Origin of the sequence: Polaribacter litorisediminis, from assembly GCF_019968605.1 — a bacterium.
GTDB classification, from domain to species: Bacteria; Bacteroidota; Bacteroidia; order Flavobacteriales; family Flavobacteriaceae; genus Polaribacter; species Polaribacter litorisediminis.
The window spans coordinates 1237054-1294724 of the sequence record NZ_CP082966.1; the positions used below are offsets into that span (position 1 = coordinate 1237054).

The 57671-nt window shown below is 29.8% G+C and carries 54 protein-coding genes and 1 tRNA gene (1 of these 55 running past the window's edge); 24 read left to right on the plus strand and 31 right to left on the minus strand.

Going from position 1 to position 57671, the window contains the following annotated elements:
• Positions 1–676: the 5' portion of a DUF3810 domain-containing protein gene (locus tag K8354_RS05315; protein ID WP_223446033.1), read on the minus strand. 344 nt of this gene lie to the left of the window's left edge; the window shows 676 of its 1020 coding nt (coding positions 1–676); the start codon lies at positions 674–676; the stop codon falls past the left edge of the window.
• 195 nt (positions 677–871) lie between these two features.
• Here K8354_RS05315 and dnaB point away from each other — a divergent pair, with 195 nt between their 5' ends.
• Positions 872–2392, plus strand: a complete 1521-nt coding sequence (gene dnaB, locus K8354_RS05320; RefSeq protein WP_223446035.1) for a replicative DNA helicase — start codon at positions 872–874, stop codon at positions 2390–2392.
• A gap of 13 nt (positions 2393–2405) precedes the next feature.
• On the opposite strand, the gene K8354_RS05325 is transcribed toward dnaB, so the two are convergent.
• Complete coding sequence (locus K8354_RS05325; protein WP_223446037.1) at positions 2406–3371, minus strand: Gfo/Idh/MocA family protein; 966 nt, start codon at positions 3369–3371, stop codon at positions 2406–2408.
• Positions 3372–3553: 182 nt separating this feature from the next.
• On the opposite strand from K8354_RS05325, the gene K8354_RS05330 reads away from it, so the two are divergent.
• The 5 genes from K8354_RS05330 (at position 3554) to K8354_RS05350 (ending at position 8829) form a co-directional block, all read left to right on the plus strand.
• Entirely contained in the window at positions 3554–4738 is a 1185-nt protein-coding gene (locus tag K8354_RS05330) for an asparagine synthetase B (RefSeq protein WP_223447593.1), read from the plus strand.
• Between the two features lie 201 nt (positions 4739–4939).
• Positions 4940–5785, plus strand: a complete 846-nt coding sequence (locus K8354_RS05335) for a transketolase (protein WP_223446039.1) — start codon at positions 4940–4942, stop codon at positions 5783–5785.
• Between the two features lie 225 nt (positions 5786–6010).
• Entirely contained in the window at positions 6011–7144 is a 1134-nt protein-coding gene (locus K8354_RS05340; protein WP_223446042.1) for a ParA family protein, read from the plus strand.
• Between the two features lie 87 nt (positions 7145–7231).
• Complete coding sequence (gene bshA, locus K8354_RS05345; protein WP_223446044.1) at positions 7232–8374, plus strand: N-acetyl-alpha-D-glucosaminyl L-malate synthase BshA; 1143 nt, start codon at positions 7232–7234, stop codon at positions 8372–8374.
• A gap of 257 nt (positions 8375–8631) precedes the next feature.
• Positions 8632–8829, plus strand: coding sequence for a YwbE family protein (locus K8354_RS05350; protein WP_367890421.1), 198 nt, complete (start codon positions 8632–8634; stop codon positions 8827–8829).
• A 4-nt stretch (positions 8830–8833) separates the two neighbouring features.
• Here the strand turns inward: K8354_RS05350 and K8354_RS05355 are convergent, their stop codons facing one another.
• From K8354_RS05355 to mtaB, 3 genes are all read right to left on the minus strand, one after another.
• Positions 8834–9742: a lytic transglycosylase domain-containing protein gene (locus K8354_RS05355; protein ID WP_223446046.1), complete on the minus strand. Its 909-nt coding sequence runs from the start codon at positions 9740–9742 to the stop codon at positions 8834–8836.
• Positions 9743–9789: 47 nt separating this feature from the next.
• The gene (locus K8354_RS05360; RefSeq protein WP_223446048.1) at positions 9790–10449 is read right to left on the minus strand and encodes an alpha/beta hydrolase family protein; all 660 of its coding nucleotides are present in this window, start codon (positions 10447–10449) and stop codon (positions 9790–9792) included.
• 71 nt (positions 10450–10520) lie between these two features.
• Positions 10521–11855, minus strand: a complete 1335-nt coding sequence (mtaB, locus tag K8354_RS05365; protein WP_223446050.1) for a tRNA (N(6)-L-threonylcarbamoyladenosine(37)-C(2))-methylthiotransferase MtaB — start codon at positions 11853–11855, stop codon at positions 10521–10523.
• Between the two features lie 123 nt (positions 11856–11978).
• Here mtaB and K8354_RS05370 point away from each other — a divergent pair, with 123 nt between their 5' ends.
• Positions 11979–12476, plus strand: coding sequence for a GNAT family N-acetyltransferase (locus tag K8354_RS05370; protein WP_223446052.1), 498 nt, complete (start codon positions 11979–11981; stop codon positions 12474–12476).
• Positions 12473–12799 (plus strand): antibiotic biosynthesis monooxygenase family protein, encoded by a 327-nt coding sequence (locus K8354_RS05375; protein WP_223446054.1) that lies wholly within the window; start codon positions 12473–12475, stop codon positions 12797–12799. The genes K8354_RS05370 and K8354_RS05375 overlap by 4 nt, the downstream gene beginning before the upstream one ends.
• On the opposite strand, the gene K8354_RS05380 is transcribed toward K8354_RS05375, so the two are convergent.
• The 8 genes from K8354_RS05380 to K8354_RS05415 all read right to left on the minus strand — a co-directional run bounded on the left by K8354_RS05380 (position 12780) and on the right by K8354_RS05415 (position 20208).
• On the minus strand, positions 12780–13925 hold the full coding sequence (locus K8354_RS05380; RefSeq protein WP_223446056.1) for a geranylgeranyl reductase family protein: 1146 nt from the start codon (positions 13923–13925) through the stop codon (positions 12780–12782). The genes K8354_RS05375 and K8354_RS05380 overlap by 20 nt on opposite strands.
• A 37-nt stretch (positions 13926–13962) precedes the next feature.
• Positions 13963–14973 (minus strand): endonuclease/exonuclease/phosphatase family protein, encoded by a 1011-nt coding sequence (locus K8354_RS05385; RefSeq protein WP_223446058.1) that lies wholly within the window; start codon positions 14971–14973, stop codon positions 13963–13965.
• 20 nt (positions 14974–14993) lie between these two features.
• The gene (locus K8354_RS05390; protein WP_223446060.1) at positions 14994–15845 is read right to left on the minus strand and encodes a rhomboid family protein; all 852 of its coding nucleotides are present in this window, start codon (positions 15843–15845) and stop codon (positions 14994–14996) included.
• Positions 15845–16570, minus strand: coding sequence for a rhomboid family intramembrane serine protease (locus tag K8354_RS05395; protein WP_223446062.1), 726 nt, complete (start codon positions 16568–16570; stop codon positions 15845–15847). Before K8354_RS05395 ends, K8354_RS05390 begins: the two co-directional genes overlap by 1 nt.
• 2 nt (positions 16571–16572) lie before the next feature.
• Entirely contained in the window at positions 16573–18387 is a 1815-nt protein-coding gene (gene mutL, locus K8354_RS05400; protein WP_223446064.1) for a DNA mismatch repair endonuclease MutL, read from the minus strand.
• Entirely contained in the window at positions 18387–18662 is a 276-nt protein-coding gene (locus K8354_RS05405) for a riboflavin synthase subunit beta (RefSeq protein WP_223446066.1), read from the minus strand. The genes mutL and K8354_RS05405 overlap by 1 nt, the downstream gene beginning before the upstream one ends.
• 222 nt (positions 18663–18884) lie before the next feature.
• On the minus strand, positions 18885–19391 hold the full coding sequence (ribH, locus tag K8354_RS05410) for a 6,7-dimethyl-8-ribityllumazine synthase (protein WP_223446068.1): 507 nt from the start codon (positions 19389–19391) through the stop codon (positions 18885–18887).
• A gap of 52 nt (positions 19392–19443) precedes the next feature.
• Complete coding sequence (locus K8354_RS05415) at positions 19444–20208, minus strand: tetratricopeptide repeat protein (RefSeq protein ID WP_223446070.1); 765 nt, start codon at positions 20206–20208, stop codon at positions 19444–19446.
• Positions 20209–20322: 114 nt separating this feature from the next.
• Here K8354_RS05415 and recF point away from each other — a divergent pair, with 114 nt between their 5' ends.
• The 3 genes from recF (at position 20323) to K8354_RS05430 (ending at position 22333) form a co-directional block, all read left to right on the plus strand.
• A complete protein-coding gene (gene recF, locus K8354_RS05420) occupies positions 20323–21402 on the plus strand; it encodes a DNA replication/repair protein RecF (RefSeq protein ID WP_223446072.1) in 1080 nt (359 codons plus the stop codon).
• A 118-nt stretch (positions 21403–21520) separates the two neighbouring features.
• Positions 21521–21823, plus strand: coding sequence for a DciA family protein (locus tag K8354_RS05425; protein WP_223446073.1), 303 nt, complete (start codon positions 21521–21523; stop codon positions 21821–21823).
• 255 nt (positions 21824–22078) lie between these two features.
• Complete coding sequence (locus K8354_RS05430) at positions 22079–22333, plus strand: hypothetical protein (RefSeq protein ID WP_223446075.1); 255 nt, start codon at positions 22079–22081, stop codon at positions 22331–22333.
• A gap of 5 nt (positions 22334–22338) precedes the next feature.
• Here the strand turns inward: K8354_RS05430 and K8354_RS05435 are convergent, their stop codons facing one another.
• From K8354_RS05435 to K8354_RS05445, 3 genes are all read right to left on the minus strand, one after another.
• Complete coding sequence (locus K8354_RS05435) at positions 22339–23643, minus strand: hypothetical protein (protein WP_223446077.1); 1305 nt, start codon at positions 23641–23643, stop codon at positions 22339–22341.
• Between the two features lie 99 nt (positions 23644–23742).
• Complete coding sequence (locus K8354_RS05440; RefSeq protein ID WP_223446079.1) at positions 23743–24162, minus strand: nucleoside-diphosphate kinase; 420 nt, start codon at positions 24160–24162, stop codon at positions 23743–23745.
• Between the two features lie 50 nt (positions 24163–24212).
• On the minus strand, positions 24213–25256 hold the full coding sequence (locus K8354_RS05445) for an alkaline phosphatase D family protein (protein WP_223446081.1): 1044 nt from the start codon (positions 25254–25256) through the stop codon (positions 24213–24215).
• Positions 25257–25336: 80 nt separating this feature from the next.
• Between K8354_RS05445 and K8354_RS05450 the strand changes: the two genes are divergently transcribed.
• The 7 genes from K8354_RS05450 (at position 25337) to K8354_RS05480 (ending at position 33347) form a co-directional block, all read left to right on the plus strand.
• Entirely contained in the window at positions 25337–26365 is a 1029-nt protein-coding gene (locus K8354_RS05450) for a DHH family phosphoesterase (protein ID WP_223446084.1), read from the plus strand.
• Positions 26355–26885: a gliding motility-associated peptidyl-prolyl isomerase GldI gene (gene gldI / locus K8354_RS05455; protein WP_223446086.1), complete on the plus strand. Its 531-nt coding sequence runs from the start codon at positions 26355–26357 to the stop codon at positions 26883–26885. The genes K8354_RS05450 and gldI overlap by 11 nt, the downstream gene beginning before the upstream one ends.
• Positions 26886–26892: 7 nt before the next feature.
• Complete coding sequence (locus K8354_RS05460) at positions 26893–27618, plus strand: FKBP-type peptidyl-prolyl cis-trans isomerase (RefSeq protein WP_223446088.1); 726 nt, start codon at positions 26893–26895, stop codon at positions 27616–27618.
• Positions 27619–27621: 3 nt separating this feature from the next.
• Positions 27622–28779: a peptidylprolyl isomerase gene (locus K8354_RS05465; RefSeq protein WP_223446090.1), complete on the plus strand. Its 1158-nt coding sequence runs from the start codon at positions 27622–27624 to the stop codon at positions 28777–28779.
• A 1-nt stretch (position 28780) separates the two neighbouring features.
• Positions 28781–29341, plus strand: a complete 561-nt coding sequence (locus tag K8354_RS05470; protein WP_223446092.1) for a phosphatase PAP2 family protein — start codon at positions 28781–28783, stop codon at positions 29339–29341.
• A 423-nt stretch (positions 29342–29764) separates the two neighbouring features.
• Complete coding sequence (gene pheT / locus K8354_RS05475; RefSeq protein ID WP_223446094.1) at positions 29765–32191, plus strand: phenylalanine--tRNA ligase subunit beta; 2427 nt, start codon at positions 29765–29767, stop codon at positions 32189–32191.
• Between the two features lie 124 nt (positions 32192–32315).
• On the plus strand, positions 32316–33347 hold the full coding sequence (locus tag K8354_RS05480) for a quinone-dependent dihydroorotate dehydrogenase (RefSeq protein WP_223446096.1): 1032 nt from the start codon (positions 32316–32318) through the stop codon (positions 33345–33347).
• A 189-nt stretch (positions 33348–33536) separates the two neighbouring features.
• Here the strand turns inward: K8354_RS05480 and K8354_RS05485 are convergent, their stop codons facing one another.
• Positions 33537–35348, minus strand: coding sequence for a DEAD/DEAH box helicase (locus K8354_RS05485; RefSeq protein WP_223446098.1), 1812 nt, complete (start codon positions 35346–35348; stop codon positions 33537–33539).
• A 142-nt stretch (positions 35349–35490) separates the two neighbouring features.
• Positions 35491–36882 carry a TlpA family protein disulfide reductase gene (locus K8354_RS05490; RefSeq protein WP_223446100.1) on the minus strand — a complete coding sequence of 464 codons (1392 nt, stop codon included), beginning with the start codon at positions 36880–36882 and terminating at the stop codon, positions 35491–35493.
• Positions 36883–37067: 185 nt separating this feature from the next.
• Here K8354_RS05490 and K8354_RS05495 point away from each other — a divergent pair, with 185 nt between their 5' ends.
• Positions 37068–38687 carry an ABC-F family ATP-binding cassette domain-containing protein gene (locus K8354_RS05495; RefSeq protein ID WP_223446102.1) on the plus strand — a complete coding sequence of 540 codons (1620 nt, stop codon included), beginning with the start codon at positions 37068–37070 and terminating at the stop codon, positions 38685–38687.
• A gap of 143 nt (positions 38688–38830) precedes the next feature.
• Here the strand turns inward: K8354_RS05495 and K8354_RS05500 are convergent, their stop codons facing one another.
• Positions 38831–39769, minus strand: coding sequence for a hydrogen peroxide-inducible genes activator (locus tag K8354_RS05500; RefSeq protein ID WP_223446104.1), 939 nt, complete (start codon positions 39767–39769; stop codon positions 38831–38833).
• A gap of 101 nt (positions 39770–39870) precedes the next feature.
• Here K8354_RS05500 and K8354_RS05505 point away from each other — a divergent pair, with 101 nt between their 5' ends.
• A complete protein-coding gene (locus K8354_RS05505; RefSeq protein WP_223446106.1) occupies positions 39871–40344 on the plus strand; it encodes a Dps family protein in 474 nt (157 codons plus the stop codon).
• Between the two features lie 96 nt (positions 40345–40440).
• Here the strand turns inward: K8354_RS05505 and K8354_RS05510 are convergent, their stop codons facing one another.
• The 3 genes from K8354_RS05510 to K8354_RS05520 form a co-directional block, all read right to left on the minus strand.
• A complete protein-coding gene (locus tag K8354_RS05510; RefSeq protein ID WP_223446108.1) occupies positions 40441–41082 on the minus strand; it encodes an acyloxyacyl hydrolase in 642 nt (213 codons plus the stop codon).
• Between the two features lie 414 nt (positions 41083–41496).
• Positions 41497–42390, minus strand: coding sequence for a 3-hydroxybutyryl-CoA dehydrogenase (locus K8354_RS05515; RefSeq protein ID WP_223446110.1), 894 nt, complete (start codon positions 42388–42390; stop codon positions 41497–41499).
• Positions 42391–42621: 231 nt separating this feature from the next.
• The gene (locus K8354_RS05520) at positions 42622–43605 is read right to left on the minus strand and encodes a Gfo/Idh/MocA family protein (protein ID WP_223446112.1); all 984 of its coding nucleotides are present in this window, start codon (positions 43603–43605) and stop codon (positions 42622–42624) included.
• Between the two features lie 207 nt (positions 43606–43812).
• Here K8354_RS05520 and K8354_RS05525 point away from each other — a divergent pair, with 207 nt between their 5' ends.
• Positions 43813–44454: a protein-L-isoaspartate(D-aspartate) O-methyltransferase gene (locus K8354_RS05525; RefSeq protein ID WP_223446114.1), complete on the plus strand. Its 642-nt coding sequence runs from the start codon at positions 43813–43815 to the stop codon at positions 44452–44454.
• A 438-nt stretch (positions 44455–44892) separates the two neighbouring features.
• Here the strand turns inward: K8354_RS05525 and K8354_RS05530 are convergent, their stop codons facing one another.
• The 3 genes from K8354_RS05530 to K8354_RS05540 all read right to left on the minus strand — a co-directional run bounded on the left by K8354_RS05530 (position 44893) and on the right by K8354_RS05540 (position 46653).
• A complete protein-coding gene (locus K8354_RS05530; RefSeq protein WP_223446116.1) occupies positions 44893–45321 on the minus strand; it encodes a DUF2147 domain-containing protein in 429 nt (142 codons plus the stop codon).
• Between the two features lie 122 nt (positions 45322–45443).
• The gene (locus tag K8354_RS05535) at positions 45444–45968 is read right to left on the minus strand and encodes a KdsC family phosphatase (RefSeq protein ID WP_223446118.1); all 525 of its coding nucleotides are present in this window, start codon (positions 45966–45968) and stop codon (positions 45444–45446) included.
• A complete protein-coding gene (locus K8354_RS05540) occupies positions 45958–46653 on the minus strand; it encodes a Rossmann-like and DUF2520 domain-containing protein (protein WP_223446120.1) in 696 nt (231 codons plus the stop codon). The genes K8354_RS05535 and K8354_RS05540 overlap by 11 nt, the downstream gene beginning before the upstream one ends.
• Before the next feature lie 71 nt (positions 46654–46724).
• On the opposite strand from K8354_RS05540, the gene K8354_RS05545 reads away from it, so the two are divergent.
• Positions 46725–47882 carry a trans-sulfuration enzyme family protein gene (locus tag K8354_RS05545; RefSeq protein WP_223446122.1) on the plus strand — a complete coding sequence of 386 codons (1158 nt, stop codon included), beginning with the start codon at positions 46725–46727 and terminating at the stop codon, positions 47880–47882.
• 260 nt (positions 47883–48142) lie between these two features.
• Here K8354_RS05545 and pckA read toward each other — a convergent pair whose 3' ends face one another.
• Both pckA and K8354_RS05555 read right to left on the minus strand, forming a co-directional pair.
• Positions 48143–49771: a phosphoenolpyruvate carboxykinase (ATP) gene (gene pckA, locus K8354_RS05550; RefSeq protein WP_223446124.1), complete on the minus strand. Its 1629-nt coding sequence runs from the start codon at positions 49769–49771 to the stop codon at positions 48143–48145.
• A 23-nt stretch (positions 49772–49794) separates the two neighbouring features.
• Positions 49795–51636 carry an SLC13 family permease gene (locus tag K8354_RS05555; RefSeq protein WP_223446126.1) on the minus strand — a complete coding sequence of 614 codons (1842 nt, stop codon included), beginning with the start codon at positions 51634–51636 and terminating at the stop codon, positions 49795–49797.
• A gap of 323 nt (positions 51637–51959) precedes the next feature.
• Between K8354_RS05555 and bshB1 the strand changes: the two genes are divergently transcribed.
• Together bshB1 and K8354_RS05565 are read left to right on the plus strand one after the other, a co-directional pair.
• Positions 51960–52676 carry a bacillithiol biosynthesis deacetylase BshB1 gene (bshB1, locus tag K8354_RS05560; RefSeq protein ID WP_223446128.1) on the plus strand — a complete coding sequence of 239 codons (717 nt, stop codon included), beginning with the start codon at positions 51960–51962 and terminating at the stop codon, positions 52674–52676.
• A gap of 54 nt (positions 52677–52730) precedes the next feature.
• Positions 52731–52806, plus strand: a tRNA-His gene (locus K8354_RS05565).
• 85 nt (positions 52807–52891) lie between these two features.
• Here the strand turns inward: K8354_RS05565 and K8354_RS05570 are convergent.
• The 4 genes from K8354_RS05570 to K8354_RS05585 form a co-directional block, all read right to left on the minus strand.
• Positions 52892–53644, minus strand: coding sequence for a LytR/AlgR family response regulator transcription factor (locus K8354_RS05570; RefSeq protein WP_223446130.1), 753 nt, complete (start codon positions 53642–53644; stop codon positions 52892–52894).
• Between the two features lies 1 nt (position 53645).
• Entirely contained in the window at positions 53646–54491 is an 846-nt protein-coding gene (locus tag K8354_RS05575) for a metallophosphoesterase (RefSeq protein WP_223446132.1), read from the minus strand.
• Positions 54491–56467, minus strand: coding sequence for a sensor histidine kinase (locus K8354_RS05580; RefSeq protein WP_223446134.1), 1977 nt, complete (start codon positions 56465–56467; stop codon positions 54491–54493). Before K8354_RS05580 ends, K8354_RS05575 begins: the two co-directional genes overlap by 1 nt.
• A gap of 76 nt (positions 56468–56543) precedes the next feature.
• Positions 56544–57635: a hypothetical protein gene (locus K8354_RS05585; protein WP_223446136.1), complete on the minus strand. Its 1092-nt coding sequence runs from the start codon at positions 57633–57635 to the stop codon at positions 56544–56546.
• Between the last annotated feature and the right edge of the window lie 36 nt (positions 57636–57671).

A 57671-nucleotide genomic window follows, 5' to 3' on the forward strand; every position in this document is an offset into this window, starting at 1 on the left:
CGGCAGCATAACCAATTTGATGTGCTATTTCATGACACGTCGTTGTTGGGTAACTCGTTTTCGGAACTCGATCATTTACTTGGGCTTCACCCGTTAACGGATTTAGGTACCCAGATGTACCATTATAGCTCTGCAATAAACTCTGTAAAGAACTTTTTATAGATGGAAATTGATATTTTAATTGAGGAAAATCTTTGGATAAATTTTGATAACCATCAACAGCCATTGTATACATTTCTCTTTGTTGATATGGGTTTTCAACTTTTAAGGTATCGTTTTTTGTGATTTTAAATTGATACTGATTTAGCTGTTCAATAATAAGTTTTGTAGTTGTTGTAAGTTGTTCAGTGGTGTATTTTGATTGAGTATACCCTAAATTTTTACCTAAAGGTTCTCTGTAATAATTGAATCCCCAAAACAAATAAAAGCAAAAATAAATGATTGATAAAATTGCCATAAAATGAATCAATTTAGGCATTAAATTGCTGAATCTCGTTTTTATCAAACGAACTAAAAAACGAATAAAAATAAAAAGCCCAAAAGCTAATAATAGATCTCCAACTGAAAAAGGAATCCAGCCTAATAAAATTCTTAAAAAAGAGGAGATGTATGGGTAAATTCCGTTTGAATAATAATGTTCTATAAATGCAGGATAATTCGCTGCAATTTGGATCAAAAAAATTTGAATCGGCAGAAAAATTGCTAAAAAAATATGTGTTTTATTCCATTTCATTGATGTAAAAATAAGAATTCAAAATAGAAAATGATTGGTTATTAACAAGATAATAACAATTTTGTTTACAATAAATGTTTACAAATTTAAGTTAGTTTTTTAAGAAGAACATCAACCTAAAAAAGTACTTTTGTAGCGATGGAAAAGACAACACCAGTAACCGGAAAAAAGATAGATAAATCAAGAATCATAAGTCTTGAAAAAGGAAAGATTCCCCCGCAGGCAGTGGAGTTAGAAGAAGCTGTTTTAGGAGCAATGATGATTGATAAAAAAGGAATGGATGATGTAATAGACGTCTTAAGTGCAGATGCTTTTTATGATCAGAAACACCAAGAAATTTATGCGGCAATTTATGAATTGTTCCAAAATTCTGAACCTATAGATCTTTTAACAGTCTCTAACTTGTTAAAAAAGAACGGAAAATTAGAATTTGTTGGTGGCGATTTCTTTTTAATTCGTTTAACTCAAAAAGTAGCCTCTTCTGCGCACATTGAATTTCATGCTAGAATCATTTTACAAAAATACATTCAACGTAAATTAATTTCCATTTCATCAGAAATTATAGAAAATGCATATGATGATAGTACAGATGTTTTTGAATTATTAGATGATGCCGAAGCTAAACTTTTTGAAGTTACGCAGGGTAATCTAAAAAAGAGTTCAGAAGATGCAGGTTCTCTTGTAAAGCAAGCTTTAAAAAAGATTCAAGAAATAGGTAATTCTGAAGGAATGTCTGGCTTGGCAACAGGTTTTACCAAATTAGATGCCTTAACTTCGGGTTGGCAACCATCTGATTTAGTTATTATTGCAGCACGTCCTGGTATGGGAAAAACGGCATTTGTAATTTCGATGGCAAAAAATATGGCAATTGATTTTAATCATGGTGTTGCTGTATTCTCACTAGAGATGTCTTCTGTTCAGTTAATTACACGTATGATTTCTTCAGAAACGGGCTTAACATCAGAAAAATTAAGAAAAGGAAATTTAGAGCCTCATGAATGGGAACAATTAAATGTAAAAGTTAAGAAATTATCTGATGCACCTATTTTTATAGATGATACGCCTTCACTTTCGGTTTTCGATTTGCGAGCAAAAGCAAGAAGATTAGTTTCGCAACATGGAGTTAAAATTATTGTAATTGATTATTTACAGTTAATGACCGCCGGTGGAAAATCAGGCGGAAACCGTGAACAAGAAATTTCTATGATTTCTAGAAATTTAAAAGCATTAGCAAAAGAATTAGAGGTGCCTGTAATTGCACTTTCTCAATTATCGCGTGCTGTAGAAACACGTGGAGGAAGCAAAAGACCTTTATTATCTGATTTACGTGAATCTGGAGCCATTGAGCAAGATGCAGATATTGTCTCCTTTATTTTTAGACCAGAATATTACGGAATGACAGAATGGGATGATGATGAACATACACCATGTGAAGGTCAAGGAGAGTTTATTGTGGCAAAACACAGAAATGGTGGTTTGGATAATATTCGTTTAAAATTTACCGGATATTTAGCAAAATTCTCTGATTTAGAAGAAGGTTTTAGTTCTGAATTTCAATCTTCTATGAACAATCCTTTTGATGACGGTACTTCCATAAACCAAAGAATAGAGCCTAAAGATGCTTTTGGTGATGATGATGATGATGATGTTCCTTTTTAAAGTATAACTGAATTTAGGTAGTAAAAAGTTCCATTGTTTTCATAACAGTTACACCATCTTTTATAGTACAAGGATTTTTATCCAAGTCTAAAAAGTAGTGAACTGTTTTTTCAATCATAGGTTGTTGAACGTGTTTTGGGTTTTTAAAATTAAAAATTTCTTCAAGTTCATTTGTTGATACAATTACTTTTTCACCATAAAAAGAAAAAGTAATTGTACCTTTTTTACCGAAGATGATGCATTCATCTTTTACATCTTTATCCGAAGAATTAAAGTTCCAAATTCCTCTAAATTGAATCCCATTTTTAAACTGAATAACGCCATTTACAATGTCGTTAACATTATTATTTGCTGATGCAGTTGCAAACCCTTTTGCTTTTTCAATTTCGCCAAAAAAATAACACATTAAATCTATTTGATGTGGCGCAATATCATAAAAGTATCCACCACCTGAAATTTCAGGATTCAACCTCCAATTTGTTTCAGTTTTAGCAATAATGTTATTGTTTTTAGATTGTAAAATTTGTAAATCTGCGAATAATACTTTGCCAATTACATTTAAATCTATCAATTCTTTTACTTTTTCAAAAGCGGGCAATCCTCTTCTATAATGAGCAATTACTACTTTATCTTTTTTAGAAACAATTTTATCCAATTCTTTTGCTTCTGTATAATTTAATGTCATAGGTTTTTCTAAATACACATACTTTTTAGCAAGCAAACATTTTTTTAGGATTTCTAAATGAGATGATGGGGGAGTGGCAATATATACAGCGTTTATTTTAGGATTTTTTAATAATTCATCTACAGAATCATACCAAAAAGGAACTTGATGTCTTTTAGCAAAATCTTCTGCTTTTGTAGCATTCCTTCTCATTACAGCCATTAGCTTAGAGTTTTTTACTTTTTGAAATGCAGGACCACTTTTTATTTCAGCAACATCACCACAACCAATAATTCCCCAATTAATCTTGTTCATTTTTGTAAATATATTTCTCAAAATCAAAGGTATGAACTTCCTAATATTTAAAATAGATAAAAGATAGTTAAAGAAATTAAAGATGAAAACCTTTTTATTACTTTTGATACATGAAAAAGCTTCTCATACTTTTGCTCATATTTACATCAAACTCAATTTGGGCATCCTTTATCTATGTGCCCATGAGCAGTGATAATCAAAAAAATCATTTAAAAGCATACGGAATTGTTTACTTCGGATTAGAAGCAGGTTTAAAATCAAAATGGTTATTAAATTATGATGGAGGTGCATTTTTGATAGAAAATAATAAAGCTATAGAAAACGAGTGTAAAATTCGAGGAGTTTCTTATCAAATCATTTCTGATGCAAAGGCACAATTAATTTTGCAAGAAATTTCTGCCCCGTCCTCTAATCAGGAAGCTGTAACTTTAGAAAAAGCACCTAAAATTGCCGTGTATTCTCCGAAAGATAAAATGCCTTGGGATGATGCCGTTACCATGGTTTTATCTTATGCAGAAATTCCTTTTGACGTTATTTATGACAAAGATGTGTTGGCAGATAAATTACTAATTTACGAATGGTTGCATTTACATCATGAGGATTTTACTGGGCAATATGGTAAATTTTATGGTTCTTTCAGAACCGCTCCTTGGTATATTCAAGGAAAACAAAATGCTGAAAAATTAGCTAAAGAATTGGGATATGATAAAGTATCCGAAGAAAAATTAGCGGTTGCAAAAAAAATTAGAGATTATGTAATTGGTGGCGGTTTTATGTTTGCCATGTGTTCTGCAACAGATAGTTTTGATATTGCTTTAGCAGCAGAAGGTGTAGATATTGCAGAAGCCATGTTTGACGGAGATGCCACAACTCGTAATTATCAGTCAGAAATAAATTTTAATAAAACCTTTGCGTTTAAAGATTTTGAATTGGTTAAAAATCCGATCACTTATGAGTTTTCTTCTATTGATATGACAAGAAAACGTAGAATTCCGAAAACTTCAGATTATTTTTCTTTGATAGAATTTTCGGCAAAATGGGATCCTGTTCCAACCATGCTAACTCAAAATCATACCACTTTAGTAAAAGGTTTTATGGGGCAAACTACTTCTTTTGACAGAAATACGGTAAAAACAAATGTATTGATTTTAGGGGAAAATAAAACCAACAGAGAAGCTCGTTATATTCATGGTACAAAGGGAAAAGGAATGTTTACTTTTTATGGAGGTCATGATCCTGAAGATTATACGCATAGAGTAGGAGACCCAAAAACCGAATTAGATTTGCATCCAACTTCACCTGGATATCGTTTAATATTGAATAATGTATTGTTTCCTGCAGCAAAGAAAAAGAAGCAGAAAACTTAATTTGATTCCGTTTTAAGAAAGAGCCAAAATTTAACGAGCTTTTACTCAATTAAAGTTGGTCATACAAAGCAGAAAAAGTTTGACTGCCAAAGGCAGATGTATCATTAAATTCACTGTTAATAATTTTCAAATAAATAATTTTTTAAATCATTTCTAATGCAATCACTTTTGTATTTTTGCTTCATAAAATAAAAGCATAAAATGTCAACAACACATAAATTACAGGAGTTTACGCAGCAAGTTCGTAGAGATATTTTAAGAATGGTACACAAAGTAAATTCTGGTCATCCGGGAGGTTCTTTAGGATGTGCAGAATTTATTACTTGTTTGTATCAAGAAGTAATGGAATATTCAACGGATTTTGAAATGGACGGACATCATGAAGATTTATTTTTCCTTTCTAATGGTCATATTTCTCCAGTTTATTACAGTGTTTTGGCTCACAGTGGCTTTTTTCCGGTATCTGAATTATCAACTTTTAGATTGTTAGATTCACGTTTGCAAGGGCATCCTACAACACATGAAGGTTTGCCTGGAGTTAGAATAGCTTCTGGTTCTTTAGGACAAGGAATGTCCGTAGCTTTAGGTGCTGCCCAAGCTAAGAAATTGAATGGTGATGATAAGTTAATTTACTCTTTACATGGTGATGGTGAGTTGCAAGAAGGTCAAAACTGGGAAGCAATTATGTACGCCTCAGGAAAAAAGGTTGATAATATTATTGCAACGATTGATTTAAACGGAAAACAAATTGATGGTGCTACAGACGATGTTTTGCCAATGGGAAGTATCAAAACAAAATTTGAAGCTTTTGGTTGGGATGTTTTAGAAGTAAAAAAAGGAAACGATATTGAAGCAATATTAGCGGGTTTAGCAGCAGCAAAATCATTAACAGGAAAAGGGAAACCCGTTTGTATTTTATTGTACACAGAAATGGGAAATGGAGTTGATTTTATGATGCATACCCACGCTTGGCATGGTAAAGCGCCAAGCGATGAACAATTAGAAAGCGCTTTATTGCAAAACCCTGTAACTTTAGGAGATTACTAGTTAATTATATAAGAATTTAACGATATACTTGTTTTTTGAAGGTAAAGATCTATCATTACTTTAAGATTTTAACATCTTGTATTTTAATTAAATAAAAAAGAATTTTATAATTGTATATTAGCTAAAAATCAAAAACTTTTGAGCATAGAAATAAAATAATTAGGTTTATTTCTGTAAGGCTTTTTAAAAATTATCATATTATTTATTTAATTACAGTGCTTAAAAATGGGTAAAATAATCTCTGTTTGTAACCATAAAGGAGGTGTTGGTAAAACTACCACTTGTGTTAATTTGGCTGCAGGATTAGGTGTTTTAGAGCGTAAAGTATTGGTTATAGACACAGATCCACAATCAAATGCTACGATATCTTTTGGGTTTACGTCTAAAAAATTAAACAATCCTGTTTTAGGTTTTATGAATTTTGTGTCTATTATTAAGAATAATCTTATTCACACGGATTCACCAAATGTAGACTTATTACCCTATTTTGAGGATGTCGACTTTTTTAAGGGAGGTATAGAAAATTCAAGATTTAAAAAGGCATTAGAAGAAATAAGTACTCTTTATGATTTTATTATTATAGATTGTGTGCCTTTTTTTAAAACCAAAAATTTAGAAATACTTGTGAGTTCTCATTCTGTAATTATTCCTGTTCAATGTGATTACTATGCGCTAGAAGGTTTGCATAGCTTTTTAAAAACGGTACGGTATGTGCAACAAAATTTAAATAAAAATTTGTATTTAGAAGGTATTTTATTAACAATGTTTGACAGCCGTCTTAATCTCTCTAAAAAAGTGGTGGCATATATGCAATCTCATTTTAAAGAAATTATTTTTAAAACAATAATTAACCGAAACTCTAAAATTACGCAAGCACCAAGTTTTGGTAAAAGTATTTTTCAATATGAAATTACATCTGTGGGTGCAAATGATTATTTACAATTTGCGAATGAAATTATAAAAAAAAATACCGTTTTAGAAACTTCAAAAGAAATACCAATTATTTTAAAGGAAGAAGAACGTGTTTTTAATAAAAAGATACTTTCTAAATCTATAAAGGCGCAACATAAAATTAAAAAAAATACACCTAAAATCATCAAAAAATTGATAGGTTTTGATAAACAGGAAGAAAATATATTTTTTTCTGATGATTTTAGTCATTTAATTGGATTGAATAAATATCAAGTTAAAAATAAATTGGGTCTTTCTGACAATAAAATTAGCAGCAATATTTGGATGTACACCAAAAAAAATGAAGATAATTTTTTAAAAAAGAAATATTTATACCTTTATTTTAGTGATAATATTTCAACTCATTATAAAATAAAGCGTTTTAAATCTTTTATTTCTTATTTTTAAAGGTCTATAAATTTTTATGTTTTATTTGAACATCAACTTTAAAATTAAAATTACGTTTATAAATAACTAAATACTAAATTATATTAAATGAAAATAGGTATTGTGTGTTATCCAACTTTTGGAGGAAGTGGTGTAATGGCGACAGAGCTAGGAATGGCTTTGGCAGACAAAGGTCATGAAGTGCATTTTATCACTTATAATCAGCCAGTTCGTCTAGATTTTTTATCTCATAAATTGCACTTTCATCAAGTTTTAATAGAAGAATATCCATTATTTCAATATCAACCTTATGAGCTGGCTTTATCTAGTAAAATGGTTTATGTTGTAAAAACATATCAATTAGATGTATTGCATGCACATTATGCAATTCCGCATGCCTATGCCGCGTATATGGCCAAACAAATGTTAAAAGAAAAAGGGATTGATATAAAAGTCGTAACAACTTTGCACGGCACAGATATTACCTTGGTAGGCAGTCATCCTACATATAAAACGGCAGTAGAATTTAGTATAAACAATTCTGATGTAGTAACTGCAGTTTCTAACAGTCTAAAGAAAACTACTAATCAGCTTTTCAATATTCATAAAAATATAGAAGTAGTCTATAATTTTATTGATATTCATAAATACGATAAAGCTGAAAATGAAGAGTGTAAAAGAGAAGCTTTGGCAAAACCAAATGAAAGAATTTTAACACACATTAGTAATTTTAGACCAGTAAAAAGGGTAGAAGATGTTATCAAAGTTTTTTACGAGGTTCAAAAAGAGATTCCTTCTAAGTTATTGATGATCGGAGAAGGTCCTGAAAGAAAAAAAGCTGGACTTTTAGCCAAACAATTAGGGATTAAACATTTAGTATTCTTTCTAGGAAATAGTACAGAAATAGATAAGATTTTATGCTATTCGGATGTGTTTTTATTGCCTTCACAAACAGAAAGTTTTGGTTTGGCAGCATTAGAAGCGATGGCTGCAAAAACAGCAGTAATATCTACAAATACCGGAGGATTACCAGAAGTAAATATTCATGGAAAAACGGGTTATTTAAGTAATTTAGGAGATGTTGAAGACATGGCAAAAAATGCAATTTCTATTTTAAAAGAGGATACCGTTTTAGAAACATTTAAACAAAATGCCAAAGAGCATGCTAAAAAGTTTTCTTTAGATAATATACTACCAGTGTATGAGGATATTTATAAATCTTGTTACCAGAACAAAATTGGTTCTATTTAATTATGTTACCTTTTAATAGTTTACTACATAGTGTCTTTTTTACTTACTTTTTATTTAAGAAAAATACCGTAAAAAAGCTCCTGATTCTTTTTTTTAATTTCTTTGGATCAAAAAATAATTCAATTTATTTATCTGACATTATAAAGTGAAATTTGTATAAACTAAAGAAGTTTATGGGTGTTAAAAATCAGCTATTATATATTAAAAGTCTATCAAATTTTGACAGACTTTTTTACCTTTACAAAAAATTATAAAGTATGATTGACGGCAGAAAAAGAGCAAATATTAAAGTAGGAATCTTTGTGGAAATTGTTCAGAAGCCTCATCAAAGGACAGGAGAATTAACACAAGGAGTTGTATTTAAAATACTCACAAAATCTAGCCATCATCCTCACGGTATTAAGGTTCAGCTAGAATCTGGTTTAGTAGGTAGAGTTAAAAAAATTATTGATTAATATTCTAATTTACGGGTATTTTAATTTCGTACTCTTTTCTGCTTTTATTATTCAATTTATTTTCTCTTAACCAAGGATTATGAATTTTAAATTCTTTGTAAGTTAATCCATATCCTTTTGCAAAAGAAGTAATATTGGTAATAGCAGTATCTACTTTAATCGTTTTTGTTTTTTGTAACGTATATAAATCTTCTTTTTCAAAAACGAAACCATATTTTTTAGGATTATTCATCACTTCTTTTAAAGCCAAAATTCTAAAAACATAACGTTCCGTTTCATTCGGTAATTTTGCATCGTAATAATTTGTAACTTCTTGAGTTTCTAATCTTCGAGAAACACCATAATTACCTGCATTATAAGCTGCCGCAGCTAAAGTCCAAGATCCTAAATTATTTTTAGAATTTTTTAAATATTCAGCAGCCACTTTTGTAGATTTTTCAATATCATATCTTTCATCTACATTGCTATTAATTTCTAAACCATATTCTTTACCAGTTGCTTTCATAAAATGCCACATTCCTGCTGCACCCGCAGAAGAAGTTTCATCTATAAAAGCACTTTCTGCCAACGCTAAAAATTTAAAATCATCTGGGATACCATATTTTTCTAACAAAGGTTCTATAATCGGGAAATATTTATTTGCACGTTTTAATAGCAACAAACCATTAGATTGCCAGTACGTATTAACCAACAGTTCTCTTTCCATCCTTTCTCTAATATCTTGCTTTTCTATAGGCACTCTTTCACCTGCCAAATTCAAATTACTTGGCAGTTTTAGCGCTTTGATTTTATACATTTCATGAGTGCTTGTATTTGGACTAGGCTCTATTTCAGTTTTATTTATAGCATTTATAAATAAAAGAGTTACAATAAGAATGCTTAAAAGAGATAAAACGCGGACGTACTTATTCATAATAAATTTATTTTAGAATAGTATAAAAGTAAGAAATAGAAATAGGTTTAGCAAGCTAAACTTTCATGAATTAGTTTAGAAATCTGTTTTGCCTTTAAAATGATCATAGAGTGATTTCCATCTTCAATTTTAATACAATTTTTGATGTTTTTAAACGGAAAGATATTGTCTTTTGTTCCATGAATGTGAGTAATATTTGGCAATTTTTTTTCTTGTTGCCAATTGACAACGTTATAAATAGACCATTTTAAATAGCTTTTTTCTCTCACAGAAAGATATTTTTTATACATTTTTGCCTTTTTCCCCAATGATTTACCGATAAAAAATTTAGAATATTTTTCAAAATTGGTAACAATTTGAGTAGGAAATAGTTTGTAAATTTTACTTTTACTTGCTAATTTATATCTTTTAGGAAGCTCATTTTTAGATTTTACACTAGAGATTATAATGATCTTTTGTGTTTCTATAAACTTACTCATTTCTTGTACAATAATTCCTCCAAAAGAAACTCCTATTAAAACAGGTTTTTTGTGTTTTATATCATCGGTCATTCTTTTTGCATAATTTGCAATGGTTTCATTCATCTGTAACGGAGGTTTCCAAGTTAAATAGTGCAATTCGTATAGATGAGGGTTTAACGTTAAATTGTAAAAAATTTCAGGACCAGCTGCCAAACCTGGCATAAAATACAGATGTGTTTTAGACATTTTAATTTTTTAAGTGATCATATGATTTTGTAATTTCCTATAATTTATTCAAGTAAGTTTACTATTACTTATTAGATTGTAACAGCATCCTTTATAAAATTGAAACGAACCAGACCATCATCATCAATTTTAGTCAGTGTAATTTTATGCAAAGTATTTACCAATTCTGGATGCCAAGGAGTTTTTACTTTTACATAATTTTCTGTAAATCCATGAATATACCCTTCTTTGTTTTCATTTTCGAATAAAACGGTTAAGTTATTCCCTAGCTGGTCTTCATAAAAAGAGCGCCTTTTTTTTGCTGATAAACCGCGTAACATTTTACTGCGTTTTGCACGTACTTTTTTAGGGACAACTCCGTCTAAATTTACAGCCTCTGTATTAGGTCTTTCAGAGTAGGTAAAGACATGTAAATAGGAAATATCTAATTGGTTTAAATAGTTGTAAGTTTCTAAAAATAATGCATCCGTTTCACCCGGAAAACCAACAATTACATCCACACCAATACACGCATTGGGCATTGTTTCCTTAATTCTTGAAACTCTATTTGTATAGGTATTCGACAAATATCTTCGTTTCATTTTCTTTAATAATTCATCACTTCCAGATTGCAAAGGAATATGAAAATGTGGTACAAAAGTATTCGATGTAGAAACAAAATCAATCGTTTCATCCTTTAGTAGATTGGGCTCTATGGATGAGATTCGTAAACGATGGATATTCTCAACTTTATCTAATTTTTTCACGAGGTCTAAAAACGTGTGTTCGTGTTTTTTATTGCCAAATTCTCCTTTACCATAATCCCCAATATTTACACCGGTCAAAACAATTTCTTTAATTCCTTTGGATGCGATTTCTTTTGCATTTACAAGCACGTTTTCTAAAGTATCACTTCTAGAAATTCCACGTGCTAAAGGAATTGTACAATAGGTGCATTTATAATCGCATCCATCTTGTACTTTTAGAAAAGCACGAGTTCTATCGCCTATAGAATAAGATCCAACATAAAAATCGGCATCAGAAATTTCACAAGAATGAATTTCTCCAAGTTCATTTTTGCTTAAATCGTTAATGTAACTCGTAACATTAAATTTTTCTGTTGCCCCTAAAACCAAATCTACACCATCAACGGAAGCCAATTCTTCTGGTTTTAATTGAGCATAACATCCAATCGCAATTAAAAAAGCATCGTCGTTTTTCTTTAAAGCATTTTTTACAATCGATTTAAAACGCTTGTCTGCATTGTCTGTAACAGAACAAGTATTAATTACATAAATGTCTGCTTTCTCTTCAAAATCCACGCGTTTAAAACCTTCATTTACAAAGTTTCTTGCTATGGTGGATGTTTCAGAAAAATTTAATTTACAACCCAAGGTGTAAAAAGCTACTTTTTTATCTGTGATCATTCTTGTACTTTTACTCGATAATTGAGGTTTTATAATTCTATAGGCCTATTTATGCGTTAGCCCTTTCTAATAAAAGTGGCCAACTAATTAATAGTTTGCCTGTGCAAATTTACAATAATATTGATGATTTTTGAGACGGAAAGATTACTTATTAGAAAACTAAATTTAAATGATTTAGGACCTTTTCATCAATTGGAAAGTAATCCTAAGGTTTTAAAATATGCAACAGGAGAAGTAAAAAATCTTAAAGAAAATAACATAGAACTTTTAGATTTAATTGCTAGATATGATAAACATTTGAATGACTTTTGGATTTACGCAATTGAAAGAAAATTAGACAATAAATTTATAGGTACTCTAGCTTTGGTAAAAGATAATATTAATGATGAAATTGGGTATCGTTTTTTAGAAAAATACTGGGGTAATGGTTATGGTTTTGAAGTTTGTAAAGCAACAATTATATATTGCAAACAAAGAGGAATTAAAAAATTAGTAGGCTACGTGGTTGATGAAAATATAGCATCAGTAAAAATTTTAAAAAAGTTAAATTTTAAAATTGTTACGTATTTTTTAAGTGATGACATAAAACTACCCGAAACTAAATACGAATTAGAATTATGATTGTAACGAATTTAAAACCTCCATATTTTGCGGTAATTTTTTCAACAATAGTAGAAGATAGTCTGGAAGGTTATTTAGAAACTGCTGACAGAATGGAAGAATTAGCCAAACAACAAAATGGCTTTTTAGGAATGGAGTCTGCAAGAACGGAAATAGGAATTACAGTATCTTATTGGCAAACTGAAGAAGATATTATTGCATGGAAAAATAATATAGAGCATACAGAAGCTAGAATTTTAGGGAGAGAAAAATGGTATAAACAATACCAATTAAGAATCTGTAAAGTAGAACGAGAATATGGATTTAAAAAATTTTCTCTTTAACTTTATTCTTTAGTTTTTCCGAAACATTGGTTGGAAAAGGTCTATCGCCATGCAAAACATCGACCATAATTGTATTAAAATGTTGTCCATATTTGTTTAATATAAAATTTCTAACAGGATTTTTGTGATAGAAAAATTTAGATAAAATTTGTCCAGATTTTAATTCAGGCAATAGCTTGATATTCAGTTTTTCTAGATATATTTTTTCAGCCAATGCTTGGTCTAAATTACTTTCAATAATTGCTTCCGCCACGTATTTTCCGCTTAAAATAGCATTAGAAATTCCTTCAGCAGTAATAGGCTCTGCAAACCCTGCTGCATCACCAATTAGGAAGACATTATTTTTTACAAATCCGTCTGTTCTTGGTGCAATCGGAATTTGAAAACCATGCGCATCTTCTTTTATGATTTCTTTAATTCCTAAAGTATGTATATATTTTCTGTAGTATTCTTTTAAATTTATTTTCCCTTTTTTTGTTGTTAAAACCCCTAGTGATAAATGGTTTTTCTTTGGAAAACTCCATGCATATCCGTACGGAACAGCATCAATATCAAAACGAACACTTTTAGAGAGGCGTTCAAAATCTTCTGCAGATACCTCTACTTCATATTCTAAAGCAGGAATTAGTTTTCTAGTGTCTTCTTTCCAACCAGCCATTTTTGCAGTCGGACTTAAAACACCATCCGCAGCAATTACAAAATTTGCAGAAATTTCTCCTTGTTCCGTTTTTAGAATCGACCTTTTATCTCTGTAATCAATCGCTAGTAATTTATGGTTTTCTAATAAAGTAACACCAAATTCTTTTGCTTTTTTCGTAATTAAATGATCAAAAGAATCTCTCATAATCATTGTAATTATTGGAGTTTCCTTGTACGATTTATAACAAATTTCTAAATTATTATTAAAATAACTATCTACTGAAAAAAATTCGCGTTCAATAACTTCAGAAATATCAAAAGGCATCTCTTTTTTACCTCTATTGACAAAGCCACCACCACATGTTTTATATCTTGGTAGGGTTTCTTTTTCAATAATTACAGTAGAAATTCCTTGTTTGCCTAGATAAAATGCTGTGGATGCTCCAGAAGGACCACTACCGATAATTGCGACATCAAAATGTTTCATGAAATTTATAGCTTTTATAGTACGAATATATAGAATCTTACCAATTTATTTTGGCTAGAATAGGGAAGTGGTCTGAATTATTCTCAGAAAAAGAATGAAACTTATTTACAATGGCTGTGCTATCGGTTAAAATAAAATCAATGCGCATAGGAAACCAGTAATTATAGGTCTTTCCGAAACCATCACCAGCTTCTATAAAAGTATCTTTTTTATTTTTTGAAATCTGATTATACACCCAAGAATACGAAGTGTTATTAAAATCGCCAGCAACTATTTTTTTTCCTTTCCATTTTTTTTCATGTTCTAAAAATACTTTAGTCTGAGCCGCTTGTTTTTTAAAACCTTCCTCTAATCTGGCAATTAATTTTTGTGAATTTTCTTCTCCGAAATTTTCTTTGTCAGTTCTTAATTCTAGCGATTGTAAATGTAAATTATAGACTCTTACCGTATCTTTTTTTCTTTTAATATCAACAAAAATAATATTGTTAGAGGTGTTCTTTAAATTTAAAGATCCTTTATTTATAATTGGAAATTTAGAGTATATCGCCAAGCCGATTTTAGCTTTATTATTTTTTGTTTTTACGTATTTATATGGATAAGAAAATTGTTGTTTTTCTAAAATATAGTACTCTTGAAATAGTAAAACATCTGGTGATTTTTCCATGACAAATTCATTAATTTTTTGAGGTATATTTTCTTCATTAATCCATTTCCAATGGTTAAACATTCTTACATTATAACTCATCACTTTTAAATCATCATTTAAAGAAGAGCCATTACTTGTTAGTTTGTATAAAGGTGGGGTAAAATACCAACCTATACATAGAATTAAAGTAGATACAATGAGCTGTTTCTTTAGTTTTAGCAGCCAAAACAAAGCAAAAGCAACATTAATAAAGATTAAAATAGGCACTAATAAACTTAAAATAGCAAAAACAGCAATGCTATTTGGCGATATATACGGAAGTAAATAAGACAACAATAAGAGTGTTGCCAACAAAGAGTTGATTATAAAAATGATTTTATCGATAAATGATAACTTTTTCACGTTGGTGAGTTAAAATAATATTATTTTTTTCCTTGTTTAAATAAAAATTCTTTTTCTGATTTCGTTAAAGTATCATAACCCGATTTGCTGATTTTATCTAAAATTGCATCAATTTGCTTTTGATTTAAATTGACATTTGAACGCTCATTTTTCTTTTCTTTTGATTTATAAACTGTTTTTAAAGGTTTCTCTTTCTTTTTAAAGAGATTCCCTAAATTATCAAACAAAGAAATTTCTTTATTACTTGCTTTGGTTACATATAAAAAACCAAATAAAGCGCCTCCTAAATGCGCAAAATTTCCACCAGCGTTTGTACCGATTAAACCCAAAACATCTAAACCAACCCAAATTGCTGCTAAATACCACAATTTAACATAGCCAATAAACCGTATTTTTAACTCATAATTTGGCATGTAGGTTGCTATACCCACAAAAATTGCAGACACCCCAGCAGATGCACCTACTAAGTAGGTAGCTTTTCCTTCAAATAAAGGAAAGTAATTCTGGCTTAATAAATATAAAATACCACCAAAAAAAGTGCCTAATACATAAAATGTTAACAATTGTTTTTCTGAAAAATATTGAAGAAATAAATTTCCTACAAAATATAAACCAATTAAATTAAATAAAATATGCAAAAATCCTCCATGTAAAAATCCATAAGAAATAATAGACCAAGGCTTTATAAACATGGAATCAAAACGGTCATCTAAAGCAAACCACTCAACGATAAAATTGGCATTGCCATTGTATAATTTTGAAAATACGGTTATTAAAAGCGTAAAAACAAATACCCCAATATTGATGAGTATCAATTTCTCAATAATATTTCCGGTACTATATCTTCTTTTAATTTCTTCTATAATATTCATCAATTGAATTTAAAATGATTTTGTTTCCAATAATATGCAATGATAAAACCAATCAAAGCACCACCTATATGTGCAAAGTGAGCAATATTTCCAACAGAGTATTTTGTCATCCCAAAAAATAAATCACCCAAAATCATTACCGGAATAAAGTATTTTGCTGCAATGGGAACAGGAAAAAATATCAATGCTAATTTTGCATCTTTAAAATACAATCCAAAAGCAACCAAAATTCCATAAACGGCTCCAGAGGCGCCAACTGCCGGAGTGTGATATAGGCTGTAAAACTTTATCATTTTTTCATTAGACAGCATTATTCTTGCATCATTATAACTCCCAATATCTAAAATATTTTGAATTTCTTTACCGGAAAGACCAAAGTTTATTAGTTGTTCATAAATATGGTTAAATTGGTAGTAATTAACCAAGGTGTAGATAATTCCTGCACCAAGTCCTGCTGAGAAATAGAAAAATACAAACTTTTTCTTTCCCCACATTTGTTCTAAAGGTGTTCCGAATGCCCATAAACCATACATATTAAATAAAATATGCGGAAAACTTCCATGCATAAACATGTGCGTTACATATTGCCAAATGCCGAAATTTTCATTTTTCGGAAAATGCAACGCCAGCATATTCGTAAAATCTAATTTTAGTAATTGCGGCGCAATAAATAAAATTACATTGATTATGATGATGTGTTTTATGGCGTCTGTAAGTTTATTCATAGTTAGCTCTTAAATAAATGATCAATTTCATTTAATGTTAAAGTTTTAAATGTTGCTTTTCCAAAAGGAGAAACAGAAGGATCTTTGCAAGAAAATAAATCATGCACCAAACCTTCTTGCTCTTTTACAGAAAGCTGTGTTCCTGTTTTTATCGATAATGTTTTTGCAAACGATTTTGCCATCACATCAAAATGACTAAAACTAGCATCGGGTACTTCAAAGTTTATGTCGTTTAAAAGTTCTTCTAAGATAATAGTAATTTTGCTTTCTATCACAGAAACAGGTATTCCTTTTATGGTAACACTATCTTTAGTGAATTCATCAAAAGAAAAACCTGCGTTCTCTAATTCTGATTTCATGGTGTAAATCATTTCTATTTCTTGCGATGAAAAAGATATTTTTACAGGAAATAATAATTGCTGACTATTTGCCTCTTTTACGGTAATACTTTCTAAAAATTCTTCATATAAAATGCGCTGATGCGCTAAAGTTTGATTAATTAAAACCACACCAGACTTTATAGAACTCATTAAGTATTTACGCTGAATTTGAAAGGTTTTCTGTGTTTTTATTTCCTGTTGATGCTCAAATAATTCTTCTTGTTTTTCTTCATCAGAAATAGCAACCGAAGTATACAGAGATTCCCAACTTTGCGTGTTTTGTTCTTTTCTGTAAGGATATGAAATTTCTTTTTGTGTAGTTTCTTTAAACGGATTAAAATCAGGATCTACATGAATTTTCGGAGTAGAAGTTGTGCTTGCATTTTTATTAGAATGATAGGAAGTATCTAAACTAGCATCTCTGTTAAAATCTAAAACAGGCGCTACATTATATTGCCCTAAACTATGTTTAACAGTAGCTCGTAACATAGCATATAATGCTTTTTCATTATCAAACTTAATTTCTGTTTTTGTAGGATGAATATTGATGTCAATAGAATTTGTGGGTACTTGTAAATATAAAAAATAGGAGGGATGCGAACCTTGTTCTAACAAACCATCAAAAGCATTAACCACAGCATGATTTAAATAAGAGCTTTTTATAAAACGATCGTTTACAAAAAAGAATTGTTCGCCACGTTTTCTTTTTGAAAATTCGGGCTTGGCAATAAAACCATTAATGGTAACAATGTCTGTTTGTTCATTTATGGGTACAAGTTTTTCGTTCATTTTAATCCCAAAAATAGCGACAATTCGTTTTCTTAAGTTGCTACCTTTTAGATGATATACTTCGTTATTATTATGGTGCAATAAAAATGAAATTGTTGGATGTGCTAAGGCAACTCGCTGAAATTCATCAATAATATGTCTAGTTTCAACAGTATCTGATTTTAAAAAATTTCTTCTGGCCGGAATGTTGTAAAATAAGTTTTTTACAGCCATGCTTGTGCCTTTTGAGGTACTGATAAAGTCTTGAGCAACTATTTTGCTTCCTTCTATTTTAAGACAAGTTCCTAATTCCTCATTTTCTTGTTTCGTTTTTAGCTCTACATGAGAAATTGCCGCAATCGATGCTAAAGCTTCGCCTCTAAAACCTTTTGTACATAAATTAAATAAATCTTCTGCTTTCTGAATTTTTGAAGTGGCATGTCTTTCAAAGCTCATTCTAGCATCGGTTGCGCTCATACCTTTGCCGTCATCTATTACTTGGATTAAGGTTTTGCCAGCATCTTTTAAAAGTAACTTAATATTTGTTGCACCTGCATCTATTGCGTTCTCTAATAATTCTTTAACTACAGAAGCTGGTCTTTGCACCACTTCTCCTGCAGCAATTTGATTGGCTACATGATCTGGTAAAAGTTGTATAATGTCTGACATTATTTAGAAAAGAATATTGAAAGATCAAAATCGATAATATATAAGAAGATCAGAACCAATATTATAACAATAAAAATAATGATTTTATTTCCCCTTTTATCCGCATTTTTAAGATCATTAATCGCTTCTGTAAATTTAGATTTTAAGCCTTTATTTTTACCAGCAGTGGTTCTAAACTTATCTAGTTTATGCTCAATTTTAAAAGGATTTCCTTCTCCTTTATAATACCGAGGCTGATAATCGAATTTTTTATTTGTTCTTTTTAGAAATCCCATAACTTTAAAATAATTGATAATACTGATTTAAAATGAATCAAATTTTATACCAATTTTAAGTAAATCAAATTTAAAGAAATAAACGCAATGCGTCAACAAATGATGTTAAAAGTATTCTTAAATTTCTGGTAAGGTATTTAAAACCTTGTCCGTTTTAGGTAAAAAGCGAACATAATTGCTGCTTACAGGCTCAAAAAAAAATTAAAGTAAAATAAGAATAATTTAAAATCCAATACTTTCAGAAGTTCTATCAGAGTTTTTTATTGCTGCCATTTTTACAGCAGCTACTGCACATTCGATTCCTTTATTACCCAATTTTCCGCCAGATCTGTCTAAAGATTGCTGTTTATTATTGTCTGTTAAGACGCAAAAAATTACAGGAACATCATATTTAATATTTAAATCGATAATTCCCTGTGTAACGCCTTCACAAACAAAATCAAAATGTTTTGTTTCTCCTTGAATAACGCTCCCAATGGCGATAATTGCATCTAAATTTTTAGATTGAATCATCTTTTTACAACCAAAAACAAGTTCAAAACTACCGGGAACATCCCAAGAAATTATATTTTCTTTGGCAGCTCCACAATCGATTAAAGTTTGTATTGCACCTTTTTGTAAATTTCTAGTGATTTCAGGATTCCATTCTGAAACAACAATCCCAAATCGAAAAGATTTCGCATTTGGGATTGTTGATTTATCGTAATAAGATAAATTAGTTGTTGCCATTTTATTTCGTATTAAGCATTCAGTATAAAATGAATTTTGTTTTTACTGAAAACTATTCGGCATATTTTGCCGCATTGATAAATTTTTCTATGTCTTTCCCTTCATCAGAAGTAGCGTATTTTTCTTTAATTTCTGTAAATAAAGATTCTGCTTTATCGTATTTTTTTAGCAACATAGCGGTATGACCTGCTTTGTACAAAAATAAAGGTGTTGTAAACTCATTGGCATTTGTATTAGCCGCTTTTTCATAATATTCTAGCGCGTCTTCTTGCTGATCTATATCCGAAAAAGCATCACCAATAGCACCTAAAGAAATTGCATTTAAAGTAGCATTGTCAGAATTAAATTTACTTAAATACTCAATACCTTTATCATATTGTTTCATTTGTAAGTAAGAAATGCCAGCATAATAATTTGCAATATTCCCTGCATCAGTACCGCTGTAAGATTCAGCAATATCTAAAAAACCATATCTACCATCTGCACCTTCTAATCCTAAATTTAATAAAGAATCAATACCAGAACCGGCAGTTGCAGCTTCGTCAAAATGTTTTCTAGGAAATGCTAACTCGTTGGCAGCTTCTAGCTCATTCGGTTCTGTAATGTAAGTGGTATATGCTAAAAAAGCAAGAAAAACGACTACTGCACCAACTAAAGCAGCAAATAATGGTTTGCTATTTTTTTCTATCCATTGTTCAGATTTAGAAGCTGTTTCATCTAAAGTATTTAAAACTCCAGCTGTTTCAAATTCAGATTCATCAATTTCTTGCACTCCCTTTTTACCTTCTGGTTTATATTTTTTCTTGTAAGTAGCCATATTTGCTTTAAAATTATAGGCGACAAAAATAGTTTTTTTAATTGGATTTAAAAAGCGGTTATTTCGCTAAATTTTCAATAATTTGCATTTCCTTTTTAACACTTCTAATTATTCATGTATTTACAGAAAATTTCACTTGTTAACTTTAAGAATATTGCATCACAATCTTTTGATTTTCAAGAGAAAATAAATTGTTTTGTGGGGAATAATGGTGTTGGTAAAACAAACGTTTTAGACGCTATTTATTATCTATCTTTTACAAAAAGTTATTTTAATTCTGTGGCTTTGCAAAATATTAAGCACGGAGAAGGTTTTTTTATGATTGAAGGAAATTATCTTTTACATCATAGAAATGAAAAAATTGTTTGTAGTCTAAAAAAAGGACAGAAAAAAGTATTAAAAAGAAATGAGAAAGCTTACGAAAAGTTTTCTGAGCATATTGGGCAATTTCCGTTAGTAATTATTTCGCCTGCGGATAGAGATTTAGTAACTGAGGGCAGTGATACGAGAAGGAAATTTATTGATGGTGTAATTTCGCAGCAAAACAAATTATATTTAAAAGACTTAATGGCATATAATAAAGTGTTAAGCCAGCGCAATGCTTTGTTGAAGTATTTTGCGGCAAATAGAACTTTTGATGCTTTAAATTTAAGCGTTTATGATGAGCAACTTTCTGAGTATGGTGCAAGAATTTATCAAATTAGAAAAGATTTTTTAGAAGCTTTTATTCCCATTTTTAATGAAAAATATCAAATAATTTCTGGGGATAAAGAAAAAGTTAATTTAAATTATAAAAGTCAGTTGCACGATTTTGTAATGACAGATTTATTAAAAAAGTCATTAATGAAAGATAAAATGATTCAGTACACCTCCTCCGGAATTCATAAAGACGATTTAAGTTTTGAGATTGGTGAATATCCAATTAAAAAATTTGGTTCTCAAGGGCAGCAAAAATCATATTTAATTGCTTTAAAATTAGCCCAGTTTGATTTTATCAAACAACAATCTAATGTACTACCAATTTTATTATTAGATGATATTTTTGATAAATTAGACGAAAATAGAGTTTCACAAATTATAGATTTGGTAAATAATGACGATTTCGGACAAATATTTATCACAGATACGCATGCTGAAAGAACAGAAAACATTTTAAAGAAAGGGGATAAACCATATCAGATTTTTAAACTATAGATTTTATTGTCTTTATTAAAATTGATTTTTTAAGATTGATAAACAAGGAATTTAATTATTAACAATAAGATTGTAAAGCAAGCAAAAAAGTTTGATTTGCAAATACAAACAATAGAAGATGTCAAAATCAAAAAGAGAGAACGATTCTTTTTCAATAGAAGATTTAATGCAAAGTTTTATCAAAGAAAATAACTTGAGTAAAGGGATGCAAAAAATGAAGATAGAAGAAACTTGGACTAAAATGATGGGACCTGGTGTTGTTACGCACACGACATCTATAAGACTGCAAAATAAGACGTTAATTATTCAATTAAAATCTTCTGTTTTAAGAGAGGAATTAAGTTACGGAAAAGAGAAAATTATAAAAATGATGAATGAGGAATTAGGTGAAGAAATTATTGAAAAATTGATGTTGATTTAATGGATTTAAAATATCAACTCCAGCGTAAAGATTATCTAGACCAACAGTTATACTAAGCTTCAAAAAATAAAAAACTTCAAAATAGAAAATTAAGGAGTTGATTTATTATTTTATGGTTCAGAAAATTTATCAACATTTTATTTCTTTTCTTTCATCACACGTATTGCAATTGTATTTTATCCCGTTTATTTTAAAGACCGTTTAAAAACTCATAATAAAAAACATATTTCAAAGACTTATAAAAAAAGATTTGGCATGCAATCTCATATCATTTTTAAAGATTCTTTTTTAGAATCTAAAGATATTACAAGAGAGGTTAAAATTAATTATTCAGTATTTATAGAAATAATTCAAATTTCTACACACTATATTATAAATGTAGCATCTGGAGAAACTTTAATTATTGCAAAAGAATACATTAAAGATTCAACTAAATTGAATGTTTTTCTAAAAGATCTTTCCAATAAGTTGGCTATTGAATACAAAACTGATGTAGATTGGAAAAGGTAATTTTTTTATTCTGATGTTTTAAAATCAACCAAAAAAGATTTTAATGGGATTTCATCTTCGGTTCTATATCCGTTTTCTAGTAGAATTTGATACCTTTTATTTTTCTCTAATTTTACTTTATATGTTACAGAAAGGCCGTCTTTGGCAAAATCAATTCCTAATAATTTAGGAAAATGATCTTTCCCTAATTCTCCAAATCCTGTAGATTTTATATTGTTATCCATCTTTTTAGAAAATTTTAAAGTGATTTCTGTTGTTTTTGAAGATACATTTTGACTCCCATTCTCAAACTGCTTTATAGCAATTACATTTGGTCTATTTTCTTCAAATTTCTGATATAAATTTTCAACAGTATCTGATAAAAAACCTGATTTATTTACAAAATCTTCGATTTGAGTATCATTATTATAATCTAACTCAATCATTTCTTTGATTGCTAATTTTTTATCTGAAGCTTTGTTATAGTTTGCTTCTGCAATTCTAGCTCCCATAAAGTAAATTAAATCTCTCGTTTTAAATTGATTGTTTTCATTCCACATCCAATCGCCCATTTTTCGAACGTTAAACATTTCTTTTTCATACGCCTCCTTCAACTTTACTTCATTTTTTAATCCAAATTTATGATATTTAAAAGGCGCATTTTTACTAGTAACCTTGGTGGCAATAAAATCTGCAATTCCCTCAAATAAACTTTGTGATAAGATATTATCTATCGTGGCATTTTGTTGTGTGTGCACATATTCATGAATATTTAAAAAATCTACATATTGTGGTGGGTTAATTTCAAAATACTTTTTAACATGATTCAAACTTTCAGGAAACTCTTCTGTAACAGTGTATTTATCACCCAAAGCAAATTCAGAACCAATTAATGCCATATCGTTAAACCCCGTTCCAGGCGACCTAAAAACGCCCATGGTGTAATAAATTGTTGCGGGTTTTAAATCAGGATAAATTTCTTTAAATTTTTCAATTCCAGCTCTAATCTGAATATCAAATTTATCTGTATTTAAAGTGTTATTTCTGATGGAATTCCAAAACCTAGGATATTTTTTAATCGCATCTACATATTCCTGAGGGCTATAATTTCTTGATCGAATCATGCCTTGTTGGCCTCTTGTTGCGTTGTCTAAAAAGTATTCATTTATATATTTTAGATGCAAAACAGTATCGTTTACGGCTAAAATATGATCATACGCTTTCCAGAAATTTTTAATATCGGTATTTACAATTTCTTGCGAATCTTCAAGTTTTTTATCACAATTGATGCATAAAAGCGAGATTAAAAAAAGGAAAAAGAGATGTTTCATTAATTTGATTTTTATCAAAGATATCTAAAAAAAAATAGGTTGCATAAAAAAACTCGCAACTTACGTTACGAGTTTTATAAATTTTATCTTAAATGAGTTTTAAAACTGCTCTCTTCCAGAAAAGTGAAAGTTTCCTTCAATTTCCGCATTTTCATCAGAATCAGAACCATGCACAGCATTTTCTCCCATAGAAGTTGCATATAATTTTCTAATAGTTCCTTCTGCAGCATCAGCAGGATTGGTAGCACCAATTAAAGTTCTAAAATCTTCTACTGCATTTTCTTTTTCTAAAATTGCAGCTACAATTGGTCCACGTGTCATAAACTCAACTAATTCTCCGAAAAATGGTCGCTCATTATGCACTGCATAAAAAGTTTCAGCATCAGCCTTGGTCATTTGAGTTTTCTTAACTGCTACAATTCTAAATCCTGCAGCATTTATTTTTTCTAATATTGCACCTGTATGCCCGTTTTCTATAGCATCTGGTTTCAGCATGGTAAAAGTTCTATTTGTTGCCATTCTATCTTTTAAATTTTTGCAAAAGTAGTACTTTTATAATAAATAAAAAATTATGGGTAAACTTGATTTATTTCTTGTAAAAGAATATTGTCTTTACCTCTCATTTGCATGGAAACAGATTTGTTATCAAAATTAAATAGCAATAAACCAAAACTTATTTCTGAAATTACATTCTGAACTCGATATTGGTTCGGTTCTGAAACAAAATTAGTGTACGCATGTGTTAATCCGCTGGACGTAAAATCGATTAAAGGATATGTTAAGTTGTCTACCTTAATTTTAGAAAATTCAGATAAATGTCGATCTCCTGAAACAATAAAAACACCTTTTGCTTTGCTGTCTATAATACTATTTTTTAGTTTTTTTACATCATTCGGAAAATTACCCCAAGTTTCAAAACCATGTTCAGCAGCCAAAACCTGAATGCTACTTACAACGATGTTAAAATCTGCTTTAGACGTATTCAATTCATTTTTAAACCAGTTCCACTGTTGCTTTCCTAAAACGGAACTGTTCGTGTCTTCATTTGGAATGTATCGCTTTTTTGTGATGTTAGTGGCTTTTATCAATGGAGTTCTAAAATATCGAGTATCTAAAACAATTACTTTAATAGTTCCTTTTGCTGTTTTAAATTCTTGAGAGTAATAAATTCCTTCTTGATTTCTTCTCGGACTGTTTGCATCAACGTTAAAAAAATCTAAAAATAATTTTTGGGCTTCCTTTTTTTTATGAAATTCAGTTCCGCTATCGTTAAAACCATAATCATGATCATCCCAAGTAGCTAAAACAGGAATATTCTCAGTAAGTTCCGCATACCCTTTTTGCTTTTTTAAATCATCATAATCACTTTTCATTTTAGTCATATCATCGGTGTCACTATATATATTGTCGCCACCCCAAATCCATAAATCTGGATTATTTTTTTTGATTTCTTTCCATAGAATATTCGGTTTGTATTGCTTATTACAAGAACCAAAAGCAATGGTAAAATCAACTTTGTGATTGGTAATTTTGGTTGTATTTTCTTTAGTTGATTTACAAGAATATAAACTTAAAAATAAAAGAGTACCGAGTGTAAAAAAAATATTTTTCATTAAAAATTATAAGGATTATTTAACAAAGGTATTATAAAATATATTTTGAACAATGTTATTAAATTGTATATTCGCACCTTATGATTTTAAAAGGATTTGAAGCATTAAAAAGCTTTCTTGAGGAACCAAGAAATATTGTAATTATTGGGCATAGAAATCCGGATGGAGACGCCATAGGATCGGCATTAGCCTTAAAGCATTATTTGGATAAAAAAGGGCATTTAGCAACCGTTGTAATGCCCAACGAGTATCCATATTTTTTACATTGGTTGCCAGGATCTGAAACTACTTACAAATTTGATCGGCAAAATAGCCAGTCTAAAAAAGCAATTGATCATTCGGATCTAATTTTTCTTTTAGATTTTAATACGTTGCATCGAGTTGGTTATGACATGAAAAATACTTTGGATGCCTATCCAAATGATTTTGCGATGATAGATCATCATCAACAACCCGATGAAGTGACTTATATGTATTCCGATACAGAAATTTGTTCTACTTGCCAAATGTTGTATCAGTTTATCGATATGAATCACGATTTAGAATTGATTGATGCTACTATTGCAACGTGTTTATACACAGGTATTATGACAGATACGGGGTCTTTTAGATTTAAATCTACCACAAGTAAAACACATAGAATTGTAGCAGATTTAATTGATAAAGGCGCAAAAAACGATAGAATACATAATAATGTATATGATGCTAATTCTTACAATAGACTTTTATTATTAGGGCAAGCTTTAAGTAATTTACAAATCTTACCCTCTTTTAAAACTGCGTATATTACGTTAACCTGTGAAGAAAAAAAACGTTTCGACTTCCAAAAAGGGGATACAGAAGGTATTGTAAACTATGCGCTTTCTTTAAAAGGCATAATTTTTGCAGCTATTTTTATTGAAGACAGTGAGCAACAAATTATTAAAATTTCGTTTAGATCTAAAGGGGATTTTTCGGTAAACAAATTTTCTAGAAACCATTTTGAGGGAGGTGGCCATGATAATGCAGCTGGCGGAAAATCGGATAAATCAATGACAGAGACGGTTACAAAATTCATTTCTTTATTATCCGAATATCAAACAGAATTAGAGCAATCTTATGAGGTATAGATTTTTGTTTATTGCAATGATTATTTTTCTTTCTTGTTCTAAAATGGAGCCAAGAAGACCCATTCATCAAAAACCATCGACAACCCTTTATTTTGAAGCCATGGAGGAAAATAAAAGGTTAAACCAAATAGAAGATGAAAAGATTCTAAAGGTCATAGAAAAAGATTCTTTAAATTTGTATTTGCAATCTTCTAGTGGGTTTTGGTACACTTATATCAAAAAAATAGAGCAAGATTTACCGACTCCCAAAAAAGGAGATGAAGTAGTTTTAATGTACAATATCACTGATTTAAAAGATGCGATCATTTACAGCAAAGAAGAATTGGGTGTTAAGAACTATATTGTAGATAAAGAGGATTTTATTTCTGGTTTACAAAAAGGAATAAAGTTGATGAAAATAGGAGAAACAATTACCTTTGTAATTCCGTCTTATAGTGCTTTTGGTATTACCGGAGATGGAGATAAAATTGGAATTAACCAATCTATAAAAAGTACAGTAACATTAATTAATATTAAATAAATAGAAAATGAGAGTATTAAAAGGTTTTGTAATAATGGCAGTCTTAACTACGTTGATTTCTTGTGGAAATCAGAAAGCAGATGTTAGTTCTTTAGAAACTGAAATAGATTCCGCTAGTTATGCTTTAGGTCTAGATATGGCTATTAAAGTAAAAGCTAATTTTGAAACAGCAGATACAGATTTGTTTTTACAAGGATATCGTAATGGAATGGATTCTACAAACTTGTTAATTGAACAAAAAGATTTAAATAATTTCTTAAGAGTCTTTTTTCAAAAGCAACAAGCAGAAAAAATGAAAGCGGCTCAAGAAAAAGCTGCAGCAGATGCTTTAGTAAAATTTGCAGATGTTAAAAAGGAGAGTGAAGACTTCTTGGCAATTAACAAAACGGAAGAAGGTGTCATAACTACGGAAAGTGGTTTACAATATAAAGTTTTAAAAGAAGGTAAAGGAGAAAAGCCCGTAGCAACCTCTAGAATAAAAATTAATTATCACGGAACTTTAATAGATGGAACCGTTTTTGATAGTACTATAGAAAAAAACAAACCATATGAATCTAACGCAAATCAATTTATAAAAGGTTTTTCAGAAGGTTTATTATTAATGAAAGAAGGTGCTAAATATAAATTCTTTATTCCGCAAGAATTAGCATATGGTGCAACTCCAAGACCAGGTAAAATTAAACCTTTTGCAGCTATTATTTTTGAAGTAGAGTTGTTAGAAATTATAAAGTAATAAATGAAAAAAATAATTTATGTTTTTCTTGTTTTTTCGCTAATTACCGCTTGTCAGTCTGCCAAATACAAAGACTTAAAAGAGGGGCTGTATGCAGAGATTAAAACCAATAAAGGTGATGTCTTGTTACAGTTATATTCAAATGATGTTCCTATGACGGTGGCAAACTTTGTTTCTTTAGCAGAAGGAACAAATACCCGAACTCCAGACTCTATTCGAGGAGATCATTTTTATGATGGTATTCGTTTTCATAGAGTTGTAAACAGCTTTATCATTCAAGGAGGAGATCCAACAGAAACAGGAAGAGGTACTGCAGGTTATCGATTTGGTGATGAATTTACAAAAGATAAAAACGGTGCATTATTATACAAACATGATGATGCAGGTATTTTGTCTATGGCAAACAGTGGACCAGACTCTAACGGAAGTCAGTTTTTTATCACTCACAAACCAATACCTCATTTAGATGGTAAGCATTCGGTTTTTGGAAAAACGATTGTGAATTCTACCCAATTATTAGCCTTAAAAAGTCAATTTAAAGATTCTATACAATTAGAAAAAGCAATTGATTCTTTGAGAATGGTTGTTGTAAATAACATTCAACAATTTGATACGATTAACACTATTGAAATCATCAGGATTGGTCCAAAAGCGAAGTCTTTTGATGGAGGTAAAATTTTTGAAGCTGAATTCATTAAGCATACTGAAAATCAGAAAGATAAGCAGCAGCAGCTTGCCAATGCAGAAACTGCTAGATATTCTAAGTATTTAGAGGATAAAAAAGTTTTTTTATCAAAAATGAACGAATCAAAAGCAGAAAAGACAGATTCTGGTTTGAGATTTTTAATGCTAAAAAGTAATCCATCAGGAAAAAAAGTAGTAGATAACAAGCCAATTAAGTGCCATTTTGATTTATATACCGCAGATGGTACTAAAATTCAATCCACTAGAGAAAGTGGAATTCCTTTTATTTTTCAGTTAGATGATGCCGAAAAACCAATGATTACTGGTTTTAAAGAAGGGACTGCTAAAATGAGAGAAGGAGAAAAGGCTAGGTTGTTTATACCTTATTATATCGGTTTTGGCGAAGCTAAATATGGCCCTTTTCCTGCAAAATCAGATTTAGTTTTCGAAATAGAAATTTTAGAAATAAGTAAATAATTTGTTCGATTCAATTATACAGAAAGATAAAGAATTATTAATTTTCTTAAATAATTTAGGAAGTGAACAATGGGATTCATTTTGGTTGGCAATTACCAATCAATTTTATTGGGCTCCATTGTTCCTTCTTATTTTAGTGTTACTCCTAAAAACTTTTGGCTGGAAAAGAGGTGGAGTTATGATTCTATCTTTAATTGTACTAGTTACTTTTTCTGATCAATTTACCGTCCTAATTAAGGATAATTCCTATCGATTACGCCCTAATAATGATCCAGCGATAAAGCATTTGCTGCGAACTTTTATAAAACCACAAAGTTTTAGTTTTATGTCTGGCCACGCAACAACATCTACCTTTTTCTCTATATTTACAATCTTTTTGTTCAGAGAAAAATATAAATACATTTATTTAATTTTATTGTTTCCATTATTTTTTGGGTATAGCAGATTGTATTTAGGTGTCCACTTTCCAATAGATGTTTTTACAGGATTTTTAACAGGGTTTTTACTCGCAAATATCTATTATTTCCTTTTTAAGAAGGTAGATAAAAAACTATTTGTCTAGTTTATTATAGTACGTACAAAAAATTGTTGGAAAACGAATAAGTAAATAAAAAGACTTTTTTATAAATTTCTTACCATCTATCTTTCTTAAAGTTTTGCGCTACATACTTTAAGGTAAGGCGTGTTTTTATATTTAAAAACCGTCTTTTTAAAAACAAAATTTAAGGTGAACTTACATGGATATAAAAATCAAAGAAGATGTTTTATCAATTTAATGGGAAAAATATTTCTAAGCGCTCATTATATTCCTATAACTAGTTTCTTTTTCGCTTATTTTTTATTTTTTTTTAAAAATTATAATTAATTTAAGATATCATAAAATTGTTTAATTTCATGCCATTCTTAAGCTTAAATTGAACAGAATAAGTTTAAAATAATCTTTAAAAAGCATTAAATTTGCATCAGAAAATAGTAAAAAAATAATATGAAAATATCATACAACTGGTTAAAACAATTCCTTAAAATTAATTGGGATACTGAAAGAATAGGTGAATTGCTTACTGATTTAGGTTTAGAAGTAGAAGGCATTGAAACCAAAGAATCTATAAAAGGAAGTTTAAAAGGTGTTGTTGTTGGTCAAGTTTTAACATGTATTAAGCATCCAAATGCAGACAGACTAAAGGTTACTACCGTAGATTTAGGAAATGAAAATATTGTTCAAATTGTTTGTGGTGCTCCTAATGTTGCCGCAGGACAGAAAGTTCCAGTAGCAACGGTTGGTACTATTTTATATGATGAAAAAGGAGAAGGCTTTACAATAAAAAAAGGAAAAATTAGAGGAGAAGAAAGTCATGGAATGATTTGCGCTGAAGATGAATTAGGCCTTGGTAAAGATCATGAGGGTATTCTTGTTTTAGATGAAAAACTAGAAGCAGGTACTTTAGTCTCTGAAGTCTTTAAAATTAAAACCGATTATGTTTTCGAAATCGGTTTAACCCCAAATAGGTCTGACGCTATGAGCCATTATGGAGTGGCTAGAGATGTACGAGCTGGTTTAATTCAAAAGGAATTAAATTTAGAATTAATTTCGCCTTCCGTAAGTGATTTTCATGTAGATGAAAGAACTTTACGTTTTGATGTAGAGGTAGAAGATAAAGATTTAGTGCCTCGTTATTGCGGAATTACCATCACGCATGTGACGGTAAAAGATTCCCCAGAATGGATTCAAAATAGGTTAAAAGCGATTGGGTTAACTCCTAAAAATAATATTGTAGACATCACCAATTATGTGTTACATGAATTAGGGCAGCCTTTGCATGCTTTTGATGCTCAAAAAGTTAGAGGTAATAAAATTATTGTAAAAAACTTAAAAGAAGGTACAAAATTTACAACATTAGATGAAGTAGAAAGAACGCTTTCTGCAGATGATATTATGATTTGTGATGCGGATTCAAATCCGCTTTGTATTGGTGGTGTTTTTGGCGGATTAAAATCAGGAGTTACAGAACATACAACTTCTATATTTTTAGAAAGTGCTTATTTTAATCCAGTTTCCATCAGAAAAACAGCAAAGAGACATGCATTAAATACAGATGCCTCTTTTCGTTTTGAAAGAGGAATTGACATCAACATGACAGAGTATGCCTTAAAGCGCGCTGCGTTATTAATTGAAAAATATGCGGGAGGAAAGTTAGCTTCTGATATTTCTGATTTTTATCCAATTAAAATGAATGATTTTCAGGTGTTTTTATCTTATAAAAATGCATATCGCTTAATAGGTCAAGAAATACCAAAGGATGAAATTAAAAATATTTTAGCATCTTTAGAAATTAAAATTAACAGCGAAACTGAAGGAGGTTTGGGCTTAACAATACCTTCTTATAGAACAGATGTACAAAGAGAAGCAGATATTATAGAAGAGATTTTAAGAGTATATGGCTATAATAATATTGAATTTTCATACAAATTAAATACTTCAATTTCTTTTGATTCTAATATAGAAACAAAAGTAGAAAATATTGTTGCCAATCAATTAACAGCGCTCGGTTTTAATGAAACCATGGCAAACTCCTTGACAAAACCAGCATATGTAAATTTATCTAAAAATATTAATGAAGAAGCCAATGTAAAAATGCTAAACCCATTAAGTAACGATTTAGGTGTATTGCGACAATCAATGCTGTTTAGTGGTTTAGAATCGGTTTCTTATAATTTAAATAGAAAAAACAACTCTCTAAAATTTTATGAATTTGGTAAAACATATCATTTGTATAATGATAAATATCAAGAAGATAAGCATTTAACACTTTTTGTTACGGGTAATAGAACCAAAGAATCTTGGAAAACAAACACAAATACTTCTGATTTCTTTTACCTAAAAGGAGTTATTACAGCTATTTTAGAAAGATTAGGAATTCATAATTTAAAAGGTTCACCAGCAAAAAGTGATGTTTTTTCTGAGGGAATTACCTTGAGTTTAGGGAAAATTAAATTAGCTGAATTTGGTGTTGTAAAACGGACTATTTTAAAAGACTTCGGAATTAAACAAGAGGTTTTATTTGCAGATATTCATTGGGATAATGTTTTAAAATTTTCAGGAAAAAAGAATATAAAAGTTGCTAGTTTAACAAAGTTTCCGGCTGTAAAAAGAGACTTAGCTTTGTTGATAAATTCTAAAACTGAATTTAAAGAAGTCTATAATTTAGCATTTCAATCAGAAAGAAAAATGTTAAAAGAAGTAGATTTATTTGATGTTTATGAAGGTGATAAATTGCCAGAAGGTAAAAAATCGTATGCTGTTAGTTTTGTGTTACAAGATGATAATAAAACATTAGAGGACAAGCAAATAGATAAAATAATGCAAAAACTACAACAAAGTTTTGAAAATAAATTAGATGCTGTTTTGAGATAATTAAAAGTTTTAATGGTTGTAGTATTTTGTATTTAAAAATTGCTCCCCAGAGCAAATTTGAGATGTTCATAAAATAAATTAGTATTGTAAGTTTCTTATGAACTAGAGCTGATAAATTAATAATATGTATAAATTAATAATACGTCCAATTTTATTTCTTTTTGATCCAGAAAAGGTTCACTATTTTACATTTTCATTGATTAGAGTTTTATGTAAAATTCCTTTTGTCCCAGACCTTTTCAGAAGTTTATATCAAGTTAAAGATAAAAAATTAGAGCGTACTTTATTTGGCTTAACATTTAAAAATCCTGTTGGTTTGGCTGCTGGGTTTGATAAAAATGCAGTTTTATATAATGAATTGGCCAATTTTGGTTTTGGTTTCATAGAAATTGGTACGGTAACACCCAAAGGTCAAATTGGGAATCCGAAGAAAAGATTATTTCGATTAAAGGATGATCAAGGAATTATAAATAGAATGGGCTTTAATAATGACGGATTAGAAGTTGCTATTCAGCAATTAAAAAAGAACAAAGGCACTGTAATTATTGGCGGGAATATTGGAAAAAACACACAAACTTTACCAGAAAATTATACTACAGATTATTTAGAATGTTTTAAAGGTTTGCATCCTTATGTAGACTATTTTGTTTTAAATGTTAGTTGCCCAAATGTAGGGAGTCATGCAAAATTAAATGACAAAGCCTATTTATTAGAGTTAATTTCAGCTTGTCAGAAATTGAATAATCAACAAGAAAAGCAGAAACCAATTCTTCTTAAAATTGCTCCAGATTTAAATAATGCACAACTAGATGAAATTATAGAGTTGGTTGCAGAAACAAAGATTGATGGTGTAATTGCATCAAACACATCGACTACTAGAGATAATTTAAAAGCTTCTAAAGAACGTTTGCAAGAAATTGGAAATGGTGGTGTAAGCGGACAGCCTATTAAAAATCAGAGTACAAAAGTAATTCAATATTTAGCGAAACATTCTAACAAATCATTTCCGATTATTGGAGTAGGAGGAATTCATTCTGCAGAAGATGCTTTAGAAAAAATTAAAGCAGGTGCAGATTTAGTGCAGATTTATACAGGCTTTATTTATGAAGGTCCAAGCTTGATAAAAAAAATTAATAAAGCGATTTTATCTAATTGATGGCTTTATTAAAATTAATGCATAAATTTTGAGAAAGCAGAAATCTATATAAATTGTACCTTTCTTTATAGGCTGTAAATAGTTTCAAATTATAAAGGGTATTACTGCTAATCATAGTGCAAAAAAAACTCAAGATTTAAATGAATCTTGAGTTTTTTCTTTTTTTTTAGTATATAAAACTAGTTAATTTTATGAATCTCTACGCTTTCTTCCAAAACCGCTAGATTTTCTATCCCCAGAGCTTCTTGGTCTTTCTGCTGAAGAACGTCTATCGGATTTTCTACCGCTATCATTACTCCTACCAGATGAAACTTCAGATCCTCTGCGCCTTCCAAAACCACCGTCTTTTTTGCCGAATGGTTTTTTACCACCTCTTCTTCCGCCACCAGAACGTTCTTTTTTTGTGATTTCTACATTCACTGAACGACCATCAAAATCTGGTTGATTAGAAGAAAAAGCTTCTAGAGTTTTGTCTTCGAAATTTTTATCAATCTCAAAGAAAGAAAAAGTATCTAAAATATCAATGGCACCAATTTCTATTTTATCCCCAATATTTTGTTCGTTAATTAAACCAATTAATTTCCCAGGATTTAAGTTGTCTTTTCTTCCAATATTGATGAAGAAACGAGTCATGTTTTCGTTTTCTGTTCTTGCTCTAGAATTATCTCTTGAAGATAAATCGTTTAAATCTTTAGAATTTTCATAATATGCTAACATCGTATTAAACTCTAAAGAAACAAATTTCTGAATCAATTCCTCTCTGTTTAAGCTTTCTAATTTCTCATAAATCGTTGGTAAGAATTCTGTGATTTCAGATTCATTTACCTCCGTATTTTGAACTTTGTCAATTAAACTCATTAATTGATTCTGCACAATTTCTTTCCCTGTAGGTACTTTGGTTTCTATAAATTTCTTTTGAATGATTCTTTCGATTTGGCGTAATTTTCCTTTCTCTTTTCCATTCACTAAAACAAGAGAAATCCCCTTGTTTCCAGCTCTACCAGTTCTACCACTTCTATGGGTATAGTTTTCTATTTGATCGGGTAATTTATGATTTAATACGTGTGTTAATTCATTTACATCCAAACCACGAGCAGCAACATCTGTAGCTACCAAAATTTGAATGGTTTTTTTTCTGAATTTACCCATTACAGAATCTCTTTGTCCTTGAGATAAATCTCCATGCAAAGCATCTGCATTATAACCATCTTTAATCAAGTTATCTGCAACTTCTTGTGTTTCTCTTCGTGTTCTACAAAAAATAATTGCATAAATATCAGGATTTAAATCAGCAATCCTTTTTAAAGCAGGATACCGTGTTCTTTCCGTCACTGAGTAATATTCATGACTTACATTATCTGCTCCTTGATTCTTTTGACCAGAAGTAATTTCTACCGGTTTGGTCATGTAGTTTTTTGCAATAGCCTCAACTTCTCTTGGAAAGGTTGCAGAAAATAACAACGTTTGTTTTGTTTCTGGAGTTGCTTCTAAAACTTTATCAAGTTCTTCTTTAAACCCCATGTTTAACATTTCATCGGCTTCATCTAAAACTAACCATTGAACGTTTCCTAATTTTAAAGCTCTTCTTTTAATTAAATCTACAGTTCTTCCTGGAGTTCCAACCACAATTTGAGAACCTCTTTTTAAAGATCTAATTTGATCTTCCATACTAGAACCACCATATACTGTGGTGACTTTTACATCGGGTAAATATTTGCAAAAATCTTTAATATTATTACCAATTTGCACGGCTAATTCTCTTGTAGGAGATAATATAATAGCTTGTACATTATTACTATTGGTATCTAAAAGCTGTAATATTGGCAAACTAAAGGCAGCAGTTTTACCTGTACCAGTTTGCGCAAATGCTTTTAAATCGTCTGTAGATGAAATAATTTGTGGAATTGCTTTTTCTTGTATAACGGTAGGTTTTTCGTAACCTAAATCCGTCAATGCTTTGTTGATAGGTTCTTTTAAACCTAACTCTAAAAATGTTGACATTACTGTGTTTTTTTGGATTCACAGAACGCCCATCTGTAAACCCGTTTATAATTCGGACTGACTTTATATGAGTATATACTCATTTTTAAAGCCGTGCAAAGGTACAATTAATTTTTGAATTAACGAACTTTAAATGAATTCGTTAGTTTTTGTTCAGTTCGTTAAGAAAAGGAGTTAAATTATAAGATGAAATAGAAGCAAATCCGTTTATGACATTTCCTTTTTTATCAATTAAAATAGAACGAGGCATTTTACTTGTTAAAAAATTGTGCGCATCACTTTTCTCGTCAAGATAAAATTGATTTTTAATATCTAAATTTTTAATTCTATCATTTTTATCTCCATCGATTTTGATTTCAATAAATTTAATATTAGGATATCTATTAGAAAGGTACTTAAATCTGGAAACGATATAACTTTCCGATACAAATTTTGGACTCCAGAAAAATAATAAAGTACTTTGATCTTTAATAACTTTTGAAATCGAATGATGCGTATTTGTGTAATCAATAATCTTAAAATCTGGTAAATTTGTATGGATGATAACAGCTTTCGTATCTTGCATTAAATTTTTAACAAGCTTTTTGTCTTTATCATTTGTTGATAATTTAAAAAAGCTATCAAAAGCTTTATAATTAGCGTTACAGCTAGATTTATTAAAGAAATGACCTATAACTGTTTGTCTTAAAAAGGCGTTTTTAGTATTTTCTGAGGTTATTTTATGATCAATAATTTTCAATAGATCTAACGTAAATTTAGAAGAATATTCACTTTTCATCGGTGCATGCCCCAAAGCGTAGGTCTCATTATATAAATAATTTCTAATATATTGAGAAAACGGAGGGTAATACATTAAAGTATCTTTATTAATTTGTATGTTATTTCTATACTCGTAAAAAGAAGCATCCATCTTTGGGAAATTGCCATTTTCAGAATATTTGGCATACATCATAGGATATTTTTCTAGTCTTGAAAACGTTGGATAGGTTAATGAAATTTTAAGAATATCTTGAAAACCTTTAGTTTCATCTGGGTGATTTAACACATATTTTTTATAAGTTTCTAATTTAACAGCTAATAAGGAGTCTACTTTACTTTTAAATATCGCAGGTTCTAATCTATTGAATTGGTAAAAGATTTTTCTTTCTTTTTCATTTTCTAAAAAGCAATCCACTAAAATATTATTTCTTTCAGCTCCCTTCCCAGCAAAAACTAAAGATTCATCAAAATCCCAAGTATTAAGTCGCAGCATTAAACTATCCTCTGGCTCTAAATAAATATGTTGATTTTCATTTCCATGCATAAAATAATAGACTCCTTCATCAGCATTTTTAATTTTACCAATAAATTTATTATTAGAATCTAGCGCAAAAGTATCAATAACCTTATCCATAGAATACAGAACAACGTGGCTAGAATTTGGATTAATAATTTTACCTCCAAAATATGTTATGGTATCTTTATTAGCTGTATTACAGCTAATTAATGCTAATAAAAAAAGAATTCCTGAAAAAGTAATTATTTTTTTTGTCATACGAATTGGGTTCTATAGGCTGTATACAAATTTAGTTATTCAATGTTCTAGCAGTTGTTAATACGCTGTTAAAAATAAAACCCATCAGACGAGCGTATTTGATGCAATTTTAAATAAATGTGTTCAAAAACTGACTCATAAAGAAAAATCAATTTACTACTTTTGCACAAATTTAAAATATTATTATGTTATCAGTTTCTAATTTATCGGTACAATTTGGCAAACGTATTTTATTCGATGAAGTAAATACCAAATTTCAACAAGGAAATTGCTATGGAATTATTGGAGCAAATGGGGCAGGAAAATCTACTTTTTTGAAAATTATTTCAGGAAAAATGGATCCTACCTCTGGGCAAGTTCATTTAGAAAAAGGAAAAAGAATGTCTGTGCTCTCTCAAGATCATAACGAATTTGATGATTTTCCTGTTTTAGAGACTGTTGTAATGGGGAATAAAGAGTTGTTTTCTATTAAAAAAGAGATAGATGCTTTATACGCTGATTATACGGATGCAAATGCAGAAAAAATTGGAGAACTTCAAATTGTTTTTGAAGAAATGGATGGTTGGAATGCAGATTCTAATGCCGCAGCAATGCTCTCTAATTTAGGTATTAAAGAAGAGTTGCATTATACATTAATGAAAGATTTAGATGGTAAACAAAAGGTACGTGTTTTAATTGCACAAGCACTTTTTGGAAATCCTGATGTTTTAATTATGGATGAGCCTACCAACGATTTAGATTTTGAAACAATTAATTGGTTAGAAAACTTCTTGGCAAATTTTGATAATACGGTCATTGTAGTATCACATGACAGACACTTTTTAGATTCAGTTTGTACACACATTTCTGATATTGATTATGGTAAAATAAATCATTATTCTGGTAATTATACTTTTTGGTATGAATCTAGTCAATTAGCATCAAAACAAAGAGCACAGCAGAACAAAAAAGCAGAAGATAAAAAGAAAGAACTAGAGGATTTTATTCGTCGTTTTTCTGCAAACGTTGCCAAGTCTAAACAAGCAACTTCTCGTAAAAAAATGATTGAAAAGTTAAATGTTGAGGATATTAAACCTTCTAGCAGACGTTACCCTGCTATTATTTTTGATCGTGATAGAGAGGCAGGAGATCAGATTTTGAATATAGAAGGTTTGAGCAAAGAATTAGAAGGAGAAAAATTATTTCAAGATATTCACATCAATTTAAATAAAGGAGATAAAATTGCGGTAATTTCAAGAGATTCTAGGGCTGTAAATGCATTTTATCAAATTATAACGGGTAATGAAAAAGCAGATTCTGGTAAATTTTCTTGGGGTGTTACCACAACTCAATCGTATTTACCTTTAGATAATTCGTCTTATTTTAAAGATGGAAATTTAAATTTAGTAGATTGGTTAAGACAGTATGCACAAACAGAAGAGGAACGAGAAGAAGTTTTCTTGAGGGGGTTTTTAGGGAAGATGATTTTTTCTGGAGAAGAAGCTTTAAAGAAAAGTAATGTTTTATCTGGGGGAGAAAAAGTGCGTTGTATGCTTTCTAGAATGATGATGAAAAGAGCTAATATTTTGTTATTAGATGAGCCTACAAATCATTTAGATTTAGAATCCATACAAGCTTTAAATAATTCTTTGATAAATTTTAAAGGAACGGTTTTATTATCTACACATGATCATGAATTTGCTCAGACAGTGGCAAATAGAATTATAGAATTAACACCTAAAGGGGTTATCGATAGGTATACAACTTTTGATGAATATTTAGAAGACCCGAAAATAAAGGAGTTAAGAAATAAAATGTATTCTTAAAATAATTGAGATGTTACTTTATAAAAATCCTTTTAGTTTTAAACTAAAAGGATTTTTTTATCTGGTTATTAAAATAAGGTAATGGTCGCTATGTGATACTAATTCTGCATTTATTTTACAGTAATTTCAAAACAGAATGGGTATTATTTCTTAATAGGACTAATAATTTTGACATCAGAAAAAGAAATGGCACCTCTAATAACACCATCAATTGTTTTCTTTAAAGCTTCAATTAATTGCATTTTTAATTGCGATTTATGATAAATTAAACTCACTTCTCTTGCAGGCGGTGGGTTGTGAAACTCACGCAAATGTTTTTTATCTTTTTCATTTAAATCTAAAGTATGTAGGTAGGGCAGTAGCGTCATTCCTAAACCTTCTTTAGAAAGTTTTATAAGTGTATCGAAACTTCCACTTTCTAATTGAAAACCTTTTTTATTATCAATTTTATGAGTTCTGCATAAATTAATAACGCTGTCTTTAAAACAATGGCCATCTTCTAACAATAAAATATCCTCCATTTCTAATTCATCCGCAGAAATGTGTTTGTTTTTAAAAAGTCGATGGTTTTCAGGCACCAAACCTACGAAAGGTTCATAATATAAAGGTCTTTCTCTAATAGATTCATTTTCTAAAGGAGTTGCAGCGATGGCAGCATCTATATGACCATCTGTCAATTTTTTAACAATTTCTTCTGTTGTTAATTCTTCAATAATTAATTTTACTTTTGAATATTTTTTTGTAAAATTATGCAAAAACATGGGCAATAAAGTCGGCATAATTGTTGGGATAATTCCCAATCTAAATTCGCCTCCAATAAATCCTTTTTGTTGATGTACAATATCTAAAATTCGATTACTTTCATCAACAATTACTTTAGCTTGTTCTACTATTTTTTTTCCTATTTCCGTGAGTTCAATAGGCTTTTTAGATCGATTAAATATTTTAATATCGAGTTCGTCTTCTAATTTTTGAATTTGCATGCTCAATGTTGGCTGCGTTACAAAACTATGATCTGCAGCTACCGTAAAGTTTTGGTATTCGGCTACAGAAAGTACATATTTTAATTGAGTGATTGTCATTTTGATAGGAAATTTTGATAAAGATATTAAAAGTATCAATATTAATTATAGTTTATCTTCATTATTTTACTTTAAATTTGAGGTAAATAAAAAATAGAATCATGAACAAAACAATTTTAGGATTAAACCAACAAGAAAATCTAATTTTAGTTGATAAATTAAATGGGTTATTAGCTAATTTTCAAATATATTATCAGAATTTAAGAGGATTACACTGGAACATCAAAGGTAAAAATTTCTTTGAATTACACGTTAAATTTGAAGAATTTTATACAGATTCACAAGTTAAAATTGATGATATCGCAGAACGAATTTTAACCTTACAAGGCAAGCCTCTGCATACATTTTTAGATTATATAAATAATTCTTCGGTACTTGTAGGCAAAGGTATTTCTAATGATATTGAAGCTGTTGAATTAGTTGTAAATTCTTTATCCGAATTATTAAAAATAGAAAGAGATATATTAAAAATATCAGATGAAGCAAATGATGAGGGTACAAATTCTATGATGAGTGACTTTATTGCAGAACAGGAAAAAACTATTTGGATGTTAAATTCTTGGTTAGGTAGATAGGCAAGAGAATTCATTATAATTCTAATGTACAAGGAGCTTTTCGAATTTTTTCGAAAAGCTCCTTTTGATTCCTTTTGATTCTAGTATATGTTTTTACTAAAATAGCAGATAAGAGTAGCCAACTTCCACGCCTAAAATATTATATCCATCATTGGGTTTCTGAAAATTTAAATTAGAAACATGCCCAAAGTTACTACCAATATAAAGAAACATTTTTTTATAAATTTGATGAGAAAATCCGATTGAAAAATTTTCAATAAACGTAAACCCCTTTGCTAAACGCTCTGTTCTTGTATGAATGTAACAGAAGCCTAGACTAATAGTTCCTTGTAAATCTAATTTTTTAGTTAATTTTATTTTTGATGCAAGGCCAAATTCTAAACCATACAAATTCATAGTTTTTGCTTTTGTAAATTCAGTTATTTTTTCCTGAAAATTTTCTTGATCGGGTGTAACATAAAATTCATTTATAAGTTGGTGCGTTAAAAACTGAACTTGGGGTTGTACCATAAGCTCAAAATTAATATTTTTAATTTTACCTAGTTTGTAAAATAATTGACCTTTATATGTATTTACTGATAATGTGTAATCTGGGTCATCAAAAATAAAATTTTCATTCACGCCATAATTATAAAAGAATCCTATTTTGATTGGTTTTAAAACTGATTTATTTTTATTTTGACTAAAAGATACAACTGAAATACAACCTAGTAATACATATAAAATTCGTTTTATCATTATCTCTTAATATGGCTTTTAAAATGCAAATTATTAAATTATTTTTTCAAATTCATTCTAATTTTTTTTCGCAGTTGTCAAATTCTTTTTAAAAGTTATAATAGGGTTTATAATTCGAAAATTCTTTTTGAAATGATCAAGAATGCTTTAAATCCCAGAAACATGATTGAAATGAATTAGTTAACTGAATTTATATAATTGCGATTGATCAAGTTGACTTTGCTTACAAAATTTACAATGCTGTTTATGTAACATTTGAATGGTATCAGCAGTTTTATCTTTATAAATAATGTACTCGCAATCTTCATAATCAATTGTTTGTAACTTCTTTAGTGTCTATTTCCGCTTTGTGATCTCAAGAAAAAAGTATGAAAGACAATATGAAATAAAAGGAGTAGGTTATTTTATTCCTATTTATAATTTTGTAAACATGGCCGCTACTTTTTCAGCCTTTCTATTTTCAGAATAATCATAAAAACCTTCGCCAGATTTTACGCCTAATTTTCTGGCCATTACCATATTTACCAATAACGGACATGGTGCATATTTAGGATTTTTAAAACCATCGTACATCACATTTAAAATTGATAAACAAACATCTAAACCAATAAAATCTGCCAACTGAAGGGGCCCCATTGGATGTGCCATTCCTAATTTCATTACAGTATCAATTTCTGCAACACCGGCAACACCATTGTATAACGTTTCAATAGATTCGTTAATCATAGGCATTAAAATTCTGTTTGCCACAAAACCTGGATAATCATTTACCTCCACAGGAATTTTGCCTATTTTTTTTGATAATTCAACTGTAAAGTTCATCACTTCATCAGTGGTATTATAGCCTCGAATAATCTCAACCAATTTCATAATTGGCACAGGATTCATAAAATGCATTCCAATTACTTTATCAGGTCTTTTTGTTACGGCAGCAATTTTAGTAATCGAAATAGAGGATGTATTGGTCGCTAAAATGGTTTTCTCATCGCAAATTTCATCTAACTCTTTAAAAATTTTCGATTTTAATTCCGCATTTTCAGTAGCTGCTTCAATCACCATATCAACATTTTTAACACCTTTACTTATTGCAGTAAAAGTGGTAATATTATTTAAAGTAATCGTTTTATCAGCTTCAGTTATTTTTTCTTTTGCCACCATTCTGTCCAAGTTTTTGGTTACGGTTGCAATTCCTTTTTCTAAAGCTGCTTTAGAAATATCAATTAAATGAACCTTGTAATTAAATTGGGCAAATGTGTGGGCAATCCCATTTCCCATGGTCCCGGCGCCAATTACTGCGATGTTTTTCATAAATATATTTTTAATAGTTAAGTATTTATAGCTAAAAATTTCAAGAATTTAATCTTTTTAAATTTGAATGTTTTAGGGGCATTTTAAAGGGCTTTCTCTTTTAGTTTTTTTGTTGTTACCGCAAAAGAAGTCTTTTATTATCTTTAGCAATATAATTGGTAAACAGATTTTATCAAAATTAAAAAGGGATTTCTATTGCAATCCCTACTGCAAGAGCTTTTAAGCTATCAACTAAAAATTAAAATCTTTTTCTGTTTTAAAACAATCGATTACCCATTGCGCAACTCTTAAAGCTTCTGCGCCATTGGCTAAAGTAACAATAGGTTTTGTATTGTTATGAATGGCGTCAGCAAACGTTTCTAATTCATCTAAAATAGCGTTATTATTGGTTACTTCTGGATTTTCAAAATAGATTTGTTTTTTAACACCTTCATCATTTTGTAAAATCATAGCAAATTCATCTGGGTTTTCAGGAACATCCTTCATGCGCACCACCTCAGATTCTTTGCTTAAAAAATTCACGGAAATATAGGCATCCTTTTGAAAAAAACGTGTTTTACGCATATTTTTCATGGAAATTCTGCTTGCCGTTAAATTTGCCACACAGCCGTTTTCAAATTCTATGCGAGCATTGGCAATATCTGGAGTTTTTGAGATAACAGATATACCACTAGCATGTACATTTTTTACTTTAGATTTTACAACCGAAAGTATGATATCTATGTCATGGATCATTAAATCTAAAACTACTGGAACATCTGTTCCTCTTGGATTAAATTCAGCCAATCTATGAGTTTCAATAAACATAGGATTGTTTATTTTATCTTTAACAGCAATAAAAGCAGGGTTAAAACGCTCTACATGACCAACTTGACCTTTTACATGATATTGACTTGCTAGTGTTTTAATAGCTTCTGCTTCTAAAACGGTATTGGTAATTGGCTTTTCAATAAAAATATGACGCCCTTTTTCGATGGCATTTTTAGCACAATCAAAATGAGACAACGTAGGTGTTACAATATCTACAACATCAACAGCATCGATTAATTCATCAATAGAATTAAAAGACTTGTAGCCAAAATTTTTAACAACTTCGTTGGCATTTTCCGAAGAAGGATCGTAAAACCCTATCAATTCATATTTTTTTGATTGCGCTAGTAAACGAAGATGAATTTTACCTAAATGACCTGCTCCTAAAACCCCAACTCTTAACATAAATGTATCTATTTTTTATCTATCTTAAATAAAATTTTGGTGCTCTTTACATCAAAGATTTGCACTCTACTTATTAAAATAAGTTCGATATTTATTTAGATAGAAATGTTATTTTTGTATTTAAAATCGAACGGAAACAAAGATACAATTTAATAAGAATTTATATCAATTTATTACTATTTTTAGCCTTCTGAAACTAAACAACCATTGAAAAACACTGCAAAACATCAAGGACTTCGTAATCAGTTAGCTATTGTTTTAAAAGCAAAAGGGATAACAGATGAAAATGTATTAAATGCTATTCGTAAAATTCCACGCCATTTATTTATGGATTCTAGTTTTGAGTCTCATGCCTATCAAGATAAAGCTTTTCCTATTGCCGCAGAACAGACAATTTCACAACCTTATACGGTTGCTTTTCAGTCTCAAGTATTAGAAATTAAAAAGGGTGATAAAGTTTTAGAAATCGGCACAGGCTCTGGATACCAAACAGCTGTGCTACTAGAATTAAAAGCGGAAGTATATTCTATAGAAAGACAGCATGAATTATTTAAAAAGACCTCACTTTTCTTACCAAAATTAGGTTATAAACCTAAGAAGTTTATTTTTGGTGATGGTTATAAAGGACTGCCAGAACAAGCACCTTTTGATAAAATTATAGTGACTGCTGGAGCACCTTTTGTTCCAAAACCATTATTAGCTCAATTAAAAATAGGAGGGATGTTGTTAATTCCTGTTGGAGATTCAACTCAAATTATGACTTTATTTACTAGGAAATCTGCCAAAGAATTTCATAAAAAAGAATTGGGTAATTTTGCCTTTGTACCCATGTTAGAAGAAAAGAATTAACAGACTTGATGCATCTCTGTTAAAAAAAATGAAATTAACCACATTGCATTTATTCGATGCCATTTCTAATTTGTATGATTTCTTATATCTTCTTTTTTAAAATAATTTTAGAAATTTAGATGCTTCATCATCCTTCTGTATATTTAATACCAATTTATATTTATAATTAGTGTTGTCCGATTAAAATTAGCTAAAGTGTTTTAAAGTATTGATAGTATTGATTTTCAGGAGCTTTTAAAGTAGTACACCTTACTTTTAAAAACGCTTTAGAATTTATGATGTATCGAAAAATTTAAAATCGTAATAAAATTGTTTTTCAGTTAGTTAAAATCAAGTCTTTGTTCTTGATGCTAACAGCGAAAGCGGTCTTTTTATCTTTTATCGGACAACAATGATTTATAATGTCTAAAATGGGATAAATGAGTATTTCAAAAAATATTACTCAGCTCTTTCCCAGTATGCCGTTTTTCCGAATAAAGCTACACCGATATAACCTCTCAATTTTAATTTGTTAGGTTTTACCAATTCTATATAACATTTATATATTTTTCCGTTTCTAGGATCTAAAATTTCACCTCCAGACCATTCGTTATCATCTTTTTCTAAACCCGTTAAAATGTTTAGCCCTAAAATTGGTGCATTTTTGTTTTTTCCTTCACAAAGATCACAAACTGCCGTTTTTCTATCAGGATTTTTTATTTCTATAATTTTAGCAAATGCTTTACCTTCTTTTTCGTAAACTTCAATGACAGAATCAACTTCTCCGGTAGTATCATTTTTAGAATGCCATTTTCCAAAAATAGTTTGCGCATTTATAGAAACGGACATGGATACAATTACGAACAGTAAAAATATTTTTTTCATCATGATAAAATTTAGTTTTAAATTAAGGTTTATTTTTTTGTTTTTAAAATTACTAAATAAATTGTCGTTAAAATTATCAACGTTTAAAAGTATGCACAAAACAACAATAAAACGTATTTTAAGCATTAAACTTCGGCTTCATAATAATTTTCCCATTTGTCTTGAACTCTTAATACTTGCTCAATAATATCTCTAACACAGCCTTCGCCGCCCTTTTTATCAGAAATATATTTTGAAATTTTCTGAATTTCTGGAACGGCATCATTTGGACAACAAGGCAAACTAACTTTTTGCATTACTAGGGAATCAGGAATATCATCACCCATATAGATTACATTTTCTGGTTTTAAATCGTATTTATCGACCAACTCGCTATATTGTTTAATCTTGTCATGTGCACCCAAATAAATATCATGAATGCCTAAAGCAGTTAACCTACTCTTTACCGCTTTGTTAGTTCCGCCAGAAATAATACAAATTCTAAATCCTCTATTTAAGGCCGTTTTTATGGCATAACCATCTTTTACATTCATGTGTCTAACCAATTCGCCATCTGGCATAATGGTTAACATGCCGTTGGTTAAAACACCATCAACATCAAAAATAAATGTATTAATTTTAGGTAAAAGTTGCTTATAGCTAATTTTCATTTTGGATAGATTTTGTTAAGATTTTATAAATTTTCTGTTGATTTTTATCCAACAAATTTAAATGATTTTTTATTGTTCTTTTATCATTTCTAATTGCCGGACCAGTTTGTGCTTTTTCTGGTGATAATTGCTCTATTTTTAAAGCAGTTTCCTGAATTAAAGGTTTTAAGATATCAAAAGAAATATTGTTTTTTTTACAAATATCATTTCCTATTTTATAAAGATGATTTGTAAAATTATTCACAAAAACAGCAGCAACATGCAGTTTTTTTCGCTGCATTGAATTGATTGAGTATATTTTTTTTCCAATAGAATTCGCTAGTTTTTCCAGTAGCTGATAATCTTGTTTATTTTCAGCTTCTAAACAAAAAGGAACCTTAGAAAAATCTACTATTTTGTCTTTAGAAAAGGTTTGTAACATATAAAAAACACCTTTTCTTTGCTTGTTTTTCAAACTATTCATGGCAACACTTCCTGAAGTATGCACCACAAAGTCATTTTTTATTTTAGATGAAACTTCCGCAATAACATCATCAGAAACTGCAATAATAGTAATGTCTGCTTTAGGAATATTCTCTAAAGTTCTAGAGTTTATTTGAGTAACTATAAACGCATCAACCTTAAAAAAGGCATGGTATAAATGAGTGGCTACATTTCCTTTACCTACAATTACTATGGATATCATAAAACGAAGATATTAATTTTTTATAGAAAGATAGAATAGGTTTTCTTAATTTAGCAATTAAATACTTTTTAATGAAAGATTCAAAAAAACTAGGAATAAATACAACATGTGTTCATACAGGTGAAGTAAAAGATGAGCAGTTTAAAGGAGCAATTTCGCCAATTTATATGGCAACTTCTTATGCTTTTGATAATGTTGATGTAAAACGATATCCACGTTATTATAATACGCCAAATCAAGAAATGTTATGTAAAAAAATTGCAGCATTAGAGCATACCGAAGATGCCTTAATTTTTACGTCTGGTATGGCAGCAATTTCGTCAGCCATGTTTGCTTTCTTGCAAAAAGGAGATCACGTAATTATTCAACAAGTAATTTATGGAGGCACGTATAATTTAATCGTTACAGAATTTGATAAATACGGAATAGAATATTCTTTTACAGAAAGCGATTCAGCAGATGATTTTACACCTTTGATTCAAGATAATACAAAGATTATTTATATTGAAACACCTTCCAACCCATTATTAGGAGTTACAGATATGAAAGCAATTGCTAAAATTGCAAAAGAAAATAATATTGTAACCATGATTGATAATACGTTTGCATCACCTATTAATCAAATGCCTGTTGAATTTGGTATTGATATTATTATACATTCTGCAACCAAATATATGGGCGGTCATTCTGATATTTCTGCAGGTGCAATTGCCGCCTCTAAAGAGCATATTGCATTGATTTGGAAAACGGCTATAAATTTAGGTGGTAATTTAAGCGATCAAACCGTTTGGTTATTAGAGCGGAGTTTAAAAACATTAAATCTACGGGTAAAAGAGCAAACAAAAAATGCTCAAATTATGGCGGAATATCTAGAACAAAACCCTAATATTGATACCGTTTATTATCCAGGATTAAAAAGTAATCCGCAGTATGAATTGGCTAAAAAACAAATGAAAGGTTTTGGTGCCATGCTCTCTTTTGAACTTCAAGAAGGAATTGATGCCATGCAATTTCAAAACTATTTACAATTGATAAAACCTTCTATGAGTTTAGCCGGTTTAGAGAGCACAACAGTAAGCCCTGCACAAACAACACATGCTTTATTAAGTGAAGTAGAGCGTTTAGAAAGAGGTATAAAAGACGGATTAATTCGTTTTTCTGTGGGTATTGAGGAAGCAGAAGATTTAATTGCAGATATTGAACAAGCCATAAATAAAGTAAAGAATTAAAGCTTTACTTTATTTATGGCTTGTTTTTAAAACTCCTTTTCAAATTATTTAAATCCTATAATACCGTAATAAATCGTTTGTCTTAGGCTTATTTATTATAAAAATACAGCAATGAAGATTGTGCTCATTTTTTGTAATCTCTAAGAATTAAAAAATACTTTAATTTATTGGTGTCATTGAGTTCTATCTAAATGTACATCAATAATAAAATCAAAAAAGGCTAGATTTTAAATAGTCATAAAAATCTAGCCTAAAAAGAATTACAAGTGTTCTAAATGATGATGTTCATCAATTAAGGGGCCGCCTTCCATAATTTGTTCAGAAGCTTCTGCTGTAAATTTCTCAAAGTTTAAATGGAAATAATGAGACAATTGAATTGCTTTGCTTATATATGCACCTTTTTGTAACCAAGTATTCATTGGGTCTAACATTTCAATCGGAACATTAGGGCAATATTTAGGCATATATAAGCCAAAAATTGGGTGTTGTTCATATTCAACATTATCTAAACTACCTTTTAAAATTTCGGTAATCATTGCTCTTGTATATTTTAATTTAATACGAGAACCAACACCATAAGGTCCGCCAGACCAACCTGTGTTCAGCAACCAAACATTTACACCAGCTTCCGTCATTTTTTTACTTAACATTTCTGCATATTTAGCTGGGTGTAAAGGCATAAAGGGTTCGCCAAAACAAGCTGAAAAAGAAGGAACAGGCTCGGTAATTCCAGCTTCAGTACCTGCAACTTTTGCAGTATAGCCAGAAATAAAGTGATACGCTGCTTGCCCTGGAGTTAATTTAGAAACAGGAGGCAAAACACCAAAAGCATCACATGTTAAAAAGAAAATATTTTTAGGGTTTCCTGCAAATGAAGGTTCCTTTATATTGTCGATATGGTATATTGGGTAGCTTACCCGCGTGTTTTGTGTAATCGAACTATCCATATAATCAACATCGCCATTTTTATCAAAAACAATATTTTCTAACAAAGCACCTGGTTTAATAGCTCTAAAAATATCGGGTTCTTTTTCTTCTGATAAATCAATTACTTTTGCATAACAACCACCTTCAAAGTTAAAAATATTGTTTTCTGCTGTCCAGCCATGTTCATCATCACCGATTAATTTTCTTTTAGGATCTGCAGATAAAGTAGTTTTTCCTGTTCCAGACAATCCGAAGAAAATGGCTGTATCACCATCTTCGCCAACGTTTGCAGAACAATGCATTGGTAAAACATTTCTTTCAACAGGTAAAATTAAGTTTAAAGCAGAAAAAATTCCTTTTTTTATTTCTCCTGTATACGCAGAACCCCCAATTAAAGCTATTTTTTTTGTAAAGTTAATGATTGAGAAATTTCCTTGACGAATTCCGTATGCTTCAGGATCATCGCAAATATATCCTGGAGCACATAAAACTAACCAATCTTCATCAAAAGCAACATGTTCATCTTCTGTGAGTCTTAAAAACATATTGTAAACAAACGAATTAGACCAAGGGTATTCTGTGATTGTTCTAATATCTGTTCTAAAAGTTGGGTCTGCACAAACATAACCATCTCTTACATATAATTCTCTATTAGATAAATAAGATAAAACATTTTGCTCTAATTTATCAAAGTTCTCTGAAGAAACTGGTTTATTTGTTTTGCCCCACCAAACTTTATCTGCTGTATATTTATCTTTTACAATAAAACGATCTTGTGGAGACCTACCTGTAAACGTACCCGTGTTAATAGCTAAAGTTCCATTTTTTGTCTCTTTACCCATTCCTTTTTCTATGGTTATCTTCTGCAGTTCTTCCGGAGATAAATTCCAGTTAACTGTTGAGTTTTTAATCCCATAGATTCCTAAATCTGATTTTTTTGGAATAATTGATTGCGTTTTCATAATAGATCTTTTAAATTAATATATTAAAATGGCCAAATAATTGGCACGAGAATTAAGGTTGTAATTAAAAACAGGATTAAAAGAGGCAATCCTACTTTAAAATAATCTAAAAATTTATAGTCGCCAGAACTCATTACCATAGCGTTTGTTGTGGTGCCTATTGGCGTTAAAAATGCTGTTGATGCACTAATTGCAATTGTAATTAGTAAGGGTTCTGGTGATATATTTAAAGTGCTTGCCGCTAATAATACAATCGGAGCCATTAAAACCGCAGTTGCCGAGTTATTTATAAATTGACTAAATGTTGTTGTTAATAAGAAAATTCCACCTAATAAAAGTGTAGGGTTATCGCTCCCTAAAACACTAATTAAAGAATTAGAAATCATTTCTGCTGCACCTGTTTTTTGAATAGCAAGTCCCATCGGTATCATAGCAGCAATCATAATTACACTTGTAAAACTGATACTTTTATATGCTTTAGAAAATGGCACACAACCTGAAAACAATACAATTCCTGCAGAAATTAATGCTGCAATTGAACCCGGAACAACTTTTAAAACTAACAGTACAATCATTAAAATCAAAGCTCCGAGTGCAATAAAAGATTTAGGGGTTAATTCGTCTACATCTTTTAACATTTCATCCGGTCTACCCACTATAACAACATGCTTGTGCTGCCCTTCTAGGTTTTCGATATTTTCCCAGGTACCTCTAATAATAAAACTATCTCCGGCTTCTACGGTTAAAACATCTTTTAAAAATGGTTTTTGATGTCTTGATGTTGCTAATAATTGAATTCCGTATCTTTTAAAATACTCGTGTAATTTTATTTCTCTTCCCACTAAAAAAGATTGTTGCGTTACAATAACTTCAGACATACCTACTTCTTGATTAATTAAATTATGTCTCAATTCAGTTTTTGCAGATTCTTTTGCCAATAAGCCCAACCTAAAAGTAATCATCAACTTGTTAATATCTTCTGTATGCCCTTTTACGGTAATAATATCATGATATCTAAGTTCTGTACTTTCCTCTGGTAACTCTATAAAAGGTTGCGTGCCTTTTAATCTATTTGGATGTCTTCTTTTTAAACGGATAATATTTACTTTATATTTTTTTTCTAAATCCCAATCAGATATTTTTGTATTTAACAACGGAGATATAGATCTAATTCTTAATCTATAATAATCATTATCTATTTTATATGCTGAAATCCATTCGTGCAAAGTAGCATCGATATTGATGGGTTTGTTATTTGTTTTATTTTCAGGAAGTAATTTAAAACCAATATATCTAAAATATAAAATAGCAATAATTAAAAGAGGCAAACCGATTAAACCAAACTCGAAGAAAGAAAATCCTTCAAAACCAGCTTCTATTAAAGCATTATTTGCAATGATATTGGGAGGTGTTCCTGTTAAGGTTAATAATCCACCAGTATTTGATCCAAAAGCGACAGGAATTAATATTTTAGAAGGCATGGTTCCAATACTCCAAGCAGAAGAAATTGTTGCGGGTAATAAAGTAGCAACGGTACCTGTATTGCTTACAAAACCAGAAAGTACTCCTGATCCTAAAGTTATAATTACTAGTAATTTAGGGATGCTTTTACCTGCTAATTCAATCAATTTTTTACCTGCTAAAGCCGTCCAGCCTGTTTGAGATAAGCCTTCTCCGATAATGAATAAAGCCGCAATCATAATCACCGTTGGATTGCTAAAACCGCTTAGGGTTTCTTTTAAATCTAGTACACCGCATAAAAATAAACTTAACATAGAAACCAATGCAACAACATCTGGAGAATATTTTCCCCAAACAAATAAAGCAATGGTAATAATTAAAATGGTAAACATTAAATACATCATAATTTTTTAAATTGGAATTTTAAAGTTTTAGTTCAATAGTTTTTACTAACGTAAATTTATAGGGAAACTGACCTGTATTTTATGACAAAGGTCATACTTGTAGCACAGATATCATTATTATGATTATAATAAAAATAAGCCTATTATTCATTTAAAAATGAAAACGAAAACGAAATAGAATTCTTACTTTCAAATATAATCTGTAAAAAAAGATTATTTTTGTTGCTAATATATTGAGGATTCTTCGGAAGAAAAGAAATTATTTGCTAAATCATAGCAAATTCTAATAAATTACATGCAGAAATTAAATTTTTAAACAAATTATGAAATTAGATATAGTAGCTTTTGGAGCACATCCGGATGATGTAGAATTGAGCTGTGGAGCAACAATTGCGAAAGAAATTTCTTTAGGAAAAAAAGTGGGAATTGTAGATTTAACTCGAGGCGAATTAGGTACTCGTGGTTCTGCTGATTTAAGAGATATAGAAGCTGCCAATGCTGCAAAAATATTAGGCGTTTCTGTTCGTGAAAATTTACGCTTTGCGGATGGATTTTTTACAAATGATAAAACGCATCAATTAGAAGTGATAAAGATGATTCGTAAATATCAACCAGAAATAGTCTTTTGTAATGCTATTGATGATAGGCATATTGATCATCCTAAAGGAAGTCAATTAGTTTCTGACGCTTGTTTTTTAAGCGGATTGGTGAAAATAGAAACGGAAGTTGACGGCAAGAAACAAGAAAAATGGAGGCCTAAACATGTATACCACTATATACAATGGAAAAACATAGAACCTCATTTTGTAGTTGATGTTACTGGTTTTATTGATAAAAAAACGGCATCTATTTTGGCGTATTCTTCTCAGTTTTACGATCCAAAAAGTAAAGAACCTGAAACGCCTATTACAAGTAAAAATTTTAAAGAAAGTATTAATTATAGAGGCAAGGAGCTAGGGAGACTAATTGGTGTTGCTCATGCAGAAGGTTTTACGTCAGAGCGTTATATAGCCGTAGAAAATTTAGATAAATTAATTTGATTATTTGTTGTTTTAAAAAAGAAAAAATATTTATATTTGCACCCGAAATTACATGGTGGTTGTAGCTCAGTTGGTTAGAGTATCGGTTTGTGGTACCGAGTGTCGCGGGTTCGAGTCCCGTCTTCCACCCAAAAAGTAAAGTCTTCTCATTTTTTTGAGAAGACTTTTTTTGTGTAACTAAATAAAGTTAACTAATTGATTATTAGTTATATAATTTATTTTAAATTATTTAAAGTTTCTACTACTTCATTTCTTTTTCTAACAGAAACAGGAATATTAGTTCTATCTTTTAAAATGAGGTAACCTCCATCAGATTTTATAAATTCTTTGATATATTTTATATTGATTAAATGACTTTGATGTACTCTTAAAAATTGATGTTCTTTTAACATATCGGCATAATATTTTAAGGTTTTAGAAACCAATATTTTCTGTTTGTTTTCTAGGTAGAAAGTTGTGTAATTATTATCTGACTTGCATCTTAAAATTTCTGAAATTTGAACTACTATAATTTTTTCTGAAGTATGCAAAGATATTTTTTGTGATATTCTATTCGGATTTTTGATAGAGTCTTGTAAAACAGCGATTTGTTCTTTGTTTGGTTGCATTTGTTCTTTTGCTTTTTTAATAGCATTCGCCAAATCTTCATTAGCGTAGGGTTTTAAAATATAATCAATCGCAGCAAATTTAAAAGCCTTAATGGCATACTCATCACTTGCAGTCACAAATATTATTTTTGATCTTAAATTGGGCACTATTTCTAGAATATCAAAACCAGTTCCATCGCCGAGCATAATATCTAAAAACAAAATATCTGGATGCCTTTTTTGTAATAATTTAGCCGCTGAAATTACACTATTGGCCTTTCCAATAATTTCAATTTCAGGATGATATTTCTCAACATCCTTACAAAGCATTTGTAAAGCTTCAGGAATATCGTCTACTACAATAGCTGTATATGTTTTCATATTACGTTATTTTTTCTAATTTAAAAACTGTTATTTCTGGCCTTACATTAAATCGTATTTGATGTAGGTTTCCTAAAGCTCTATTAATATAGAGTGTTCTGCCTTCTTTTAAAGTAATTTCTCCAGCAATATATTCTTTGTTTTTTACCGGTAAAATAGGCGGATTTAAAAAAGGAGGTTTTACTTGACCACCGTGTGTATGCCCTGCTAAAATCCAACCTTCATAGTTGTTCCAAACATCTAAATCACAAACATCTGGGTTGTGACATAAAACCACATTAGCATTTTTAGCATTGTGTTTGTTCATTATTTTTTTAGGATTAAAATTTAATCCCCAAAAATCATCCAAACCAATAATATGCAATCCATTGAAATTATATTGCTCATTTCCCAAAATTTTTATTCCCGCATTTTCTAGGATAGCAGTAATGGTATTTGCCACATTTTGTTCCGACCAATTATGACCATAATCATGATTTCCTAAAACCCCTGCAGTTCCTAATTTCCCTTTTACAGCATGTTTAAAAACTTCAGCTAATTTGGCAGCTTGAGCTTTGTCTCCATGATCAACAAAATCTCCGGTATATACTACAAAATCTGGATTGTATGCTTTTGCTTTTACAAAAGAGTCGATTATATATTGATAATTAAACCGATTACCAATATGAATATCACTAATTTGAAGGAGTGTTTTTCCAATTAAATTTTCAGGTAGATTTTTTATGGGCATTTTTTTATGAACAAATTCTAACCAAAAAGGTTCAATTTGCCAGGAATAGGTGCCGCCAATAAATCCTAACCCAAAAGTTGCGATAAGTGCTTTTTTAATAAATTTTCTTCTTTGCATTAATAATCTGTTTTTAACGGAATTTTGAACCAAATTTTAGTTCCTTTAATTACAGAATCTTCGATAATTTCATCAATAGAAAATGAATTTTTTGTTGTAATATTTTCTATTCTCTCTTTAAATACTTTTAAAGCTACCGAAATATGATTAGAATTTTCTTTTCTTTTTTTCGATTCCCGAATTCCTATGCCATTATCAAGGATTAAAAAATTTAAAAAATGATGTTTTACCTCAAACTTTATGATGATTTTTCCTAAAGTATTTTTTTGAAATGCATGCTGGATACAGTTTTCTATAAAAGGTTGTAGAAGCATAGTCGGAATTAAAATTTCATCTGCGTCAATATTATTTAAATTTGTTTCTATATCATAAGTAAATGATTTAGAACTCATTCGTTGCTCTAACTCAATATAATTTTTTAACAGCTTAATTTCTTCTTGTAAGGTAATTTCTTCTTTTCTAGAATTATTTAAAATACCTCTTAACAAAACTGAAAATTTTGAAATAGTCGTATTTAACTCTTCGGTTTTACCCGAATTACCGAGGGCTTTAATTCCGTTTAAAACATTAAATATAAAATGTGGATTCATTTGCAATTGCAACGCTTTTTGCTCTAAAGACAATACTCGATTTTTTACTTTTAATTTGTTTAGTTTTTCTTGATGATTCTTATGAATCTTTCTTAAATAGTAATCTAAAGAGAGATAACCAATCAATAATAAGGAAATTATACACGTAAAAATAAACCATGCTTTTTGATAAAAAGGAGCCTCTACTGTAAAAGAAAGAGATTTCATGTTACTCTTTTTATCTTCTATTTTAGATTGCACTTGAAATTGATATCTGCCGCTAGTTAAGTTCGGAAATTGAACGGTATTGTTTTTTGACCAAGGAGAAAAGCCATTCACCAATTGATAACGGTATTGTATTTTTTTAGGCTTTAATAGATTCACAGATTTAAAAGTGATCGCAATATTGTTATCAGAATTTAAGAATTTTATTTTTTTATTGAATAGTAAAGAATCTTTATATTGATGATTTACTGCCAAATGCTCAAAGTGAATTGTTGGTTTTTTTTCAAAGCTAGTGAATTGATTTGTTGTAATTATTTTAGACAATCCTTTATTTGTGGCAATCCAAGTAGTATTTAAATTATCTTTAAAAACGTTTGCTATAGAGTTGGTATTTAAAGAGTTGTACTTGTTTATTTTTTGTTTAAAAGAAAAGGAGGGAAGCACAAAAACTTCTATTCCGTCTGATTTTGAAGTTACCCAAATTTCATTTTTTAGTTTTTTTACTGCCGTTATATTTTCTAAAGTTGTAATTTTTTGTACTACAGACTTTCCATCAATGATATATAAACCATTTTGTAGACTTGCTGCAATCATTCTATCCTCAAATTTTTCTAAAGAAATGATATTTTCTTCTAAAACTTTATAAATGTTTTTAGGTTTTAGCAAATCATCTAATTTCCATAACCCATTGTTAGAAGCTATATAAAAGGAATTCTCATAAAAAATTAGATCATTAATTATAGAGAAATCTAATATAGAATTAATTTTAATAGGTTGCAGGGAGTTTTCTTTTAAAAGATAAATTCCCTCTGTGGTGCCAACAAAAATATTTATATGATTAGAAAATATTTTTAGGACTTTTTTAGATTCAAAAATTTGCTCTTTCGACTTGTTTTTAATGAATAATCCGTTTTCTAAACCAGCATAAATAATCTTGTTTTTAATGAAAATACTATTGGTTTTTAACTTGTTAATCTGAGAGAAATCATTTCCATCAAATTTTACCAAACCTGCATGAGTAGCCATCCATAAATAACCAATTTCATCTTGTGTTAGATCATAAATGATATTTGTGGGCAAACCATCATCCGTAGAAATATTTTTAATGCTTGTTTGTTGCGCATATATCTGAGCGCTAAAAAGTAGGATAAAAAAATAATTAATTTTCGTATTAAGAGACATAAAACAAACTTACTAATTAAAACGTCATGATACCATATTTTGTATAATGACGTTTAAAAAATTACCTTTCTACGGCTTATTTCATGGCATACAAACGCTTATTATTGGTGTCTGGTTGTATGTATCGTAGTTCTCCATAAGGCTTAATTAATGGTTTTAAAACTACTAAACCTGTCGATTTTCCTGTGATGATTAAGGTGCTGTTTTTCATTCTGTAGGTCCATCTAAATTTTTCAATAGGAATCTTTAATTGCTCCACTTTTGCATATAAAACTTCTTGTTGTTCTATAAAATCCATGAGTTCTTCTTGAGATTGGAAGGTTGGTACTTCATCATCTGAATTATGGTAATCTAATTCAAATTTTAATGGAATTAAAAATTGAGTGGTATATGCTTCGCCTACAAAACGTTCTTCTTCATTTTGAAGTGCTTCATACCAATTGATGTCTTTTTCTTCTGGATATTTATTGGCAATTTCTTTGGATAAATCTACTTTACCAGGAGAATTGGCAGTTGGATAAAATACATAATGAGGTTTTGCTAAATAGTGATTTGAAAATTCACCATTAAAAATTGAAAAATAAGGGGATGCCAACACATTTGGTAATTCATGAGCACAAAAAGCATCTCTAAAAGCACTCATTAATTCCTTATTCTCACCAATACCATTAGCATGAAAAATAATTTTTGTGTTTTCATTTACACTTTCCTGTAAAATAGGTAAAGTACCTTTGTTGATGTTTTCTCTTAAGGTTTCTGTGGTTACCTTTTCTCCATGAACAACGGTTTCTAAGGTCATGCCTTTAAAAGGATTGCTTTTATTTACAATATGAATTTCGCCATACGGATCTTTAGATCCATTTCTATTGAGCCAATTAATAATTTCTTCTACAGAATATTGATCTTCTACAATTTCGAATTTTTTCTCTTCAAAAAAGGCTCTTGCAGCATCATAATAGTGTTCATTTCCTTGGTCAAAACCAGTAATAAAAACCAAAGGCTTTCTGGTAATCACTTCTTCTTGTGTTTTAAAATCTATCGAATTTTCTAAGGCTAAAGAAGCTACTTTATCCTCTTTACTAGTTGCTGTGTCCTTACAATTTACAAAAAGACTGGATGTTAAAATTAGGGCGGTTGCAAATACTGCTTTTCTAAGTGTGGTTTTCATAATATTCATGTTTTTATTGTTATACACTGTAAATGT

Coding starts and splice junctions, on each gene's coding strand:
- K8354_RS05485 (WP_223446098.1), bottom strand. CDS start 35,348: ATGTCAACATTTTTAGAGTTAGGTTTAAAAGAACCTATCAACAAAGCA.
- bshB1 (WP_223446128.1), top strand. CDS start 51,960: ATGAAATTAGATATAGTAGCTTTTGGAGCACATCCGGATGATGTAGAA.
- K8354_RS05505 (WP_223446106.1), top strand. CDS start 39,871: ATGAACAAAACAATTTTAGGATTAAACCAACAAGAAAATCTAATTTTA.
- K8354_RS05535 (WP_223446118.1), bottom strand. CDS start 45,968: ATGAAAATTAGCTATAAGCAACTTTTACCTAAAATTAATACATTTATT.
- pheT (WP_223446094.1), top strand. CDS start 29,765: ATGAAAATATCATACAACTGGTTAAAACAATTCCTTAAAATTAATTGG.
- K8354_RS05570 (WP_223446130.1), bottom strand. CDS start 53,644: ATGAAAACATATACAGCTATTGTAGTAGACGATATTCCTGAAGCTTTA.
- K8354_RS05540 (WP_223446120.1), bottom strand. CDS start 46,653: ATGATATCCATAGTAATTGTAGGTAAAGGAAATGTAGCCACTCATTTA.
- ribH (WP_223446068.1), bottom strand. CDS start 19,391: ATGGCAACAACTAATTTATCTTATTACGATAAATCAACAATCCCAAAT.
- K8354_RS05450 (WP_223446084.1), top strand. CDS start 25,337: ATGATTTTAAAAGGATTTGAAGCATTAAAAAGCTTTCTTGAGGAACCA.
- K8354_RS05430 (WP_223446075.1), top strand. CDS start 22,079: ATGCAATCTCATATCATTTTTAAAGATTCTTTTTTAGAATCTAAAGAT.
- K8354_RS05530 (WP_223446116.1), bottom strand. CDS start 45,321: ATGATGAAAAAAATATTTTTACTGTTCGTAATTGTATCCATGTCCGTT.
- K8354_RS05375 (WP_223446054.1), top strand. CDS start 12,473: ATGATTGTAACGAATTTAAAACCTCCATATTTTGCGGTAATTTTTTCA.
- K8354_RS05500 (WP_223446104.1), bottom strand. CDS start 39,769: ATGACAATCACTCAATTAAAATATGTACTTTCTGTAGCCGAATACCAA.
- K8354_RS05405 (WP_223446066.1), bottom strand. CDS start 18,662: ATGGGATTTCTAAAAAGAACAAATAAAAAATTCGATTATCAGCCTCGG.
- K8354_RS05425 (WP_223446073.1), top strand. CDS start 21,521: ATGTCAAAATCAAAAAGAGAGAACGATTCTTTTTCAATAGAAGATTTA.
- gldI (WP_223446086.1), top strand. CDS start 26,355: ATGAGGTATAGATTTTTGTTTATTGCAATGATTATTTTTCTTTCTTGT.
- recF (WP_223446072.1), top strand. CDS start 20,323: ATGTATTTACAGAAAATTTCACTTGTTAACTTTAAGAATATTGCATCA.
- K8354_RS05340 (WP_223446042.1), top strand. CDS start 6,011: ATGGGTAAAATAATCTCTGTTTGTAACCATAAAGGAGGTGTTGGTAAA.
- K8354_RS05495 (WP_223446102.1), top strand. CDS start 37,068: ATGTTATCAGTTTCTAATTTATCGGTACAATTTGGCAAACGTATTTTA.
- K8354_RS05510 (WP_223446108.1), bottom strand. CDS start 41,082: ATGATAAAACGAATTTTATATGTATTACTAGGTTGTATTTCAGTTGTA.
- mtaB (WP_223446050.1), bottom strand. CDS start 11,855: ATGATCACAGATAAAAAAGTAGCTTTTTACACCTTGGGTTGTAAATTA.
- bshA (WP_223446044.1), top strand. CDS start 7,232: ATGAAAATAGGTATTGTGTGTTATCCAACTTTTGGAGGAAGTGGTGTA.
- K8354_RS05480 (WP_223446096.1), top strand. CDS start 32,316: ATGTATAAATTAATAATACGTCCAATTTTATTTCTTTTTGATCCAGAA.
- pckA (WP_223446124.1), bottom strand. CDS start 49,771: ATGAAAACGCAATCAATTATTCCAAAAAAATCAGATTTAGGAATCTAT.
- K8354_RS05325 (WP_223446037.1), bottom strand. CDS start 3,371: ATGAACAAGATTAATTGGGGAATTATTGGTTGTGGTGATGTTGCTGAA.
- K8354_RS05580 (WP_223446134.1), bottom strand. CDS start 56,467: ATGTCTCTTAATACGAAAATTAATTATTTTTTTATCCTACTTTTTAGC.
- K8354_RS05545 (WP_223446122.1), top strand. CDS start 46,725: ATGAAAGATTCAAAAAAACTAGGAATAAATACAACATGTGTTCATACA.
- K8354_RS05460 (WP_223446088.1), top strand. CDS start 26,893: ATGAGAGTATTAAAAGGTTTTGTAATAATGGCAGTCTTAACTACGTTG.
- K8354_RS05335 (WP_223446039.1), top strand. CDS start 4,940: ATGTCAACAACACATAAATTACAGGAGTTTACGCAGCAAGTTCGTAGA.
- mutL (WP_223446064.1), bottom strand. CDS start 18,387: ATGTCAGACATTATACAACTTTTACCAGATCATGTAGCCAATCAAATT.
- K8354_RS05390 (WP_223446060.1), bottom strand. CDS start 15,845: ATGAATATTATAGAAGAAATTAAAAGAAGATATAGTACCGGAAATATT.
- K8354_RS05415 (WP_223446070.1), bottom strand. CDS start 20,208: ATGGCTACTTACAAGAAAAAATATAAACCAGAAGGTAAAAAGGGAGTG.
- K8354_RS05555 (WP_223446126.1), bottom strand. CDS start 51,636: ATGATGTATTTAATGTTTACCATTTTAATTATTACCATTGCTTTATTT.
- K8354_RS05490 (WP_223446100.1), bottom strand. CDS start 36,882: ATGACAAAAAAAATAATTACTTTTTCAGGAATTCTTTTTTTATTAGCA.
- K8354_RS05515 (WP_223446110.1), bottom strand. CDS start 42,390: ATGAAAAACATCGCAGTAATTGGCGCCGGGACCATGGGAAATGGGATT.
- K8354_RS05445 (WP_223446081.1), bottom strand. CDS start 25,256: ATGAAAAATATTTTTTTTACACTCGGTACTCTTTTATTTTTAAGTTTA.
- K8354_RS05575 (WP_223446132.1), bottom strand. CDS start 54,491: ATGCAAAGAAGAAAATTTATTAAAAAAGCACTTATCGCAACTTTTGGG.
- K8354_RS05380 (WP_223446056.1), bottom strand. CDS start 13,925: ATGAAACATTTTGATGTCGCAATTATCGGTAGTGGTCCTTCTGGAGCA.
- K8354_RS05370 (WP_223446052.1), top strand. CDS start 11,979: ATGATTTTTGAGACGGAAAGATTACTTATTAGAAAACTAAATTTAAAT.
- K8354_RS05435 (WP_223446077.1), bottom strand. CDS start 23,643: ATGAAACATCTCTTTTTCCTTTTTTTAATCTCGCTTTTATGCATCAAT.
- K8354_RS05360 (WP_223446048.1), bottom strand. CDS start 10,449: ATGTCTAAAACACATCTGTATTTTATGCCAGGTTTGGCAGCTGGTCCT.
- K8354_RS05330 (WP_223447593.1), top strand. CDS start 3,554: ATGAGCAGTGATAATCAAAAAAATCATTTAAAAGCATACGGAATTGTT.
- K8354_RS05350 (WP_367890421.1), top strand. CDS start 8,632: ATGATTGACGGCAGAAAAAGAGCAAATATTAAAGTAGGAATCTTTGTG.
- K8354_RS05585 (WP_223446136.1), bottom strand. CDS start 57,635: ATGAAAACCACACTTAGAAAAGCAGTATTTGCAACCGCCCTAATTTTA.
- K8354_RS05395 (WP_223446062.1), bottom strand. CDS start 16,570: ATGAATAAACTTACAGACGCCATAAAACACATCATCATAATCAATGTA.
- K8354_RS05440 (WP_223446079.1), bottom strand. CDS start 24,162: ATGGCAACAAATAGAACTTTTACCATGCTGAAACCAGATGCTATAGAA.
- K8354_RS05465 (WP_223446090.1), top strand. CDS start 27,622: ATGAAAAAAATAATTTATGTTTTTCTTGTTTTTTCGCTAATTACCGCT.
- dnaB (WP_223446035.1), top strand. CDS start 872: ATGGAAAAGACAACACCAGTAACCGGAAAAAAGATAGATAAATCAAGA.
- K8354_RS05520 (WP_223446112.1), bottom strand. CDS start 43,605: ATGTTAAGAGTTGGGGTTTTAGGAGCAGGTCATTTAGGTAAAATTCAT.
- K8354_RS05355 (WP_223446046.1), bottom strand. CDS start 9,742: ATGAATAAGTACGTCCGCGTTTTATCTCTTTTAAGCATTCTTATTGTA.